The 56,548-nt window shown below is 71.0% G+C and carries 51 protein-coding genes and 2 pseudogenes (2 of these 53 running past the window's edge); 36 read left to right on the top strand and 17 right to left on the bottom strand.

Annotated features, from left to right (window positions below):
- Positions 1–1,079 carry the 5' portion of a hypothetical protein gene (locus ACFYY1_RS29260; RefSeq protein ID WP_388590914.1) on the bottom strand. Its footprint begins 199 nt before the window's first position, so only the first 1,079 of its 1,278 coding nucleotides appear in the window; it begins with the start codon at positions 1,077–1,079; its stop codon lies off the left edge, out of view.
- A gap of 235 nt (positions 1,080–1,314) precedes the next feature.
- On the opposite strand from ACFYY1_RS29260, the gene ACFYY1_RS29255 reads away from it, so the two are divergent.
- A complete protein-coding gene (locus ACFYY1_RS29255; RefSeq protein ID WP_388590912.1) occupies positions 1,315–2,859 on the top strand; it encodes an FMN-binding glutamate synthase family protein in 1,545 nt (514 codons plus the stop codon).
- A gap of 82 nt (positions 2,860–2,941) precedes the next feature.
- Positions 2,942–3,406, top strand: a complete 465-nt coding sequence (locus ACFYY1_RS29250; RefSeq protein WP_388590910.1) for a PPOX class F420-dependent oxidoreductase — start codon at positions 2,942–2,944, stop codon at positions 3,404–3,406.
- 40 nt (positions 3,407–3,446) lie between these two features.
- Here ACFYY1_RS29250 and ACFYY1_RS29245 read toward each other — a convergent pair whose 3' ends face one another.
- The gene (locus tag ACFYY1_RS29245; protein ID WP_388590909.1) at positions 3,447–4,019 is read right to left on the bottom strand and encodes a hypothetical protein; all 573 of its coding nucleotides are present in this window, start codon (positions 4,017–4,019) and stop codon (positions 3,447–3,449) included.
- 234 nt (positions 4,020–4,253) lie between these two features.
- On the opposite strand from ACFYY1_RS29245, the gene ACFYY1_RS29240 reads away from it, so the two are divergent.
- A complete protein-coding gene (locus tag ACFYY1_RS29240) occupies positions 4,254–5,531 on the top strand; it encodes a cytochrome P450 (RefSeq protein WP_388590908.1) in 1,278 nt (425 codons plus the stop codon).
- 123 nt (positions 5,532–5,654) lie between these two features.
- A complete protein-coding gene (locus ACFYY1_RS29235) occupies positions 5,655–6,074 on the top strand; it encodes a hypothetical protein (protein WP_388590907.1) in 420 nt (139 codons plus the stop codon).
- A 39-nt stretch (positions 6,075–6,113) separates the two neighbouring features.
- Here ACFYY1_RS29235 and ACFYY1_RS29230 read toward each other — a convergent pair whose 3' ends face one another.
- From ACFYY1_RS29230 to ACFYY1_RS29220, 3 genes are all read right to left on the bottom strand, one after another.
- A complete protein-coding gene (locus tag ACFYY1_RS29230; RefSeq protein ID WP_388590905.1) occupies positions 6,114–7,052 on the bottom strand; it encodes a MerR family transcriptional regulator in 939 nt (312 codons plus the stop codon).
- A 149-nt stretch (positions 7,053–7,201) separates the two neighbouring features.
- Positions 7,202–7,849, bottom strand: coding sequence for a LuxR C-terminal-related transcriptional regulator (locus ACFYY1_RS29225; protein ID WP_388590904.1), 648 nt, complete (start codon positions 7,847–7,849; stop codon positions 7,202–7,204).
- The gene (locus tag ACFYY1_RS29220) at positions 7,834–9,054 is read right to left on the bottom strand and encodes a sensor histidine kinase (protein WP_388590902.1); all 1,221 of its coding nucleotides are present in this window, start codon (positions 9,052–9,054) and stop codon (positions 7,834–7,836) included. The genes ACFYY1_RS29225 and ACFYY1_RS29220 overlap by 16 nt, the downstream gene beginning before the upstream one ends.
- Positions 9,055–9,163: 109 nt before the next feature.
- Here ACFYY1_RS29220 and ACFYY1_RS29215 point away from each other — a divergent pair, with 109 nt between their 5' ends.
- Entirely contained in the window at positions 9,164–9,931 is a 768-nt protein-coding gene (locus ACFYY1_RS29215) for an ABC transporter ATP-binding protein (RefSeq protein ID WP_388590900.1), read from the top strand.
- On the top strand, positions 9,931–12,300 hold the full coding sequence (locus ACFYY1_RS29210) for an ABC transporter permease (protein ID WP_388590898.1): 2,370 nt from the start codon (positions 9,931–9,933) through the stop codon (positions 12,298–12,300). Before ACFYY1_RS29215 ends, ACFYY1_RS29210 begins: the two co-directional genes overlap by 1 nt.
- A gap of 110 nt (positions 12,301–12,410) precedes the next feature.
- On the opposite strand, the gene ACFYY1_RS29205 is transcribed toward ACFYY1_RS29210, so the two are convergent.
- Entirely contained in the window at positions 12,411–12,941 is a 531-nt protein-coding gene (locus ACFYY1_RS29205; protein WP_388590896.1) for a GNAT family N-acetyltransferase, read from the bottom strand.
- Between the two features lie 96 nt (positions 12,942–13,037).
- Positions 13,038–13,922: a LysR substrate-binding domain-containing protein gene (locus ACFYY1_RS29200; RefSeq protein WP_388590895.1), complete on the bottom strand. Its 885-nt coding sequence runs from the start codon at positions 13,920–13,922 to the stop codon at positions 13,038–13,040.
- A gap of 165 nt (positions 13,923–14,087) precedes the next feature.
- On the opposite strand from ACFYY1_RS29200, the gene ACFYY1_RS29195 reads away from it, so the two are divergent.
- The 4 genes from ACFYY1_RS29195 (at position 14,088) to ACFYY1_RS29180 (ending at position 17,979) form a co-directional block, all read left to right on the top strand.
- A complete protein-coding gene (locus ACFYY1_RS29195) occupies positions 14,088–14,702 on the top strand; it encodes a DUF1772 domain-containing protein (protein WP_388590894.1) in 615 nt (204 codons plus the stop codon).
- A 307-nt stretch (positions 14,703–15,009) separates the two neighbouring features.
- The gene (locus tag ACFYY1_RS29190; RefSeq protein WP_388590892.1) at positions 15,010–15,438 is read left to right on the top strand and encodes a hypothetical protein; all 429 of its coding nucleotides are present in this window, start codon (positions 15,010–15,012) and stop codon (positions 15,436–15,438) included.
- Between the two features lie 139 nt (positions 15,439–15,577).
- Complete coding sequence (locus ACFYY1_RS29185; protein WP_388590891.1) at positions 15,578–16,699, top strand: PLP-dependent cysteine synthase family protein; 1,122 nt, start codon at positions 15,578–15,580, stop codon at positions 16,697–16,699.
- Entirely contained in the window at positions 16,696–17,979 is a 1,284-nt protein-coding gene (locus ACFYY1_RS29180; RefSeq protein ID WP_388590890.1) for an MFS transporter, read from the top strand. The genes ACFYY1_RS29185 and ACFYY1_RS29180 overlap by 4 nt, the downstream gene beginning before the upstream one ends.
- Before the next feature lie 232 nt (positions 17,980–18,211).
- Here the strand turns inward: ACFYY1_RS29180 and ACFYY1_RS29175 are convergent, their stop codons facing one another.
- The gene (locus tag ACFYY1_RS29175) at positions 18,212–18,808 is read right to left on the bottom strand and encodes a hypothetical protein (RefSeq protein WP_388590888.1); all 597 of its coding nucleotides are present in this window, start codon (positions 18,806–18,808) and stop codon (positions 18,212–18,214) included.
- 193 nt (positions 18,809–19,001) lie between these two features.
- Between ACFYY1_RS29175 and ACFYY1_RS29170 the strand changes: the two genes are divergently transcribed.
- The 3 genes from ACFYY1_RS29170 (at position 19,002) to ACFYY1_RS29160 (ending at position 24,722) form a co-directional block, all read left to right on the top strand.
- Complete coding sequence (locus ACFYY1_RS29170; RefSeq protein WP_388590886.1) at positions 19,002–21,062, top strand: PA14 domain-containing protein; 2,061 nt, start codon at positions 19,002–19,004, stop codon at positions 21,060–21,062.
- Positions 21,063–21,377: 315 nt separating this feature from the next.
- Positions 21,378–22,103 carry a DUF6333 family protein gene (locus ACFYY1_RS29165; RefSeq protein WP_388590884.1) on the top strand — a complete coding sequence of 242 codons (726 nt, stop codon included), beginning with the start codon at positions 21,378–21,380 and terminating at the stop codon, positions 22,101–22,103.
- Between the two features lie 174 nt (positions 22,104–22,277).
- On the top strand, positions 22,278–24,722 hold the full coding sequence (locus ACFYY1_RS29160) for a hypothetical protein (protein ID WP_388590882.1): 2,445 nt from the start codon (positions 22,278–22,280) through the stop codon (positions 24,720–24,722).
- A 325-nt stretch (positions 24,723–25,047) separates the two neighbouring features.
- Here the strand turns inward: ACFYY1_RS29160 and ACFYY1_RS29155 are convergent, their stop codons facing one another.
- Positions 25,048–25,542 carry a MarR family winged helix-turn-helix transcriptional regulator gene (locus tag ACFYY1_RS29155; protein ID WP_388590881.1) on the bottom strand — a complete coding sequence of 165 codons (495 nt, stop codon included), beginning with the start codon at positions 25,540–25,542 and terminating at the stop codon, positions 25,048–25,050.
- A 118-nt stretch (positions 25,543–25,660) separates the two neighbouring features.
- Here ACFYY1_RS29155 and ACFYY1_RS29150 point away from each other — a divergent pair, with 118 nt between their 5' ends.
- The 6 genes and pseudogenes from ACFYY1_RS29150 to ACFYY1_RS29125 all read left to right on the top strand — a co-directional run bounded on the left by ACFYY1_RS29150 (position 25,661) and on the right by ACFYY1_RS29125 (position 30,411).
- Positions 25,661–26,131, top strand: a complete 471-nt coding sequence (locus ACFYY1_RS29150) for a pyridoxamine 5'-phosphate oxidase family protein (protein WP_388590879.1) — start codon at positions 25,661–25,663, stop codon at positions 26,129–26,131.
- A 198-nt stretch (positions 26,132–26,329) separates the two neighbouring features.
- Positions 26,330–27,595 carry an ABC transporter substrate-binding protein gene (locus tag ACFYY1_RS29145; RefSeq protein WP_388590877.1) on the top strand — a complete coding sequence of 422 codons (1,266 nt, stop codon included), beginning with the start codon at positions 26,330–26,332 and terminating at the stop codon, positions 27,593–27,595.
- Entirely contained in the window at positions 27,592–28,542 is a 951-nt protein-coding gene (locus ACFYY1_RS29140) for a carbohydrate ABC transporter permease (protein ID WP_388591070.1), read from the top strand. Before ACFYY1_RS29145 ends, ACFYY1_RS29140 begins: the two co-directional genes overlap by 4 nt.
- A 3-nt stretch (positions 28,543–28,545) precedes the next feature.
- Positions 28,546–29,421: a carbohydrate ABC transporter permease gene (locus ACFYY1_RS29135; protein ID WP_388590875.1), complete on the top strand. Its 876-nt coding sequence runs from the start codon at positions 28,546–28,548 to the stop codon at positions 29,419–29,421.
- A gap of 137 nt (positions 29,422–29,558) precedes the next feature.
- Positions 29,559–30,148, top strand: a pseudogene (locus ACFYY1_RS29130) (zinc-binding dehydrogenase); the annotation flags it as partial.
- A gap of 14 nt (positions 30,149–30,162) precedes the next feature.
- Positions 30,163–30,411 (top strand): hypothetical protein, encoded by a 249-nt coding sequence (locus ACFYY1_RS29125; RefSeq protein WP_388590874.1) that lies wholly within the window; start codon positions 30,163–30,165, stop codon positions 30,409–30,411.
- A 29-nt stretch (positions 30,412–30,440) separates the two neighbouring features.
- On the opposite strand, the gene ACFYY1_RS29120 is transcribed toward ACFYY1_RS29125, so the two are convergent.
- Positions 30,441–31,376 (bottom strand): LysR family transcriptional regulator, encoded by a 936-nt coding sequence (locus tag ACFYY1_RS29120; RefSeq protein WP_388590872.1) that lies wholly within the window; start codon positions 31,374–31,376, stop codon positions 30,441–30,443.
- A gap of 138 nt (positions 31,377–31,514) precedes the next feature.
- On the opposite strand from ACFYY1_RS29120, the gene ACFYY1_RS29115 reads away from it, so the two are divergent.
- Positions 31,515–32,759 (top strand): MFS transporter, encoded by a 1,245-nt coding sequence (locus ACFYY1_RS29115; protein WP_388590870.1) that lies wholly within the window; start codon positions 31,515–31,517, stop codon positions 32,757–32,759.
- Between the two features lie 67 nt (positions 32,760–32,826).
- Here ACFYY1_RS29115 and ACFYY1_RS29110 read toward each other — a convergent pair whose 3' ends face one another.
- Positions 32,827–33,390: a CGNR zinc finger domain-containing protein gene (locus tag ACFYY1_RS29110; RefSeq protein WP_388590868.1), complete on the bottom strand. Its 564-nt coding sequence runs from the start codon at positions 33,388–33,390 to the stop codon at positions 32,827–32,829.
- 73 nt (positions 33,391–33,463) lie between these two features.
- Between ACFYY1_RS29110 and ACFYY1_RS29105 the strand changes: the two genes are divergently transcribed.
- The 3 genes from ACFYY1_RS29105 to ACFYY1_RS29095 all read left to right on the top strand — a co-directional run bounded on the left by ACFYY1_RS29105 (position 33,464) and on the right by ACFYY1_RS29095 (position 36,953).
- On the top strand, positions 33,464–35,041 hold the full coding sequence (locus ACFYY1_RS29105; RefSeq protein WP_388590866.1) for an FAD-dependent monooxygenase: 1,578 nt from the start codon (positions 33,464–33,466) through the stop codon (positions 35,039–35,041).
- 275 nt (positions 35,042–35,316) lie between these two features.
- Positions 35,317–36,438 carry a trypsin-like serine peptidase gene (locus ACFYY1_RS29100; protein WP_388590864.1) on the top strand — a complete coding sequence of 374 codons (1,122 nt, stop codon included), beginning with the start codon at positions 35,317–35,319 and terminating at the stop codon, positions 36,436–36,438.
- A 188-nt stretch (positions 36,439–36,626) separates the two neighbouring features.
- Complete coding sequence (locus ACFYY1_RS29095; RefSeq protein WP_388590863.1) at positions 36,627–36,953, top strand: hypothetical protein; 327 nt, start codon at positions 36,627–36,629, stop codon at positions 36,951–36,953.
- 384 nt (positions 36,954–37,337) lie between these two features.
- On the opposite strand, the gene ACFYY1_RS29090 is transcribed toward ACFYY1_RS29095, so the two are convergent.
- Positions 37,338–38,345 (bottom strand): methyltransferase, encoded by a 1,008-nt coding sequence (locus tag ACFYY1_RS29090; protein ID WP_388590861.1) that lies wholly within the window; start codon positions 38,343–38,345, stop codon positions 37,338–37,340.
- A gap of 778 nt (positions 38,346–39,123) precedes the next feature.
- Positions 39,124–39,573 (bottom strand): winged helix-turn-helix transcriptional regulator, encoded by a 450-nt coding sequence (locus ACFYY1_RS29085; RefSeq protein WP_388590859.1) that lies wholly within the window; start codon positions 39,571–39,573, stop codon positions 39,124–39,126.
- Between the two features lie 122 nt (positions 39,574–39,695).
- On the opposite strand from ACFYY1_RS29085, the gene ACFYY1_RS29080 reads away from it, so the two are divergent.
- From ACFYY1_RS29080 to ACFYY1_RS29070, 3 genes are all read left to right on the top strand, one after another.
- Positions 39,696–40,613: an alcohol dehydrogenase catalytic domain-containing protein gene (locus ACFYY1_RS29080; protein ID WP_388590858.1), complete on the top strand. Its 918-nt coding sequence runs from the start codon at positions 39,696–39,698 to the stop codon at positions 40,611–40,613.
- Positions 40,614–40,715: 102 nt separating this feature from the next.
- Positions 40,716–41,108 carry a DUF4267 domain-containing protein gene (locus ACFYY1_RS29075; protein ID WP_388590856.1) on the top strand — a complete coding sequence of 131 codons (393 nt, stop codon included), beginning with the start codon at positions 40,716–40,718 and terminating at the stop codon, positions 41,106–41,108.
- Between the two features lie 337 nt (positions 41,109–41,445).
- Positions 41,446–41,658, top strand: a complete 213-nt coding sequence (locus ACFYY1_RS29070) for a hypothetical protein (RefSeq protein WP_388590855.1) — start codon at positions 41,446–41,448, stop codon at positions 41,656–41,658.
- Positions 41,659–41,702: 44 nt separating this feature from the next.
- Here the strand turns inward: ACFYY1_RS29070 and ACFYY1_RS29065 are convergent, their stop codons facing one another.
- The gene (locus tag ACFYY1_RS29065) at positions 41,703–44,873 is read right to left on the bottom strand and encodes a CHAT domain-containing protein (protein ID WP_388590853.1); all 3,171 of its coding nucleotides are present in this window, start codon (positions 44,871–44,873) and stop codon (positions 41,703–41,705) included.
- A gap of 79 nt (positions 44,874–44,952) precedes the next feature.
- On the opposite strand from ACFYY1_RS29065, the gene ACFYY1_RS29060 reads away from it, so the two are divergent.
- Positions 44,953–45,402 carry a hypothetical protein gene (locus tag ACFYY1_RS29060; RefSeq protein WP_388590851.1) on the top strand — a complete coding sequence of 150 codons (450 nt, stop codon included), beginning with the start codon at positions 44,953–44,955 and terminating at the stop codon, positions 45,400–45,402.
- 242 nt (positions 45,403–45,644) lie between these two features.
- On the opposite strand, the gene ACFYY1_RS29055 is transcribed toward ACFYY1_RS29060, so the two are convergent.
- Positions 45,645–47,114 (bottom strand): MFS transporter, encoded by a 1,470-nt coding sequence (locus ACFYY1_RS29055; RefSeq protein WP_388590850.1) that lies wholly within the window; start codon positions 47,112–47,114, stop codon positions 45,645–45,647.
- Between the two features lie 145 nt (positions 47,115–47,259).
- Between ACFYY1_RS29055 and ACFYY1_RS29050 the strand changes: the two genes are divergently transcribed.
- On the top strand, positions 47,260–47,823 hold the full coding sequence (locus tag ACFYY1_RS29050) for a TetR/AcrR family transcriptional regulator (protein WP_388590848.1): 564 nt from the start codon (positions 47,260–47,262) through the stop codon (positions 47,821–47,823).
- A 246-nt stretch (positions 47,824–48,069) separates the two neighbouring features.
- Here the strand turns inward: ACFYY1_RS29050 and ACFYY1_RS29045 are convergent.
- Positions 48,070–48,239: pseudogene (locus ACFYY1_RS29045) on the bottom strand (alpha/beta hydrolase); the annotation flags it as partial.
- 144 nt (positions 48,240–48,383) lie between these two features.
- Complete coding sequence (locus ACFYY1_RS29040) at positions 48,384–49,340, bottom strand: ArsR/SmtB family transcription factor (protein ID WP_388590847.1); 957 nt, start codon at positions 49,338–49,340, stop codon at positions 48,384–48,386.
- Positions 49,341–49,426: 86 nt separating this feature from the next.
- Here ACFYY1_RS29040 and ACFYY1_RS29035 point away from each other — a divergent pair, with 86 nt between their 5' ends.
- From ACFYY1_RS29035 to ACFYY1_RS29000, 8 genes are all read left to right on the top strand, one after another.
- Positions 49,427–50,500: an alpha/beta hydrolase family protein gene (locus ACFYY1_RS29035; protein ID WP_388590845.1), complete on the top strand. Its 1,074-nt coding sequence runs from the start codon at positions 49,427–49,429 to the stop codon at positions 50,498–50,500.
- Positions 50,501–50,900: 400 nt separating this feature from the next.
- The gene (locus ACFYY1_RS29030; RefSeq protein WP_388590843.1) at positions 50,901–51,404 is read left to right on the top strand and encodes a ricin-type beta-trefoil lectin domain protein; all 504 of its coding nucleotides are present in this window, start codon (positions 50,901–50,903) and stop codon (positions 51,402–51,404) included.
- A gap of 65 nt (positions 51,405–51,469) precedes the next feature.
- Positions 51,470–52,327 carry a hypothetical protein gene (locus ACFYY1_RS29025; protein WP_388590841.1) on the top strand — a complete coding sequence of 286 codons (858 nt, stop codon included), beginning with the start codon at positions 51,470–51,472 and terminating at the stop codon, positions 52,325–52,327.
- A 327-nt stretch (positions 52,328–52,654) separates the two neighbouring features.
- A complete protein-coding gene (locus ACFYY1_RS29020; RefSeq protein WP_388590840.1) occupies positions 52,655–53,584 on the top strand; it encodes a helix-turn-helix domain-containing protein in 930 nt (309 codons plus the stop codon).
- Positions 53,585–53,702: 118 nt separating this feature from the next.
- A complete protein-coding gene (locus tag ACFYY1_RS29015; protein ID WP_388590838.1) occupies positions 53,703–55,112 on the top strand; it encodes a family 43 glycosylhydrolase in 1,410 nt (469 codons plus the stop codon).
- An 84-nt stretch (positions 55,113–55,196) separates the two neighbouring features.
- Positions 55,197–55,367 carry a hypothetical protein gene (locus tag ACFYY1_RS29010; RefSeq protein WP_388590836.1) on the top strand — a complete coding sequence of 57 codons (171 nt, stop codon included), beginning with the start codon at positions 55,197–55,199 and terminating at the stop codon, positions 55,365–55,367.
- Positions 55,367–55,723 carry a MarR family transcriptional regulator gene (locus ACFYY1_RS29005; RefSeq protein ID WP_388590835.1) on the top strand — a complete coding sequence of 119 codons (357 nt, stop codon included), beginning with the start codon at positions 55,367–55,369 and terminating at the stop codon, positions 55,721–55,723. Before ACFYY1_RS29010 ends, ACFYY1_RS29005 begins: the two co-directional genes overlap by 1 nt.
- Positions 55,724–56,344: 621 nt before the next feature.
- On the top strand, positions 56,345–56,548 hold the start of the coding sequence (locus tag ACFYY1_RS29000; RefSeq protein ID WP_388590833.1) for an amidase. It continues 1,248 nt past the right edge of the window; 204 of the gene's 1,452 nt are visible here — the first part of the coding sequence; the start codon lies at positions 56,345–56,347; the stop codon falls past the right edge of the window.

The following is a 56,548-nucleotide window of genomic DNA, read 5'->3' as shown; positions in this document are numbered from 1 at the left end:
ACCGCCAGGGTCTCCCACGGCAGCGGGTCGCCCTCCCATTCGGGGACGCTCTCGGCGGCGTACTGACGGATCACCAGGCCGTTCTCGGCGACGATCCACAAGTCGGAGCCGCCGGCGTCGTCCAGGAAGAAGAACTGGGCCTGGCCGCAGTGGAGACTGACCCGCTCGACCGTCTCGATCATGCCGTCCCAGAAGTCGCCGACGAGCTCGTCGAAGGGACCGAAGACCAGGCGCCAGCCGTTCAGCTCCGGGGTGACGAAGGCCCGCCCCACAGAGCGGTCGGCGCCGTCCGGCCCAGGTACCTGGATCATCTGGCCCTCTGCCGCCTCCACGCCGGCGGAGGCCGTGACGGGCCGCCGGTCGTGCAGGTCCAGAGCCTCGAAGACACCCTCGTACGACGCCCCGGGCACGGCCATCCACCAGCCGCTGAGGATCGCCGACGGAAGCGTCGGGACCCCCTCGTCCAGGATCTTCACCCGTATCAGCCGCTCGATCGCTGCCCGGTCACGGTCGTCGAGCGCGTCGGCACCGCCGCCCTCCACCAGCGCCGCCATCGCGCCCCGCCGGATCTTCGGGGACACGGCAGGGTCGCGACGCAGGGAGCGCAGTCGCGGCCCGAAGGAATCGTGCAGCAGGCGGGCGTAGTCGGATGCCTTGTAGGGGACGAGGCGGCCCCGGGCGAAACTGCCCACCAGGGCCATCAGCCCGGCCTCGGAGTCCACCCGCAGCCTGACGAGCCCCTGGAAGCCCCTGCCTGAACTTCCGTGGTCCGGATCGGCCGCCAGGGCCGCGTACTGGCCGGCGGAACGCTCGTCGAACACCCCGAGGAACCGCCCCGCCTGCCAGTCCGGCACCTCCTTGCGCCGCCAGGCCGCCAGTACGACGTCGAACGCGGGCGGCCCGATGTGCCGCAACGCCCGCATGACCGGCTGGAGACCGGCGGTCCCGTTCACACCGGCCACGCCGCGCAGCAGTTCCGGCACCACGCTGTCGGCCTGCTCCGCCAGCTGTGCGGCGGCGGCCTCCACACGCGCGGCGTCGTTGCTGCCCAGGTCCTTGAGAAGCGATTCGATCTTCATGCCGCAGCACAGTAGCCCCAGCCACTGACAGCGCCCCGCGGGGCCGTGGGGCGCAGCCAGGAGGCCGGAAGGCGAGACACCCTGCCCCGCCCGCCCATTCGCGTGACCTCTACCATCATGTGGCGTTTCGTCGTCGGACGCCGATGCCTGACCGGTCGTGTCCGCCGCCCAACGCCCACGACTCCGCCGCACGGCGATGGAGTCGGGTATCGAGCAACCGAGGAAAGGAACGTTCATGCGGGCTCGGAGCATCGGTGCGGCCGCCGCGACAGCATTGGCGCTGGTGGCGGCCCGCGACCTCGTCCAGAAGAAGCACGCACTGCTCAGGAACTTCCCCGTGATCGGGCACGCCCGGTACCTGCTGGAGACGATCGGGCCGGAACTGCGCCAGTACGTCGTGACGTCCAACGAGGAAGAGCGCCCGTTCAGCCGTGACCAGCGCACCTGGATCTATGCGTCGGCGAAGGAAGAGAACAACTACTTCGGGTTCGGAACCGACGTGGACGTCGAGCACGTGCAAGGGCACGCGTACGTGAAGCAGCGGACGTTCGCCGGCACGCTGCCCGATCTGCACGACCCGCAGGCCCCGCTGCCCTCGGCCAAGGTGCTGGGCGGCCCGCGCGGGCGCGTCAAGGCGTTCCGGCCGGCGAGCGTCGTGAACATCTCGGCGATGAGCTTCGGATCGCTGTCCGGCGCGGCCGTCACGGCGCTCAACAAGGGCGCGGCGCTGGCCGGCGCGATGCAGAACACGGGCGAGGGCGGCCTCTCGCCGTACCACCGCAACGGTGGTGACCTCATCCTCCAGATCGGGACGTCGTACTTCGGCTGCCGCAACGAGGACGGCACCTTCAGCCTCGACAAGCTCAAGGACGTGGTCGCGAGCGCCCCGGTCAAGGCGATAGAGATCAAGCTCTCCCAGGGCGCCAAGCCGGGGCTCGGCGGGATGCTGCCGGGCGCGAAGGTGACCCCCGAGATCGCCGGGATCCGCGGCATCCCGGCCGGCAAGGACTGCGCCTCCCCCTCCCGGCACACCGCGTTCCACGACGTCGACTCGATGCTCGACTTCGTGGAGCTGCTCGCCACCGAGACCGGTCTGCCGGTCGGGATCAAGAGCGCCGTGGGGGAGATGAGCTTCTGGCAGGAACTGGCCACGCTGATGGCGCGAGGCGATCGCGGGGTCGACTTCGTGACCATCGACGGGGGCGAGGGCGGCACCGGGGCTGCACCCCTGATCTTCACCGACTCGGTGTCGCTGCCGTTCCGGATGGGATTCTCCCGCGTCTACAGCACCTTCGCCGAGCGGGGTCTGACCGACGACATCACCTTCATCGGTTCCGGCAAGCTCGGCCTGCCCGAGAACGCCGCCGTCGCCTTCGCCCTGGGGGTCGACATGATCAACGTCGCCCGTGAGGCCATGCTGTCCATCGGCTGCATCCAGGCGCAGAAGTGCCACACCGACAAGTGCCCCACCGGCATCGCCACCCAGGACCCGTGGCTGGTGCGCGGCATCGACGCGCCCTCGAAGGCCACCCGGGCCGCTGTCTACCTGCGCACCCTGCGCAAGGAGCTGCTGAAGGTCTCGGGAGCCGTCGGCGTCGCCCACCCGGCACTCATCACCACCACCGACATCGAGATCATGAACGGCGACTACGACGCCCGCACCCTGGCGAGCGTCTACGGCTACAAGGACGGCTGGGGCGAACTCGGCCCGGAGCTCGCCCAGGAGATCACCGCGCTGCTCACCACCGGACCGGACGCTCCCCACAAGCCTGCCGGCTGACGTCCGACGGGGGGCGGCCATGGGCGGGGATTCCATGGCTGCCCCGAACTCTCCGGCCCAGCACGGTTGATAGCCTCCCGGGATGACTGCGCCTTTCGATCAAGCCGTCCGCGCCCGACTGCAAGCCCCCAACATCTGGTACGTCGGCACCGTGTTCGCCGACGGAGCACCGCAGGTCAGCCCGATGTGGGTGGATCTGGAGGGGGAAGGGGAGCTGACGTTCAACACCTCGGTGGGCCGGGTCAAGGAGGAGAACCTGCGCCGCGACCCCCGCGTCTACCTCTCGCACGCGGACGCCGCCGACCCCTTCGACCGCGTGCAGATCAGTGGTGTGGTGGCCCGCTTCGTCGAGGGCGAGGAGGCACACGACCGCATGGACCGGCTGGCCCGCAAATACCTGGGCGTCGAGCGCTTCGAGTGGATCATGCCGCAGGAGCAGCGGGTCGCGGTGATCGTGCGTCCCGTCAAGGTGCGGCACATCGTCGGGGTGGAGCGGTTCCGGCCGGGCGGCCCCGTCCCCGCGCCCGGACCGGCGTACCCCTCGTGACCTGACCGTCGTCGCCGACACGACGGCCTCGGCCGGATGGTCACCGGCCCTCGACCGGGCCCGGACCAGGAGCGAGCGGGGGGAGCCCGTGGGCGGCGCGGACGCGGTCGGCGAAGTCCGGTTCGGCGAGGGGGACGCCATGGGCGGCGAGCAGGGTGAACAGGTCTGCGAGCAGGCGCGGTTCGGTGCCCCGGAGCCGATGGCCGGCGGCGAGACCGAGAACGCCGACGAGCGGTCCGCGGCCGGTGGCGGGGGTCGTGGTCAGGCGCAGACGCAGCGTGAGGCGCGGCGCGTCCGAATCGGGGTCCCCGCCGAAGGCCATGTCCAGGCCCGCGATGTCGTGCCAGCGGTAGCGACGGCGCAGCAACGCCCTGGAGAGGGTGAGGCCCTCGCCGTCGGCGCGCACCCAGAAGCTGCTGGGCGCGGGCAGGGCCACGACGGGGACGACCGCGGCGGCGATCAGCAGGCTGGGGCCGACGCCCAGCCGGTCCACCGCGCCGCTCGCGCCGAGGACGACAGCCGACAGAAGGCCCAGAAGGCATCCGGGGCCTACGCCCGAGAAACGCCACAGGAAGCCCAGGCGCACGGTCCGCAACCGGTTCGTCGTGTCCACGGGCTCAATCCTGGAGCCTCGATGTCACCGTTCCGCCACGTTTCCAGGGCCCTTGCGCCACAGATCCACAGCGGCTTCCCGCGCGTTCACCCAGGTCTCCGTTCGCAGCACCGATGACGGCGCATCCGCAGCAATCGCCTTCGTTCGGAGGGATTGACGCACCAAAGGGATTGGGCGGGCGGTGCCTGCGCATGATGCCGTCACCGGACGATCACCTGCTTTGGAGGCTCCGAAGTGACTGCGGAGGAACACGGCACCATCGAGCCCGACGGAGAACTGCTGGACCTGGCCGATCAGGAGCTGGTTCGCGATCCGTTCACCGCCTACGCGCCCGTCCGCGAACGGGAACGGATGGTGCGGGGACGCGTGCAAGGCGTCGACCCGATGTGGGTGGCCACCCGCCACGACGACATCCGTACGATCATGAGCGACCCCCGCTTCACCATCGACGCCGTGACCGTCCCCGGCGCGCCGGTGGCCCACCGCACCGAACAGACCTGGCGGGCCCGCGGCATGTATCCGGAGCACGAGAAGTACCTGCGCGCCGGCATCTTCGACGCGGACGGCGTCGACCACCGGCGCCTCCGCGGCCTGGTCACCGCAGCGTTCTCCCCGGGCCGTGTGGCCGCGTTGCGCCCCAGGATCGAGGCAGTCGCCGGCCAACTTCTCGACCGCCTGCCGGGCCACGCGGAGAACGGAGTCGTCGACCTCATCGAGCACTTCGCCCGGCCGTTGCCCATCACCGTCATCTGTGAACTCATCGCCGTCCCCGAAGCCGACCGTGACCGCTGGCGCGCACGGAGCGCCACCCTGACCGCCGGTGTCTGCGGCGACGAACTGGGCGCCGCGCTCGCCGGCATGGTCGAGGACGCGCACGCCCTCGTCGAGCACCATGCCGACCACCCCGGCGGCGACCTCGTCTCCGAACTGCTCGCGCCCCATCACCAGGACCGGCTGAGCACCGACGAGTTGGTCGCCCTCATCACCAACCTCGTCGTCGCCGGACACATCACCACCGTCAACCTCATCGCCAACAGCACCGAAGCACTCCTCACCCACCCGGACCAGCTCGCCCTGCTGCGCGAGGACGCCACCCTCATGCCGCACGCCGTCAACGAACTCATGCGCTACTGCGGCCCCGTCGTACGCGCGCTGCCCCGCTACGCCACCTGCGACACCACGGTCGGCAGCACCCCCGTACGTACCGGGGAGGCCGTCCTCCCGATCGTGTCCGCGGCCAACCGCGACCCGGCCGCCTTCACCGACCCCGACCGCCTCGACCTCGGTCGCACCCGCCGCAGCAACGAATCCCACCTCGGATTCGGGCACGGCGCACACCGCTGCCTGGGCGCGCACCTCGCCCAGGAAGAGGCCGCCGTGGCCCTGACCACGCTGCTCGGCCGGTTCCCCGACCTGCGGCTCGCCACCGACCCGGAACACCTGGAACGCGGCAGCAACCCCGTCAACTGGCACCTGAAGGTCCTCCCTGTACGCCTGCAACCCCGGTCCTAGGTCACTGCTGCGGGGTGGCGGCGGGCCGTCCGCAGACGCCGGCCTTCGTCGGGGTTGACGTGCGAGGGCTGCGGGCAACCTTGTGGCGTCATCCCGCACATCGTGCCGAAGGAGACATACGTCGTGTTGCGCCGATCTGCTCTCACCCTCTTCACCGCGGCGGGCCTGGTCATGTCCACGGCACTGGCCGGGCCTGCCGTCGCATCGGCTCCGGCCGCGGCCGCCGCCTACCCCACCACCCCGGTCAAAGTCTCCGACGGCGCCGGCAGTTACATCTCGGGCACCCTGACCTGGTACAACCGGTCGGTGGACTTCACCGGGACGTTGAAGTCGGTCGGCTGCCGCAGAGCGTGGTACAGCGTGTTCGACGGCTACGCCAACCCCCTTGGCGCCAGGAGTAGCAGTACGCACTGCAACACGGTGACTTCGGTGCCCGCCACACTTCCCGCGGACGTCGTCGGCGGCGGCTCGTACGTCGGGGTCTGCCTCGACGACGCGAACGGCGAACCGGTGACATCGTGCGGCGTCTACCCCCGCCCGTGACCGGTCCCGGGCGTCACGGGGCGGCCCCCACCGCGATGGCTACCCGTCCCGGTCATTTCGCAGGGCCTGGACGAGCCAGGGGTACACCGGGATCAGGTCCGGTACCACCTGCCAGCCGTTGACGATCCAGACCAGCCGCCAGTACCGGTCCACCCCGGGATCGTGCGCCTCCTCGAACTGCTGGGCCAGCCAGTCCCGGAACTCCGTGTCGGGGGTGCGCGCGAACACCTGGGCGAAGCGGCGCACCAGGTCGTCGACGACGGGCGCGGCCCGGTCGCCGAGCGGATCGATGCCCGACTTCACGGCCTCGGCCACCTGCTGACGGGTGAACCGCATCAGTTCCTCGCCGGCCCCGCTCTCGATGCCGAGCGTGCGCCCACCGGCCTGGCGCAGGGCCGTCCGGCGCATCCGGGCCCGGAAGTCCTCGTCGCCCATCAGCCCGACGAGTTCCACCCATGCGGCGACCTGCTCGCTGGACGGATCGCGGGGGAGGCCGGGAGCGGCCGCGCGAACCATGGCCACCGCGGCCGGGTCGGCGTCCGCTGTGCCGAAGGTGCCTTCCACGAACTCGTCGATCAGGCGTCGGCGTTCCTCGCCGGACAACTGCGTGAGCCTGTGCATGAGCTTGGTCTCCTCTGGATCGGACCCGCGTCCGGCCGCGACCCGCAGAACGCTCCGGCGCAGTCGCAGCATCCGGATCTGGACGTCGATGGCGTCGGCATGCGCTGCGGCGACTTCCGCCACCGAGAGCTCACGGTCCAGCACCCGTCGAATCGTGGCCAGGTCGATGCCCAGCTCACGCAGGGTGCGCAGGAGTTCCAGACGAAGCAGTGCGTCGCGGTCGTAGAGCCGATAGCCGGCGGGGCTTCGGGTGGTCGGAGTCACCACCCCCGAATCGGAGTAGAACCGGATGGTCCGCACGGGCAGGCCGGTCCGCCGGGAAAGATCCCCGATCGAGAGGAGGGTCGTCACGTCCATGTCCCCGACTCTGCTGTCTCCAGTCACTGGAGACTCAAGTCTATGGACCGGACCGGACGGGTCCGGCCTGAGAGGACGACACCCGGGGGAGGACGGGCCGGCCACGAGGGGCTACGGCCAGGACGGGCCACGGCCGGGACGGGACCCTGTCAGGCCCGCAGGAAGGCGAGCACCGCCAGCACCCGCCGATGCCCCTCGGTGGCCACCGGCAGGTCCAGCTTGGCGAAGATGTTGCCGATGTGCTTGTTCACGGCGGCGTCGCTGATGAACAGCTCGGCGGCGATGGCGGAATTGGTGCGGCCCTGGGCGATCAGACCGAGCACCTCGCGCTCCCGGGGGCTCAGCCTTTCCAGGGGGTCCTTCCGTATCCGCACCAGCTGCTGGATCACCTCCGGGTCCACCACCGTGCCGCCGATGGCGATCCGGTCGATGGCGGCCGTGAAATCGGCCACCGCGGCCACCCGCTCCTTGAGCAGATAGCCGACCCCGGCCCCGCCGCCGGAGTCCAGCAGGCCCAGCGCGTACGAGCGTTCCACGTACTGACTGAGCACCAGCACGGGCAGACCGGGGTACTCCTCACGGAGTTGCACGGCGGCCCGCAGACCGTCGTCGCTCAGCGTCGGCGGCATCCGTACGTCGGTGACGATCAGGTCGGGCCGCTCGGAGCGCACCGCCGCGACCAGGGCACCGGCGTCACCGACCGCCGCCACCACCTCGTGCCCGACCCGCTGCAACAGCCCGACCAGGCCCTCGCGCAACAACACGGCGTCCTCTGCCACGATCAGGCGTAGCGACACGGAACCTCCACATGCAACAGGGTGGGACCGCCGACCGGACTCGACACCCGCATACGGCCGTCGAGCGCCCTGACCCGGTCGGCCAGCCCGGTCACGCCGCTGCCCGCTTCCGTGTCCACGCCGCCGCGGCCGTCGTCCGTGATGTCGAAGATCAGCAGATCGGCATGGTACCGACCGCGCACCTCCGCCTTCGCGGCCCCGCTGTGCCTGGCGATGTTCGTCATCGCCTCGTTGAGGAGGTAGTACATGGTCGTCTCCACCTTCCTGGGCAGTTCCTCGGGCAGCCGGAGATCCACCGTGACCGGGATCGGGAACCGGGCGGCGTAGTCCTCGATCGCCGCGACGAGCCCGTGATCGGCCAGCACCGGCGGATTGAGCCCCCGGATCAGAGCCCGCAACTCCTGGTGGGCGGCGGAGAGTTGAGTCTCCGCCTGGGTGAGCAGCTCGGACTGCGGGGAATCCGGCGGGGTGTCCAGGCGCAGCATCCCGAGGGTCATCCCCAGCGACACCAGCCGCTGCTGCGCCCCGTCGTGCAGATCGCGTTCGATCCGTACCCGCTCCGCGTCGAAGGAGTCCAGCAGGCGGACCTGCGAGGCACGCACCTCGCGCAGCTCCTCGCCGAGCTCCCGGTCGCGCGGGGCCAGGAAGGTACGCGTCATGGCGGCGCGCGCCCCCGCCCACGAGGTCACCGTGTACGGCGAGGCCAGCAGCACGATCGCGCCGAAGACCGCCCAGGGCCAGGTCTCGCCGTCCAGCGAGCTGAAGAAGACGGCCGGAAGACCGAAACAGAAGCCCAGCACCATCAGGTCCAGCCACCACAGCGCGGCCGTCGAGATCAGCGTGAACATCAGCTCCCGCCAGGTCACCTGCTCCCTGAGCCGGGTGGCCACCCACGCCCTGGTCCCGGGGGCGTCCGGGCGCCGGTGCGGATCCGGCAACCGGTCCAGGTCCACCAGCCGCAGCCGTCGGCGCTCCACCGTGGCCACCACCGTGGAGGCCAGCACCAGACCCACCAGGGGGGCGATCCCGATCAGTACCACCAGCAGCGCGACCCCCACCGCCAGACCGGCGGCGAAGATCGCCACCGCCGCCGTACCGAACAGGACGCCACTGCCGAGATAGGCCAGGGACCTCCAGGGCCAGCTCGACGTCAGAAAGCTCATGGGGCGCTGAGCCATGGCCTGCCAGGCCGTCGTGGGACGCATGCGGTCACCGTAGCCCGGCGGTTCGGGCTTCCGGAGTAGAGCCTGCACTACCCCGGAAGTAGAGGGTGGATCAGTGTCCGGCCCCTTCCTCGTGCAGTGAGATCGACGCATGACGACAACGAGGCGAACCTCCGTACAGGACGTGGTCGAACTCCACGGCGTGCGCAAGGTCCACGGCACCGGCGACCACGCGGTGACCGCCCTGGACAGCATCTCCATGGGCTTCCCCCGCTCCACCTTCACCGCGATCATGGGCCCCTCCGGCTCCGGGAAGTCCACCCTGCTGCAGTGCGCGGCCGGACTGGAGCGGCCGACCGACGGGCAGATCGTTCTCGCGGGCGTCGACATCGGCAAGCAGAACGAGAAGCAGCGCACCGAGCTCCGCCGCAAGCACATCGGCTTCGTCTTCCAGGCCTTCAACCTCGTCGAGTCGCTGACCGCGGCCCAGAACGTGGAACTTCCCTCCCGGTTCGCCGGCCGCAAGGTCGAGCCCGAGCAGGTCGCGGACGCGCTCGCCTCGGTCGGTCTGACCGAGCGCGCGAACCACCGGCCCAGCCGGCTCTCCGGCGGACAGCAGCAGCGCGTGGCACTCGCCCGTGCCCTGGTCACCCGCCCCGACGTCCTCTTCGCGGACGAGCCCACCGGCGCGCTGGACACCGTCACCTCCCGCGAGGTGCTGCGGATGATGCGGATGCTGGTCGACCGGGAGGGCCAGACCACCCTGATGGTCACCCACGACCCGGTGGCGGCTTCCGTGGCCGACGTCGTCGTCTTCATCAAGGACGGCCGGATCGCCGACCGGATCCCGCTGGACAGGGACCCGCAGAACAACAACGCCGCTGTGATCGCCGCTCACATGGCCCGGCTGGAGGCGTGATGCTGATCATCGCGAACGTACGCGAACGCTGGTCCGGCTTCCTCGGAGCCTTCCTCGCCGTCCTGGTCGGCGTGGCCCTCATCACCACCACCCTGGTCATCCACGACTCCTCCCGCCCCACCACCCAGCCCCGCTACACCGGTGCCGCCGCCCTGGCCCTGCCCGAGCAGGCCCTCGACACGGACGGCAGCCCCGAGGACCGGATCGCGTGGAGCCCGGCCGAGGCCGCACCGATCCGGGCCGCGCTGGACGCGGTCCCCAAAGTCGCCGCCGTCGTGGCGGACCGCTCCTTCTACGCCCAGGCATTCCGCGGCGGCAGGCCCGTCGCCGACGAGGGCGCCGCAGAGGCCGGCCACGGCTGGGACAGCACCCGGATGGCGCCCTACCGGCTGCTCTCCGGCCGGGCCCCGAACGGGGACCGGGAGGTCGTCGTCGACCGCGCCCTGGGCGTGGCGGTGGGCAGCGAGCTCACCGTCAACATCACCGAGGGCCGCACCCCGTTCACCGTCGTCGGCACCGTCGACGGCCCCGGCTACTACTTCAGCGAGGCGTTCGCCGCCGAGCAGCAGCCCGGCATCGGCGCCCTCGCACTGATCGCGGACAAGGGGGCGTCCGCCGCCGGCATCGCCTCCGGCGCACGGCACGCCCTCGAAGACCGGGGCACGGTCGTCTCCGGCGACGCCCGCTCCGCACTCCAGCCCCAGTACGTCGAGCACAAGCGCTCCCTGGGCGTCCAGCTCATCGGCGCCATGGCCCTCCTCGGCCTGTTCACCACGGTCTTCGTCGTCGCCTCGATGCTGGTCCTGTCGACCGGCATGCGCCGCCGGGAGATCGGCCTGCTGCGCACCATCGGCGCCGCACCCGGCCAGATCCGCCGCATGATCCTCGGCGAGGCCGCCGTGGTCGGCCTGCTCGGTTCGATCGCCGGCTGCCTGACCGGCATCGCCGCCGCCCCGCTGCTGCACGACATCCTCAAGGGACTGGACGTCACCCCGCCGGGCATGGAGATCACCGTGGCCGCCTGGCCGCTGCTCACCGCCTCAGCGGTCGGCATCGGCGTCAGTGTCATCGGTGCCTGGGCCGCCGGCCGCAAGGCCGCGAAGGTCGCACCGATCGAGGCCCTGCTCGACAGCCGGCCCGCCAGCAACGGTATGGGGCGCGGCCGTTGGATCGCCGGACTGTCCGTCCTCGGCCTGGGCGCCGTCCTCGCCATCGCCACCGCCACCACCGGCGCCGACGACCGCATCAGCATGGCGCTCTTCGCGACCATGACGCTCATCGTCGCAGCCGCCCTGCTGGCCCCGGCCCTCGTCGGCCCCGTCGGCCGCTGCCTGACCGCCCCCTTCCAGAGACGCGGCTCGGCCGCTGCCGTCCTGATCCGCTCCGAACTCGTCGCCAACCCACGCCGCGCCGCCTCCCTGGTGGCCCCCGTGATCGCCGCGGTCGGCTTCGCGGTCCTGCTCAGCGGAGCGGTGGAGACGATGCGGGTGGCCTACCCGGCGGGCGAGGCCCTGAAGGTCGCCGGCCAGACGATCGTCACTCCCGACGGCACCCCCGGCAACACCGACGAGGTCGTCGCCGCCAACCCGGTCGGCAAGGCAGCCCTGCCGACCCGCGCCTTTGTCGGTGAGCAGCGGACCGTCCTGGACGTGCTCGGCACCCGTGACGCCCGGTGGAACAAGGCGGGCGAGGCCGTCCTCGGCCGGCGCACCGCCTCCGACCTGGGTCTGAAGCAGGGCCAGAGCGTCCCGGTCCGGTTCGCCGACGGTGCGAGCGTCGACCTGAGGATCAGCGAGGTCCTGCCCGACGACCCGGCCCGCGGTGACTTCGTGGTCGCCCGTGACCTGGTCCGGGCCCACGACCCGGCCGCGCTCACCGACGACATCTTCGTACCGGCGGGCACCAAGGCCTCCGCCGCGGTCCCCGGTACCGCCCTGCACGACGCCATGAAGTACGCCCTCGACGACTACGACACCGACGCCGAACTGACCGACAGCCTGGCCGCCATGCTCATCGCCATCGCCGTCGGCTACAGCGTGATCGCCGTTGCCAACAGCATGGCCATGGCGGCCCACGGCCGTCGCCGCGACTACGCGGTGATGAAGTCCGCCGGCGGCACCGTCCGCCAGCTCATCGAGCTGGCCGCCGGCGAGACCGCCCTGCTGGTGGCCGTCGGAGCCGGCCTCGGTGTCCTGGTGACGCTGCCCCCGCTGGCGGGAATGGCCTCCGGCCTCTCCCAGGCCACTTCGTCCGACGTCGGCCTGCACCTGAACACCGGAACCATCACCATGGCGATCATCGGCACCCTGGCCGCGGCAGTCCTGGCAGGGGTGATGGTCACCGGGAAGACGCTGAGGAAGTCCGCTTGACGGCCGTCCCGCCAGGGCTCACGGAACAGCCCCGGCCGCCATGGAACATCCTTGCCGGTCGCCGCCATCGACGAGCGGGTGCACCCGACACGGCCGCACCCCTCGCTTCGCTACAGATTGATCCAGTAGCGGCGCTTGCTGCCCGCCTCGGTGATGCGGACGTCCTCCAGGACGCCACCGTTGCGCTCGATGCTGCGAGCGGAGCCGGCGTTGCTGTCGTCGCAGGTGACGAGAACCCGCCCCAGACCCATCGCACGCGCCTCGGGCAGAACCGCCCCGAGAGCCCACGTGGCCAAGCCGCGCCTCCGGGCGGAGGGGCGGATGCTGTAGCCGATGTGTCCGCCGACATCGAGCAGGAGGGCGTTCAGGTAGTGCCGCAGATCGATGGCTCCCAGATAGGTCTCGTCCTCGACGATCCACCAGTGGGTGGCGTGGACGCGCCCCTCTCCCAGCGCGACCGACCTGTCCGACTGCTGCCGCAGTTGCTCGACCCATGCCGAGAAGACCTCGGGGCGGTCGAGGCCGGCTTCGGGAGCGAGGCGCAAGCCGGCCCCGTCCTGGTGGGCACCGGGCGCCCACTCGTCGCGTGCCGTGAGCCATGAGGACCGAAGTCGGTCCGTGGGTATGGTCAGTTCGGGCATGCGGGCGACGGTAGCACTCGCCCGACCCCTGCGATTAGGCACTTCGCGTCGGAGCGCCGGGGAGTACCAGGGAGTACCGAGGAGTGCCGGGGAGCGTCACAGGGACAACGGGCCGAGGCCGTCGGCGACCTCGGCGAAGTCGCGGATCGAGGTGGTCTCGCCGCTGGTGCGCCAGCACAGCGCCCAACGGCTGAGCGGGGCGTCGTGGATGGGGATGTAGGCGATGTCGGGCCGGGCGTAGTAGCGCAGTGCGTGCGCGTGCGCGGGGCAGACCGCTTCCCCGCTGCCGACGATGGCGAGCAGCTGCGTGCCGTCGATCACGGACGGCCCCCGGGGAATCGGCCGTCCGCTGGGCGTGAGCGCGGGTATGAGCGACTTGCGCCAGTATTCGGGAGTGGCGCCGGTCAGGACGGCCTCGTCGGCGAGGTCTTCGTAGGAGACGGAGCGACGCGTGGCCAGTCGGTGGGCGGCGGACACGCACAGCACGACGGGCTCGGTACAGACCACCGGACCCACGGTGAGGTCCGCTTCCCGGATGGGGAGCCAGGCCAGCAGGACGTCGATCGCGCCGCGGCGCAGGGCGGAGAACGGATCGTCGTAGCCCACGGCACGGATCTGCACGGTGCAGCCGGGACGACGGGATGCGAACGTGGTGAGGAGGGGGCGCAGATCCTCGCTGTTGCTGGACGTCATGCCCAGACGCAGCACCTCGGGCCGCCCCTTCGCGGACAGCGCGGCCCGCTCCAGGCTCTGCTGCAGGCCGCGGTGCACGGGGAGCAGGTCGTCGTAGAGCTGCCGGCCGAGCGGGGTGAGGCGGACATGGTGGCTGGTGCGGTCGAAGAGCGCTCCGCCTATGCGGCGTTCCTGCTTCTTGATCGCCTGGCTGACCCGGGCCGGTGACACGTGCAGCCGTGCGGCGGTCCGGCCGAAGTGCAGCTCCTGCGCGAGCGTCAGGAAGATCTCGATGTCCCTGATCTCCACATTGCCCCCGGTCTCGTCCGCGGCTCCTCGGTCGCGTTAACCGCCAGGTTAACGGGCCCTGCGGGAAATGCCGTTGCCGGTGATTGCCCCGCGCTCGATGGTTGAGCCGGGACGACGCAGCCGTAGATGCGTCGTCGATGCGGTGCCGAACCAGGAGGATGCTCCATGAAACACCTGCAGACCGGCGTGCTGATCGCCACCACCCTCTCGGCCGGGCTCATGGCCGGACTGTTCGCCGCCTTCGCGTACGCGGTGATGCCCGGTCTGGCCAAATCGTCCGACCACACCCTCGTCGAGGCGATGCGGAGCATCAACAAGGCCATCCTCAACCCGGTCTTCATGCTTCCGTTCATGGGCGCGATCCCTCTCCTTGCTCTCGCCGTCGTGCTGGCCTGGCGCGGCCACGGCCGCCCCGTGCTGCCCTGGCTGATCGCCGCACTGGTCCTCTACCTGGTGGCCTTCCTGGTCACCAGCGGCGTCAACGTCCCCCTCAACGACCAGCTCGCGCGCGCCGGCGACCCCGGCGATGCCGGGCAACTCGCCGCGATCCGCGCGGACTTCGAGAGCAAGTGGGTCTACTGGAACATCGTCCGCGCGCTCCTGCACACGGCGGCGTTCGCCTGCCTGGCCTGGGCGCTGCTCGTGTACGGCGCGCATCAGCTGCACGAGAGCAGGCACGGCGACGCGTCCGTGCGGACCTCTGCTCCGGCGCTCGGCTCCGGGTACGCGCAGACCGCGCAGCATCCGGGTGGTCAATGGGGTGGCGCCCCCAACGCCTGAACCTCCGCGCAGGAGAGGGCCGCGAGTCCTGTCGGCAGGCCGTCGCGGACGGCGGTCGCAGTGGTCACGGCCGCCGCCAGGGCCCGCCGTCGCCGGGTCAGGGGCGGGTGAGCCATGTGCGGGCTCAGCCGGTCAGGGGCGGATCGTGTCTGAACGTGGCCGAGCGCGGGCCCTCGGCGAGTCCGAAGGCCGTCCCGGCGAACCGGCCGTCGCGCCGCATCGGGCTCCCGGCGGCTGACCCGCGCCACGCAAGCCACGACACTCCACGCGATATGACTTTGAGTGCCCGTCAGGATACGTTGAGTGCATGATCGGTGCGGCGTCGTTCCCCCCGGCGCATCGCCGGATGCGGGACAGTGGCGTCTTCGTCGTGCTCGTCTGGGTGGCCTTCCACCTGATGGGCTGCGTCCACAGCCACGGTCCGGCGTTCGGCAGTCCGCACTATCCGATGAGCACCGCCTACGCCGCTGCCGCCCCCGTGGCCGCACTCGGCGGCGGGCCCACGGCCTCTGCCCCGGAGCGGGCGCCGTGCTGCCCCGACACCGGTGACCACACCGTGGACCGGGTCCGCAGCGACGCCCCGCCCGTACCCTCGCCGGGCAGCGCACCGGCCGGGCACGCCCTGCCGTGCGGCCCCGACGCGGCTCTGGCCGGGGTGGGGGGCGCCCGCGCTCCGGGAGACGGCGCCCTCGGCGGACGCGGTGTCCTTACGGCCCTGTGCGTGGCGAGGACCTGACAGGCCCCGCACGGCCGCCCTCCCTCATGTCGTCCGGCACCGCCGGGCGGGTCCCGGGCGGCTGTGTGTCCGCGCCCTGACCCGCCGATACCCCACGCCGGCTGCCGCAGGCCTGGGGTGAGGAGCCGTGACACCCTCCATGAACACCTCCCTGTACGCCAATGCCCCTGTGTACGCCCCTGCCCCCGCTTCCGCCCGCGGCCCGTCCGATCTGGTCGGCCACACCCCGGTGCTCTGGGTGGGCGAACCGTTCGCCCCCGCCGGGCGCGGCTTCTGGGCCAAGCTCGAAGGCGCCAATCCCGGCGGGATCAAGGACCGTCCGGGCCTGCACATGGTCGCCCGCGCCCGCGCACGCGGTGACCTGGCCGACGGCGCGGCCATCGTCGAGTCCTCCAGCGGCACCCTGGGACTCGGCCTGGCCCTGGCCGGGATCACCTTCGGCCACCCGGTGACCGTGGTCACCGACCCGGGCCTGGAGCCCGCGATCCGCCGGGCCCTGACCGCGTACGGCGCCCGCGTCGAACTCGTCACCACCGCACACCCGGTGGGCGGCTGGCAACAGGCGCGGCGCGAGCGGACGGCCGACCTGCTGGCCCGGCACCCCGGGGCCTGGTGCCCGGACCAGTACAGCAACCCCGACAACGTCGCCGCCTACACCCCGCTGGCCGCGGAACTGATCGCCCAGCTGGGCCGCATCGACGTCCTGGTCGCCTCCGTCGGCACCGGTGGCCACTCCGCAGGCATCTCCGCCGCCCTGCGCCGCACCTTCCCCGACCTGGCCCTGATCGGGGTGGACTCGACCGGGTCGACGATCTTCGGGCAGCCCGCCGGGCAGCGCCTGATGCGCGGACTGGGCTCCAGCATCCACCCGGGCAACGTCGCCTACGACGCGTTCACCGAGGTCCACTGGGTCGCCCCCGCCGAAGCCGTCCGGGCCTGCCGCACCCTGGCCCGCAGCCACTACGCCTCCGGCGGCTGGAGCGTGGGCGCGGTCGCACTGGTCGCCGGATGGGCCGCCCGTACCCGGCCCGCCGGAACCCGTATCGCCGCGATCTTCCCCGACGGCCCCCACCGCTACCTCGACACCATCTACAACGACGGCTGGTGCCACGGCCACCACCTGCTCGACGCACCCATGCCGACCGAGCCGGAGGAGATCAAGGAGCCCGGCGAGCGGACCGTGACGTCCTGGACCCGCTGCACCACGGTCACCGACCCCGCTCCGGCCGCCGCCCGTACCGCCCTGGCGGGTGCGCGGTGAGGCGGCTGCGCGCCCAGGTGCGCTCCTTCGCCCCCGGCATCCAACTGCTGATGGTCAACCAGTTCGGCATCAACCTCGGCTTCTACATGCTCATGCCCTACCTCGCCGACCACCTCGCCCACGGCCTCGGCCTCGCGGCGTGGGCGGTCGGTCTGGTGCTCGGCGTACGCAACTTCTCCCAGCAGGGCATGTTCTGGCTCGGCGGCACCCTCGCCGACCGGATCGGCTACAAGCCGATGATCCTCGCCGGCTGCGCCCTGCGCACGGGCGCGTTCGTGCTGCTGGCCTTCGCCGACACCCTGCCCGCCCTGGTCATCGCCGCCGCCGCCACGGGACTTGCCGGAGCCCTGTTCAACCCCGCGGTCCGCGCGTACATCGCCGAGGGAGCCGGGGAGCGCCGGGTCGAGGCGTTCTCCTGCTTCAACGTCTTCTACCAGGCGGGCATCCTGCTCGGTCCGCTCGCCGGACTCGCCCTGCTCGCCCTCGACTTCCGCCTGGTGTGCGCGGTCTCGGCGGCCGTGTTCGCAACTCTGGCGCTCGTGCAGGCCCGCGCCCTGCCCGCCCGCCGCCCCGCCGCGGAATCACCGGGCGAGGCGGGCTGGCGGGGGATCGCCGCGGACTGGCGGACGATTCTGCGCAACCGTCCCTTCATGCTGTTCTCCGCCGCGATGGCCGGTTCCTATCTGCTGGCCTTCCAGACCTACCTGGCCCTTCCCCTGCAGGCCCGCGCCCTCCTCGGCGACGGCGGCGGCACCGCGATGGGCGGGGTCTTCGCCGTCTCCGCCCTGGTCGCGGTCGCCGGCCAGCTGAGGCTGACCGACCGGGCCAGGAAACATCTGGACGCCCCGAAGGCCATCGCGATCGGGCTGGCGGTCATGGGGGCGGCGTTCCTGCCACTGATCCCCGGGCCCCACGGCCCCGCTCACGGGTTCGCCGCGCTGCTCGGGATCGCGGGGCTGGTGGTGTGCGCGGCGCTCCTGGCAGTGGGTTCCGCACTGCTGTACCCGTTCGAGATGGACACGCTCGTCCGGCTCTCGGGCGAACGCCTGGTCGCCACGTACTACGGCGCCTACAGCACCGTGGCCGGCATCGCCGTGGCCGGCGGCAATCCCGCGGTGGGCGCGCTGTTCGACCTCGCCGACCGTACGGATGCCCCGTGGCTGCCCTGGACAGCGCTGACCGCGCTCGGGATCGGGTGCGCCGCGGCCCTGACCGGGCTCCGCCGCACCGGTCATCTGCGACCCGCGATGCCCACGGCAGCGGCACCCGCCACGGCGTGAGACCACTGGCCGGGCGAGTTACCTCGTGCGGCATCAGGGGAACATGACGAAGCCCTTCCCCCGTGGAGGGGAAGGGCTTCGTGAGCGAGCGCTGGGCAGGCCTTGCACCTGCATTTCCCCACGGGAAGCGGGGCGTCTTTCCTTGGACCACCAACGCACTGTCAGTCACCGCGAGCCGCGGCGAACTTCCAAGATCAACTATAGCGCATGCAGGACAGCCGGTCGCCCCCGCTCAGCGAAGACCGCGCTTCTCGCGTTCGGCTTCGGTCAGCTCCTCCATCAGTTCCTCCGGGTCCACCGCGTACTCGGTGTCGGCGAGGGCGTCGTAGTCCCGGGTGCTCAGTGGCAGGCCGAGCTCGCCGAGCTCGGCGGCCAGCCGGGTGAACGCGATTCGCTCGTCGGGCTCGTCCTGGTAGCTTGCCCGCTCTGCGGCGACTCCCTCGGACAGGGTGCGGCCGGCCAGGCCCCAGAAGCTGAACTCGGTGTCCAGCTCCATGAGGTGCCAGGCACGATCCGCGGGTTCGTCGGGGTGCAGCCAGTAGCCGAGCCACCCCTTGCCGCCCTTCGCCACGAGCTTGACGTACCTGGCCATCTCCGCGGCTGCGGCGTTGACGGCCTGCATCTCCGGGTCCGCGAGTTCCTCTTCGCTCAGATAGCTGGTGTCCAGGAGCGGGTGGACCTCTCCCGCCTCGAAGAAGTCGAGGTCGAGAAGGCGGGTGAAGTCGGTGCGGCCTTCCCACTGCGCCACCAGGAGCACGCGCAGATCGTCGGGTACCGGACGGCCGTCCAGCCGCTCGCGGGAAAACTCCGCGAGCCGTTCGTCGTACATGCGCCCTCTCCAGAGGTCGAAGCGAGAATCCTCGCGTCAACGTAACAACGGTGTCCGACAACCAGGGGCCGGGTGTGCCGACGCCGGCTGCCGCCCCTCCTGCGATCCCCGGGCCTACAACCAAGCGCGCTTCTCGTGAGTCTTGATCTCGGCGGTCATGTCCCGCCATGGATGATCAAGAACGAAGGAATGCATGAACCGACCCAGAGGCACGACGGCCGCCACTGCCGGCGCCGTCGTGCTCGCCACCGCGGGCGGCCTGCTCACCGCAGCCCACTCTGCCTCCGCCGCCGCCGTGACCTGTGCATCGCCCGTCTTCAAGCGGACGTTCTACGCGAACACCACCTTCTCCGGGACCCCCAAGGGCACGGACTGCGACTCCGCGATCGACCAGAACTGGGGCACGGGCGCCCCCGGCTACAAGGGGATGCCCGCCAACGACTTCGGCGTCCGCTGGTCCGTGACCCGCGACTTCGGCTCCGGCGGACCCTTCACGTTCGCCGCCTCCTCCCGCGACGGCATCCGCGTCTACCTCGACGGCGTCCGCAAGGTCGACCTGTGGAAGAACGTCGCCACCACCGTGTCCAAGACCGTCAATGTGACGATCCCGTCGGGCAAGCACAGTCTCCGCGTCGACTTCGTCAACTGGACCGGCGCCGCCAACGTCAAGTTCGCCTACAGCCCCCGCACATCGGCGACCGTCGACAAGGTCAAGCCGCTCGTCCCGACCGGGACCACCGTCACCTACAGCGCGGCGACCACGTCCACGAAGATCAGCTGGGCCAGGAACAAGGAGATGGACCTCGCCGGGTACCGCGTGTACCGGCGGCTGAAGGGCACTTCCTACCCCGCGAAGCCGATCGCGACCACCACGTCCACCTCGTACACCGACACGACCGTCCCGAAGGACGGCAATGTCTACTACTACGAGGTCCGCGCCTACGACAAGGCCGGCAACGCCTCCTCCGGTACCGCCGACCTCGGCATCACCACCCTCGACCAGACCGCCCCCGCCGCCCCGAAGGGCGTCGAGGACAACTGGGCGATGGGGTACCCGGACAAGATCACCCTCTACTGGGACAGCAACACGGAGTCCGACCTCGCCGGCTACCGCGTGTACCGCTCGGTGTCCCGACCGGTCGCCCTCACTCCCGAGAACCTGCTGAACGGCGACAAGCTCTCGGCCGGTGGATACAGCGGGCCCCTGCCGCAGACCGGCGACGTCTACTACTACGTCGTCACCGCCGTCGACACGCACGGCCACGAGTCGGCGGCCTCGGGCACGGCGATGTACTACACCCGCGATCTGACGGGCCCGGTGGACACCGCCCTCAACGCGCGGGGCGCGGAGAGCGAAGCAGGCGTCACACTGACCTGGGACGCCTCCGAGCGGACCAGCGACGACTTCGCGGGCTACTCGATCATCCGGTCGCGCCAGCCGCGCGGCACCGCCGGGCGCCAGCCCGAGGAGGTCGGCAAGGGGGTGAAGGGCACCAGCTTCACCGATGCCGCCCCGCCGCCCGGCGTCACGTACTACTACGGGGTGGTCGCCGTCGACCACGCGGGCAACGGGGGCGCTCCGTCCGAGGAGATCGCCGTCACGGTCGCCGGCAACACGACCGCCCCCGCCGCGGTCACCGGCGTGAGCGCGACTCCGAAGGAGAACGGTGTCGCCCTCTCGTGGAACGCGAGCGACGAGCCCGGTCTCGACCACTACCGCGTGCTGCGCGGAACCCTCCGCGACGGGAAGTGGACGTACACCCCGGTGCAGGACTCCTGGACCCTGCAGCCGCGGGAGATCGAGGGGACGGCGTTCCACGACGCGGTACCGGCCGACGGGCAGCAGGTGCGGTACGGCGTCGTCGCCGTCGACCAGTACGGCAACCAGCTCACCCCGGACACCGGAGCGACCGTCACCGACGTCACCGAGCTGGACCTCCGCCCGACCGCCCCGCCCGCGACCGGCGCACCACTCGCGTATCTCAGCACCCACCAGCCGGGCGGGCTCACCTGGGCCCTCTCCAGCGACACGAACGAAAACGGCAGTGCGGTCTCCGGCTTCAACATCTACCGCTGGAACCCGCGGACCGCGACGTTCGACCTGATCGGCACCGAGCCCGAGGACAACTCCAGCAGCGGATCCTGGTTCGACAGCACCCAGCCTGCCGCCACCACGGTGTACTACCGCGTCACGGTCCGCTACGCGGACGGCAGCGAGTCGGGCGCGACCGAAGCCGTCGCCGTGACCGGCTGACCGCACTCACGCGGCCGAGATCCACGGCGACTTCGTGAGGGAGGGTGGGCGGCACCGCCGGGTGCCGCCCACCGGACGCCGGTGGTGCAGGGGTGGGCACCTGCTCCGCCATCGCGGCCGGGTTCATGTCCCGCACCGGTGGCGACCTGCGCCGACTGCTGGGCCGCGCACCCCGCTCCGCGCTGGCAGCCGCCTGCGCGTAGGACCTGTCCGCCGGATCACGGCCGTCGGTGGCGCGGGCACGCACACGGGGGACCGGGCCGGCTGACCGCGACCACCCCCGAGGGGGCCGGACCCCCCGTTACGGTGACAGGCATGTCTGACACCGACTTCTGGACCCTGCCTCCCGACCGCATGACCCGGGGCAGCGGCAGCCGCTACGAACTGACCGTCCTCCACCCGCCGTTCACCGTGGACGTCGGCGAACTTCCGCCCAACGCCCCGGACCGGGCCGAGGAGTTCGCCCGCTCCCTGGACACGATCGACGACGTCGTCGAGGACCTCGGTCCCCGTAAGCAGAGCGACTCGTTCACGGTCGCTACGAGGTCCGATCTGGACGTCGTCCAGGTGGGGGTGTGGGGGAACGTCATGTCGGTCTCCGACCCGGCCTTCGCGGACGACGGCAACGGCATGCCGCTGCTCGCGGAGGCCACCCGGCTGCGTGAGCGCTTCCCCGACGCGCGGATCGTGGGCCGGGTGGAGGTGCACTGCGGTGCCGAGCACACCGAGGACCTGGTGTGGCTGCCGGACGGCACCATGTTCCACGCCTGTGGCTGGCCCGGTGACGAACCGTTCGTCGTGACCGGCGACCCGCAGGCGGTGATGTCCGCCCTCGGGATCACCGAGGAAGTGCTCGAAGAGCTCGACGTGTACTTCGACCTGGACGACGACCCGAACCAGAACGACTGGGGCGCCCTCGCCACGGCATGCCTCGGGGACGCGGACCCGTGGGGAAGGGCCGACCTGGACGCCTCCTCACTTCGGGTGCGGCACAGCGAGCATGCGACCAGCCACATGGAAAGCCTCTACTTCGCCGGCTGAGCACCCCTCAACCTCCTGCGAATTGCCGATGGTTGACGTGCCGACACGCACGTGTCCGCCTTCTTGCGCGGTGGGGGACCGGCCTAGGATGCACGAGCGGCGCGTACATGTCACGGGGGCCCATACGCGCCGCCCCTATCCCCTCACGGCCCCATTCATGAGGGAAGATCACACGTGAACAGAGCACTGCGCATACCCGAGCGGTGGCGTCTGGCAGGCCGGGTCCTGGCCGCTTTCGGGATCGCTTCGGCGATCACCGTGACCGGCCTGCCCGGCATCGAGACCGACACCGCGAGCGCCGCGCCGCGCGCCGTCTCGGCCCGGATCAAGCCGGGCGCGAAGCGCTGCGACGTGAAGAACCTGGGAACCAAGTACCAGAGCACGCCGAAGAACTCGGGGTTCCCCAACGACCCCACCGGCTCGAACTTCTCCGCCTGGCAGGGCAATCCGAAGAACTTCAACTACGACCTGCCCGGCAAGGCGTACGACGGGGTGAAGCCTCCGACGGCCGCCGACAGGACGCAGGCCCTGTCGAAGGTCCCGGGCGACACGGAGAAGAACTACAAGGAGTGGCAGAAGACCGCGGACAAGTCCGGTGACCCGGAGGACCGCAAGTTCGAGATCTACGCCCGGTACTTCCACAACCAGGAGGGCCTGAGCTTCGAGCACTGGTTCGAGCACCGGTACATCCGCAACCAGACCAACAACCACAAGGGATCGGCGTTCGAGCGCCAGCTCGTCCGTGACTTCCGCCTGGTGGGACCGGACTGGCTGTGCGAGGTCACCGTCGAACTCATCGACGCACAGGGCAACGTCGTCGAGACGCGCCGGTACGACGCCTACAACCAGCGCACCAAGGAGTTCAACGAGTTCAAGTCGAACTCGGAACTGACGAACAAGCAGCTCGGCAAGGACCGGAAGATCGCCCGTCTCATGCCGGACCACAAGTTCCGGTTCACCGGCGCGAAGGCGTTCACCCCGGGGCAGCGCAAGAAGATCGACAACCTGAACCGGTATGTCAACCGGCTGCGGCCCGGCCAGACGAACCAGGTCCGCGGCAACCAGCGGATCTACAACCCCGTTCCGCGGACCAAGCCGATCAAGGGCTACTCCGACTACCAGCGGTGGTTCGCCCCGGGTTGCCAGGGCGGCCAGGGCCGGATGCAGCTCGCCGCAGCCTCCACCTGCGGCACCCGCGGCCCGCTGAACGACCGGATCAACGGCTCCGGGAAGAACCTCGAACAGGCCAAGAGGATCCAGGCCGACGCCCGGCGGCTCGACACCCGGGGCACCCTCCCTCGCGGCGGCCCCGGCGGCGTCGACTTCACCACTCTGGAACTGCGCTACGTGGGCGGCCTGGGCAAGGGCAAGGGCATGCAGTACTCCATGCGCGCCGACCAGATGCCCGACCCCGACGAGAACCCCGGCTTCGGTGGCGAGGCGCGCATGCAGCTCTCCTCCGACGCCCTGTTCACCTGGCTCGCGCTCACCCCGGAGAAGTTCTGGGTCAACCTCAACCCGGACGAGCCCGACCGGGTCATGGACGCCAAGTTCGGCAGGACCGACGCGGGCCGGGTCCTGCTCGAAGCGGACCTGGAGATGAAGCACGACTTCTCCGAGGCCCTCAACCCCGACAAGCACGCCGGCGCCAAGCGGTACTGGGACACCGCACCCCGCCAGAACGGCATGCCCTGCTTCCCCGGCGTGCGCATGTGGATCGAGCCCGAGCCCGCCCAGGTGCGCGAGCAGGACGGCGGAATCTACATCCTCGACGCACCCCTGAAGGTGTCCACCCAGTGGCTGGACGTCGAGTGGCAGGCACCCGGATCCACCGAGTGCAAGGGCCTGACCGACGAGCAGAAGCACGCCATCGAGGCCAGCGTCCGCACGAACGTGATGCCGCTGGTCGAGGACCGGGTCAACACCGACCCCGACTACGCCGACCTGCGCGCCGTGTACACCGCCCGCGTCGCCGCCGAGTACATCCGCCAGCAGGACGCGAAGACCCCGACCGACTTCCACAGGATCATCGACTCGAACGACGTCTCCGCGTGGCCGCTGCGCGCGCCCAACGAGAACTGGACCCGCGAGGACGTCCACAAGCGCTACATGGACTCCATCAAGAAGGGCATCGAGTGGTTCGAGCTGGAGTACGGCGGCAAGGTCTACAACCAGGGCGTCGGCGGTGTGGACTTCTCCAAGCAGCCCAAGCAGAACATCTCCCGCACCCGGTTCAACACCGAGCACCGCACCCTGGACACCACCACCAAGACGTCCCTCCAGTCCGATGACGTCTCCTACCGGGACACCGACACCCTCTACCTCGGCGGCGGCAGGATGACGGCCGGCGAAGGCGAGGACCCCAAGCCCGAGCCCACCCCCACCCCCACGAAGCCCGATCCCGACCCGTCCGAGCCGGGTGACGGCCCGTCGACCCCGGCCCCGACCGGCGGGAGCACCCAGCCGCCGGCGAACAAGCCGGACCCGCACGGCGGCCTCGCCGACACCGGCTCCGACACCCCGGTCGGGCTGATCTCCGGCATCGCCGCGGCGGTCGTCGCCGCCGGCGCGGCCCTGGTGTGGTGGATGCGCCGCAGGCGCCAGGACGCCACCGGCTGAACCGGCCGACGGCGATTCACCCGCTGAGCACGAGAAGGGCCCCCGGCCACCGCCCGAAGGGCGAGGGCCGGGGGCCCTTCCGCGAGGGAGGGGGCGAGGACACCAGGGCCTCTCGTCCGGATCATGCCGGGCTCGCGGGGTCCGGCTCCAAACGAAAGGCCCTGAGGGCTGTCCCGTAGTCCCTGGTGGATCAGCGTGCGGCGTCGGACGCGGTGCATCGCAAGGCGGAGGGACGCCCGAATACTGGATGTATTCGGGCGTTCCGACAACGCGGCGAGGTGCCGTGGCCGTCGTCGCACGCCCGCCAGGGATCACGGGACAGCCCTTAGCCGCGCTGCCGCGCCCGCCGTGCCGAGGGTGCCGCGGTGGCCGGTGGGGTGCTCAGGTGGCCCTCGGCCAGGTGGGTGAGGAGGGTCAGGAGGGTTTCGCGGTCGCTCTCCGGCAGGGAGGCGAGGGCGCGTTCGTGCACCCCGTCCACGATGCGCCGGCTCTGCTCGGCGGTGCGGGCGCCCTTCTCGGTGACGGCGATGACGCGGGCCCGGCGGTCGGTGCTGGACGGGCGGCGCTCGGCGAGGCCGGCCTGCTCCAGGGCGTCGACGGTGACCACCATCGTGGTCTTGTCCATGTCGCCGATCTCCGCGAGCCGGGCTTGAGTGCGCTCCTCCTCCAGGGCGTGCACGAGCACGCAGTGCATGCGGGCGGTGAGCCCGATCTCCGCCAGGGCCGTCGCCATCTGGGCGCGCAGGACGTGACCGGTGTGATCCAGCAGGTAGGAGAGGTCCGGCTGGGTGCGGTGCGGGGGCGGGGACATCGCGGTCATGGGGTTCAGGGTACGCCACGATCCTGCCGTAATAGATAGTCTGCAACGGAACCATCTGCTACGGTCCTTCCATGTTGCCGGCCTCGCCCAGAGGTCCGAACCGACCGGAAGGAACGCCATGCCCGGCCCCGCACCCCGCCCCCTCACCGACGCCGAACTCGACAGCATCCTCAGCGAACAGCAGTTCGCCGTCCTCGCGAGCGTCCGCCGCACCGGCCATCCGCATCTCGCCACCGTTCTGTACCGCTGGGACCCGGTGGAGCGCGTCATCCGGATCTCCAGCACCCGGGACCGCCTGAAGCCCCGTCACCTGCGCGCCGATCCGCACGCCGCTCTGCACGTCGCCCGCGACGTGTGGGCCTATGCGGTCGCCGAAGGCGAGGTGGAGGTGTCCGAGCCCACCGCCGAACCGGGAGACGCCGTCGGGCGTGAACTGCTCGCCATGGCAGCGGCGGGCGGCGTGCCGCTGGACGACGAGGCCGCCTTCCTCGCGGAGGCCGTCGCCGAGCAGCGCGTCGTCCTCCGCCTGAAGGTCTCCCGCCTCTACGGCACCGCCCTGGACGTCGCAGGGCCCCCGGCGGGCGCATGAGGTCCGGGGCACCGCTGTCCGCCGGAGGCTGCTTCCGGGCGGCCTCACGAGGCCGTCGGCTCACGACGAGGACGGTCTGAACACCCCTGGCTGTATTTGACCGTCGAGGGCTCTGATCGAACCGCCCCTTCGGCCAGAACTGGCCGTTTCACGGGTGGGCAACAACTCGTACACGTATCGGCGCCACACTGATGGACCATGCCCCACTCAAGCACCCCAGCCAACAGCATCAGCCGCCGGTATCTGCTGGCCGCCTCGGGCGCCCTCGCATTCACCGCCGCCTGCGGATCCAACACCGGCCGTGCCGGCAAAGCGGGTGATCGCCCCGCCCTCGACCAGTGGTACCACCAGTACGGCGAGGCCGGGACCGAGCAGGCGGTGAAGCGGTACGCGGCCGCGTACCGCGAGGCGGACATCACGATCGAGTGGCGGCCCGGCAATTACGACCAGCAGACGGCCGCGGCACTGCTGACCAGGAACGCACCGGACGTCTTCGAGGGCAGTCCGACCCTGGACCAGATCCGGGGTGGTCAGGTCGCCGATCTCACCGACCTCCTGGACGGGGCACGCGATGACTTCAACCCCGCGGTCCTGACCCCCAAGACCTACCAGGGCAAGGTCTACGGCATCCCGCAGACCATCGACATGCAGATGCTCTATTACCGAAAGAGCCTGCTGGCCGACGCCGGAGTCCGGCCACCACGGACCCTCGACGAACTGGTCGACGCCGCAAAGGCCCTGACGACCAAGGACGTCAAGGGCCTCTTCCTCGGCAACGACGGGGGAGCCGGCGTGCTCGGCGCCACCCCGCTGCGCGCCGCGGGCCTGGAGCTGGTGACCTCCGACGGAGCGGTCGGATTCGACGACCCGCAGGCCGCCAGGACCCTCGGCAAACTGCACCGGTTCCACCAGGACGATTCCCTGCTGCTCGGAGCCCCCACCGACTGGTCCGACCCGTCCGCGTTCCTCCAGGGCCTGACCGCCATGCAATGGACGGGACTGTGGGCCCTCCCGCAGATCGAGAAGGCGCTGGGCGACGACTTCGGCGTGCTGCCCTTTCCCCGCGACGGGGCACAGGGCAGCCCTTCGGTACCGGTCGGCGCCTACGGGGCGGCCGTCAGCGCGCACAGCAGCCACATCGACGCGGCGAAGGCATACGTGAAGTGGCTGTGGGTGGAACGGACCGACTACCAGGAAGACTTCGCGCTGTCCTACGGCTTCCACATTCCCGCCCGGATCTCGCTGGCCAAGAAGGCAGCCGGACTCGCCAAGGGCGCGGCGGCCGAAGCCGTCCGTTTCACGACCGAACACGGCTACGCACAGCCCCTGTTGTGGACCAGCAGGAGCCAGACCGCCTACCAGGACGCCCTGAGCCGGATCATCACCGAAGGAGCCGGCCCGGACGCCCAGATCAGATCGGTCGTCGCGACGGCGAACGCCGAGCTGAAGCGGGTGCGGTCATAGCCACGCGGACACCTGAAGGCGCCGAACGGCCGCTGGGACGGCGACTGCTGGGTCCCCAGAACCGCTACCTGTGGTTCTGGGTCTTCGTCGGCCCCTTCGCCGTCGGGCTCGCCCTCTTCACGTACGTACCGCTGCTGTGGAGCGTGTGGCTCAGCTTCTTCGACGCCCACAACACGGTGACACCGACCGACTTCGTGGGCCTGGACAACTACGCCGAGATCCTCGGCGACCCGTCCTTCGTCTCCAGTCTCGTCACCTTCGTCGTCTTCTCGCTCTTCATCGTTCCGGCAACCTACGGGCTCTCGCTCGCCCTCGCCCTGATGGTTGCCAGGCTGCGCTTCGCCCAGGCGTTCTTCCGGTCGGTCTTCTTCCTGCCGACCGCCTGCTCGTACGTCGTCGCCGCGATGATCTGGAAGCTGTCGATCTTCAACGGGGTACGGTTCGGGCTGGCGAACACGGTGCTGGGCTGGTTCGGCGGCCCGGACACCGCCTGGCTGTCGACCACCAGCCCGCCCTGGTACTGGCTGGTCATCGTGACCGTGCGCCTGTGGCTCCAGGCAGGCTTCTACATGGTGATCCTGCTGGCCGGACTCCAGCGCATCCCACGCACCCTCTACGAGGCGGCGGCCGTCGACGGCGCGCGCCCCGGCTGGCAGGTCTTCAGACACATCACCTTCCCGCAGCTGCGTGCGACCTCCGTCGCCGTCGTCCTGCTCCTGGTGATCAACGCCTTCCAGGCCTTCGACGAGTTCTACAACCTGCTGTCGACGGCACGCGGTTACCCGCCCTACGCCAGGCCGCCCCTGGTCTACCTGTACTACGTGGCGCTGGGCCAGGACCAGAACCTGGGCCTCGGCAGCGCGGGCGCGGTGATCCTCGCACTGATCATCGCGGTCGTGGCCGTGGTACAGGCACGCTGGTTCGGTCTCGGACGCCGGGAGGACTGACGCATGCGACAGCACCCGACGGATCGGACAACAGGGCTCTCCACGACCCATGCCCTCCGCCGGCTCGCGCGCGGACTGCGGCTCGTGCTGCTCATCGCGCTCGCCGTGCTCTTTCTCGTCCCGTTCTACCTGCTGGTGCGCAACGGCCTGGCCACCGAAGCGGACATCACCGGGGCGGACTGGACGTTCTTCCCGCACAGCCTGCAGTGGGGCAACCTGCGGGAACTGTTCAACGACAGCAACGTCCCCATGCTGCACGCCCTGTGGAACTCGGCCGTGATCGCCGTCCTCACGACCGTCGGCACCCTGCTGCTCGCCTCGATGGCCGGATACGGGCTGGCCCGCATCGAGTATCCGTATGCGAGCCAGGTCTTCTACGCGTTCCTGGTCACCCTGATGATCCCGTCCGCCGTCACTTTCGTCCCGAGCTTCGTCCTCGTCTCGTCGCTCGGCTGGGTCTCCACCCTGCGCGGACTGATCGTCCCCACCCTCTTCAGCGCGTTCGCCGCCTTCCTCTTCCGGCAGTACTTCCTCGGCTTCCCCCGGGAGCTGGAGGACGCGTCCAGGGTGGACGGGCTCGGCTACTGGCGTACGTACTGGCGGATCGTCGTCCCCAACACGAAGCCGGTCTTCGCCGCCGTGGGGGCGATCGTCTTCATCGGCTCGTGGAACTCGTTCCTCTGGCCGCTGGTGATCGGCCAGGAGCGCGACGCGTGGACCGTGCAGGTCGCGCTCGCCACCTTCACCACGGCTCAGACCGTCAACCTGCACGAGCTGTTCATCGCAGCCGCCGTTTCGATCCTGCCCCTGCTGGTGGTCTTCCTGGTACTCCAGCGCCACATCGTCGCGGGCGCGGAGCGCTCCGGCATCGATGAATGACCAGGAACGCGGTGCCGGTGCGGACCACCGTCCGCACCGGGGTCAGCGGTCGGCGATGTCCTCGCGGAGGCCGTCGGAGAAATCATGAGAGATGAGTCACGCGAAATGCGGCAGGTGGGGCGGGGCGACCAAAGATCGGCTACCACGGCTGTGAGCTCGCCGGGGTCCGCCCAGGTGAGAGCGTCGCCGTGTACGGCGGCGGGCCGGTCGGGCTCATGGCCGCCTACTCGGCCCTGTTGCGCGGCGCGAAGAAGGTCTTCGTCGTGGACCGCGTTCCCGAACGGCTGGAAAAGGCCCGGGAGATCGGTGCGATTCCGGTCAACTTCGCCGAGGGCGACCCCGTGGAGCAGATCAAGGACCGGACCGAAGGCATCGGCACGGACAAGGGCGTCGACGCCGTCGGCTACCAGGCGGCGGCGCGCGGCACCGACCGCGAGGAACCGGCGACGGTCCTGAACTCGCTCGTCGGCACGGTCCGGGCCACCGGAGCGCTCGGCGTACCCGGCCTCTACGTTCCGTCCGGCCCCGGAGGCCCCGACGAGCAGGCCAGGCACGCATGCTCCTCGTCCCGGTCGGCAAGCTCTTCGAGAAGGGCCTGCGCCCGTGCACGGGGCAGTGCAACGTGAAGCGCTACAACCGGTACCTGCGCGACATGATCATCGAGGGCCGGGCCCGGCCGGGCTTCGTCGTCTCGCATGAACTGCCCCTGGACGAGGCGCCGTCGGCTTCCGGGATTCAGACATGGACATCGCGTCGGAACGGATGTGGCTCATCGCGCCCCAACCCGTCGTCAGGGCCTCCAACATCGTGTTCCACTGCCTGCGAAGCATCCGCGACGGCTACATCGACGGAACTGCTGTCAGCAGTCCGCAGGATCGCGCCCGCTGGGAGGCACGCGGCAAGGCGGCCGCCGAGATGCGCGGGCTCATGCGTGAAGATCTCGGCGTCGGCCCACTCACCGAACGCCACAGCCCCCTTCTCGACGAATAGAACAACCCTGCCGCGCGCCCGGCAGCCGTTCAGCGCGGGACGACCCAGCCCGGTACCCAGGTGCCGGCGGCGTCCTGGCCGGCCGTCGTGGCGGCGAGGTGGGCGCGGAGGGTGGCCAGTGCCGGGTGGGGGTTGTCGCGGTGCCAGAGAAGCGAGTGCGGGTAGACGGGCGTCGGGCCGGTCACCGGGATGCGGCGCAGGCCGTGGCCGGCAGGCCAGATGAGGCGCATGTGCTCGCCCATGAAGGTGGCCAGGGCCGGAGTGTCGGAGATGGTGTCGAGGAGCGCGTCGGAGCCGAAGTTGGGACCGGTCACCTCGATGGTGAGGCCGAACTCGGCGACGAGGTCGTCGTAGTAGGCGCCCCACTCGGTACCGGGGGCGATGCCGGGCATCCAGATCCGGTGCCCGGTGAGCTGGGCGACGGTCACCGAACGGGCGCCCGCCAGCGCATGGGCGGGGCCGGTGAGGAGCTGGAGCGGCTCGTCGAGCACCCGGACGGACTCGATGTCCTCGGGAAGGGGCCGGCCGGGCGCGGCGACGGCGCGGAAGGTCGCATCGATCGCACCGGAGCGGATGGCGGTGACGGCCGTCCCGATGTCGAACAGCGTCATCACGTCGAGGTCGATCTCGGGGTGCGCGCGGTGGAAGCCGCGCATCAGGCCCGACTGTGCGCTGCGCGAGGCGATCACGTCGACGCGCAGCGGACGGCGGTCGGGGCGCACGGACGCGCCCGCACGCTCGGCGACACGCAGCAGCTCGCGTGCGTGGGGCAGGAACGCCTGCCCGTCGATGGTCAGCTCGGCGCCGCGCGGGGCACGGGTGAACAACCGCACGCCGAGGGTGCGCTCCAGCGCGGCGATGCGTTTGGAGACGGCCTGCTGGGTGATCGACAGGTCGGCGGCGGCCTTCTGGAACTGGCCCGCTTCCGCGACGCCGACGAAGGTACGTACTGCTTCGAGATCCACGCCCACCCACCCTACTGAACAACCGATGGTTGTGAATCGCTGACAGTTCGGTTGTTTGACCTGCCATGGCCCTGCCCACTTAGCTCTCACCGGTCGACGTCGGATTGTTCGGACGGGATTTCACAGGGAGCGCCGAGCATGGTGGGCAGGAGGCGGTTGGGCCGGCAGTTCGGCTGGCTGTGGGCGTCGTACGCGGTGAGCGCGTACGGGTCCGGGCTGGGGTTCGGGGCATTGCCGCTGATCGCCGTACTCGTGTTGCACGCCGGTCCCGCCGAGGTGTCCGCGCTGTCCGCGGTGGGGCCGGCGGTGGGGGCGCTGATCGCGGTGCCGCTCGCACCGTGGGTGGAGTTCCGGCGCAAGCGCCCGGTCATGATCACGATGGATCTGGCCCGGTTCGCGGCCATGGCGACGATCCCGGTCGCCTACGCCTTCGGCCGGCTCGGTTTCGTCCAGCTGCTCGTGATCTCGGCCGTGATCGCCGCAGCCAAGATCGCGTTCAACGCGGCCGGCGGTGCCTACCTCAAGGCCCTCGTCCGACCGGATGACCTGCTCGTCGCCAACGCGCGGTTCGAGTCCACGAACTGGAGCTCCATCGCGGTGGGGCCACCGCTCGGCGGGGCGGCGATCGGCCTGTTCGGGCCGGTGACCTCCGTGGTGGCCGACGCGCTCAGCTACCTGCTCTCCGCCCTGGGCATCACCGCGATTCGCGGCCAGGAAGAAGCACCACGAACGACCGGCAAGAGCCCACTCCGGGCGGGCGCGCTGCTCGGCGGCTGGCGGCACATCATGGGTCACCCCGTCCTGCGGCCGCTCTACCTCAACCAAATGCTCGTCGCCGGTCTGATCATGGCCACCGAGCCGGTGCTGGCCGTACTCCTGCTCCGCCGGCTCGGGTTCCCGCCCTGGCAGTACGGCCTCGCCTTTGCCGCCCCCTGCCTCGGCGGACTCATCGGCTCGCGGCTGGCCCGCCGTGTCGTGGCCCGCTTCGGACAGCACCGGGTCTTCCGGACCGTCGGCACCCTGCGTGCCGTCTGGCTGATCGGCCTGGCCTTCGTCCGTCCCGGCGTCGTCGGCCTCGTCACCGTGATGGCCGTCGAGCTGGCGATCATCATCAACATGAGCCTGTACAGCCCGGTGCTCGCCACCTACCGGCTCGAACACACTCCCAAGCATCTTGTCGCCCGCACCCTGACGGCCTGGTCGATCGGCCAGCAGGCGTCCATCGCCGTCCTCACCGCGCTCACCGGCCTGCTCGCCGATCTCACCAGCCCCCGCACCGCTCTCACGGTCGCGGGACTGCTCATCCTCACCAGCCCGCTCCTGCTTCCCCGGCAGGACCGGACGCCGCGGCACGAGCCGGAGCCGGCCCGCAGCGGCGCATGACACGCCGCGACCCACCGCTGAGGCCCGCAGGCTGCCGCACACTGCTCGCTGAGTGCGCGGGTGCAGGTCATTGGCTCCGATTGCGGTGGGCGGCGACTCGTACCCGGGTTCCGCACCGGGTCGAGCAGTAGCGCTGCGGGGTGCGGCGCCCTGTGTCGATGAAGTAGCGGTCGCATCCGGGTGCGGCGCAGCGGCCCCATGCGCAGTAGCCGCGTTCGCTGAGCCAGAGCGCCAGGGCGAGCGCGGCGGTGGACAGCAGCCATGGGGCCGGCTGTGCGCCATGGGGGGCCTGGGTACGGAGTGACCAGCGGCGGCCCGGGACGCGGGCCAGCCGAGGTCGGGCGGGGTACCGGTCGAGCAGGGTGTTGATCGCCTCGGCGGCGCTGTCCTCGTCCTTCGTGTCGAAGATGCCGGCGACGACCGCAACGGCCTCGCGGACCTCTTCCGCGGTGGTCCCGGTCAGTCGCAGGGGCGGGCCGCCGTGTGCTTCCACCACGGCTTCGAGTCCGGCCGGTGTGGCTCCGCTTCCGTCCTGTACGGCATTGATCAGATCGGCCAGGAAGTACAGGCCGCGCGGGTTGTCGTCGGTGAACTGCTGGTCCATGGGCTCTTCCGCTCGGTGAGCTGGCATCACCCACCATGGTAACGTCTAAATTATTCATAGTCGTTACGTGATTGATCGTGCAGGCAGGAAGAGGCTCGCCGTGTCCGAGACGCATACGTCCGTGCTGGTCGTCGGAGGCGGACCCGTCGGTCTGACCCTGTCCTGTCTGCTGTCGGACCACGGTGTGGACCACGTCCTGATCGAGGCTCACCCCGCCACCTCGCGCCATCCCAAGGCCCGGGGCGTCTCGGCCCGGTCCATGGAGATCTTCCGGCGCATCGGGCTGGAGGGAGCGGTCCGCGCCGCGGGGCTGCCGGCCGACCAGGTCCACTTCTACCGGGGTCGCGACCTGGTCGACCCCGACTACGTCCGCACCGGCCTCGCCCGGGAACCCGGCGAGGGCCCCGAAAGCACGCCGTCGCCGGGTCTCATCTGCTCCCAGGACGCTCTGGAGCCCCTGCTGCTCAGCCGCGCCGAGGAGCAGGCCGGCTCCCGGGTCCGGTTCGGCACTCGTCTGGCCTCCTTCGCCGACGACGCCCTGGGCGTACAAGCCGTCATCGAGGAACGGGCCACCGGCCGCCGGCACCGACTGCGGGCGGACTGGCTCGTCGGCTGCGACGGCGCCGCAAGCACCGTGCGCGCCGGGGCCGGGATCAGGATGGAAGGCCCCACTGGTCTGGGGCGGTATCTGAGCATCCGCTTCGAGGCACCCCTGGGCCGGGTGGTGGCCGACCGCGCCAGCGCCTCGTACTTCCTCACCGCCCCGGGCCGGGGCGGGTTCATGGCCGTCGACAACGACCGGCACTGGATCTACCAGTACCCCCTTGCCGCGGACGCGAGCGCGGAGGCGGATCCGACGGACCACCGACTCCTGGCAGAACTGGTCCGCACGGCCGCAGGCATCCCCGACCTGGACGTGACGGTCCGCGACACGATGACCTGGCGCATGGACGCCCAACTCGCCGACACCTACCGCCACTCGCGCGTCCTGCTGGCGGGCGATGCCGCCCACGTCATCCCGCCGACCGGCGGGCACGGCATGAACACCGGTATCGGCGACGCCGACAACCTCGCCTGGAAACTCGCCGCCGTCACCGCCGGGCACGCCGGCGAAGCCCTCCTGGACACCTACGAGACCGAGCGGCGCCCCCTCGCACGCCAGGTCATCGACATCTCCACCGCCAACGCGGCGCACCGGACCGGCTACCGCATCGACGACGAACTCCTGCTGACCGCCGCCTACCGATCCGCCGCCGTCCTCTCCGACCCGGAGGACGCCGATCACCCCAGCACCCTGGACACGTCCGGCTCCCGTCCCGGCGGCCGGCCAGGAGAGCGCGTACCCCACGTCCGCCTCACCGGAGGCCCCGCGCACGTGACATCCACCCTCGACCTCATCGGCCCCGGCTTCACTCTGATCACGGCCCACGACACCCCGGAATGGCAGCGGCAGGCCGAAGCCGTACAACGGGCGGGCATCCCCCTCACCCTGCGCGGCGTCCGCACCGCCGCACAGCGGGAGGCCGATCCCGGGCAGTGGGCACGCCTCGTCGGACCCGACCACGCGGACGCCGCACTCCTGGTGCGCCCCGACGGGCACATCGCCTGGCGCGGCACCTGCCCGGCGGACCTGTCGACTCTCCCGGCCCTCGTACGGCGCGTACTCGCGGCCTCGTGACGCCCACAGGAGCGGTCCTGACGACCCGGATGCGCGGCAGCCGGTCAGCGCTCCCGCTCACGGAACATCCGTGTGCTGTGTCCTGGGGCACCGGAGGTCGCAAGGGCGACCGGGCAGAAACATCGGCATGCCGCCTGCCCCCGCCTCAGTGTGGTGGGCGAGTGAACGCCCCCAGGGCCCGGCCTCCTCTGCTCGGCGCGCCGACCGGCCGTGCGGACACCGCCTTCACACTCCTCTGACCGCTTCCTGACATCGCGTGATTACTGTCCCGACGCATGCGCACACCTCCTCACCGCCCATGCGGTCACCAGGACAGCACCCGCAGGGCCCTCCGGCACACGATCGGCTCCGTCGTCGCGGTGTCGGCGGCCGTCGTCGCACTGGTCACGCCGACCGCGGCCGCCGACGCCGCGCCGCACAACCCGTCGTCCACCAGCGGCAACGCGGCGGGACCGGACACCATCACCACCCACGCCGGCGCCACGACCGCACAGGAGCGCAACCGGATCAACGCCTACTGGACCCCCGAGCGGATGAAGCTGGCAGGCGCTCTGGTCCCCGAAATCACTCCCGTGCCCAAGAACGACAACACGCCGGACGACCCGCGGCCCCTTCCCGCGAACACGCCGGACTCCGGGACCGTGTGGACACACGGCGGGGCGGTGCGGAAGAACGTCGGCCGCCTGTTCTTCACCTTCTCCGACGGCTACGACGGCAGTTGCACCGCGACGGTCGTCGCCGGCGCCAACCGCAGTACCGTCATCACGGCGGCACACTGTCTGAGAAGCGTCGGGTCGCCTTCCGCCGACGACACCTGGAACCACAACTTCTACTTCGTGCCCGGCTACCGCAACGGAACGAAACCACTCGGCGGCTTCAGCATCAGGACCATGGCCACCTCCTCCCGCTGGGACGCCGATCCGGACACCACGGAATCGTCGGACGTCGCCGCCGCCGGCTACGACACGGGACTCCTCGTGGCGAACCCCGCTGCCGGGGGGCGCCCGATCGCGGACGTCACCGGAAGCCAGCAGATCGGGTTCGGCCGGCCGGTCGAGGACGAGTTCGTCCACGCCTTCGGGTACCCGAACCACGGACTCAACGATCCCAAGGACAAGTACGTCGGATCCCGCATGATCCACTGCGCGGGCACGAGCCACCCCGGTCCCAAGGCCCCCTTGCTGTGGGGCGGGACCTGCGACATGTCAGGCGGGTCGAGCGGTGGCCCTCACCTGGCCCACTTCGACACCCGCACCGGCACCGGCACCGTCGTGGGCGTCACCACCACCGACGAGGAACTCGCGGGCGGGCACACCCCCACGCTCTACGCCACGCGCTTCGGTGACAGCGCCCACCGTCTCTACGACTGGGCGCAGTCGCGTCAGGACCTCCGCTGATTCACGGTCTGGCTCCCGCCTGCCGGATCCGGGGTACGGGTGGGGTCCCGGCGGCGCGCCGGGACCCCACCCGTACCGGCGGCGCGCCGGCCGGGAGTTCCTCGCCCGCACACCGATGGGACACCCCTCCCGGCCCGCCTCCTGAAAGGGGCCGTGTCCTGTCGGTTCCTCTGGGCGTTGATCTTCACATGAAGCTTCGACTGATGACCGCCGTCGCCGCCGCCGTCGCGGTGCTCACGCCGGCTACTGCCGCCTCCGCCCACACCACCGAAGCCGCACCCCGCGCGGCGGAGGGGGTCCTGACCTGCCGCACGTGGGTCGACGGATACAAGGGATTCGCGGACTGCACCAACAACACCCAGACCGCAGTCGCCTTTCGAGCCACCATCGTCTGCGGGATCTGGCCGGACACGAACGGCCAGTGGATCACGCTGAACCCCGGCCAGCGCGGCACCTCCGAAGGCGAATGCGGTGGTGGCACAGGAGCAGGCAGCGCCAACTGGGAAGAGGGGTGACCGTGGGGTAATCCCCCTCCACCTAGAAGTCGCAGGTCACGGGGCTGGTGTGATGGCCTTCCGGGGTACTCGCGCCGACCGTGGGCAGCAGCCTGTGGCGTCGATCGTCCGATGGAGGGGGCAGCTCGCCGGTTCCTGCTTGTGCCGAGGCCGGTCACGCCCCGAGGCCGGTCACGCCCCGAGGCCGGTCGCGCCCGGGGGGCGTGACCGGCCTGACTTCCGGCGGCGGGATGCCGAGTGGTTGCGGATCAGCTGGGCAGATCACCGGTGTAGCGGTAGATGTTTCCGGCTGCGTTGACGCCCCCCCGACCGAGGCGCGGGAGCCCGCTGAGATCGCCCGCGCCTCCGCCTCCTGCGGGCCCTGCTCGTCCTGCGCGTCCTGTCCTACTCGGCGCTCACCGCCTCGACCACGGACAGTACGGTTGGCGTCGGCACGATTCGGCGCAGCCGCAACCCGGCCTCCTCGAAGAGCTGCGCGAAGTCCTCCTCCGTGCGCTCCCTTCCCACGAGGGAGGCCATCATCATCAGGTCCAGGGTCTTGGACTGGTGGGGCAGGTTGCCGGGCGGCACGACGGCGTCGATGACGAGGATGCGGCCGCCGGGTGCCATGGCCTGTCGGCAGTTGCGCAGGACCGTGGCTGACTGCTCGTCGTTCCAGTCGTGGAGGATGCGCTTGATGAGGTAGAGGTCTCCTGCCGGGACCGACGAGAAGAAGTCGCCCTCCGACAGTGACCAGCGGCCGATGATGTCCTCGTGGTCGAGCCGGTGGCCGGTCAGGACGTGCGCCTGGTCGTGGAGGACCCCGTGCAGGCCGGGTTGCCGGCGCAGCACCTCGATGAGGAGGCCGCCGTGGCCGCCGCCGACATCGACGACGGTGCCGGTGGGCGGGAAGTCGTAGGCCTCGGCGATGGGCTCGTTCTCGGGATCCGACATGGCGGCCATGCCGACGTGGAAGACGGCGGCGGTTTCCGCGTCGCGCGCGAAGTGGTCGAAGAACGGCGTCCCGAAGATCTCGGTGAAGGCGGAGCCTCCGTCGGTCAGGCAGCGGTGCATCTCTCCGGCGGGGCGCCACATGGTGGGGTCGGTCAGCATGAGGATCGCGGCACGGGCCGAATGGGAGGCGTCCGAGCGCAGGGCCTGGCCGGTGGCGGTCAGTCGGAAACGTCCCTCGCCCGTCTCCTCGACCACACCGCGAGTGGCGAGCAGCCGCAGGACGCGACCGAGCTTGCGGCTGTCCGTGCCGGTCGCCTCGGCGAGCCGTTCGACGCTCTCGTCACCGTCCGCCATGTGGTCGGCCACCTGCACGGCGGCTGCAGCGCGCAGCGCCGCGGGAAACAGGAACCCCAGGCTTTCATCGATCAGCCGGGCGGCAGACTGCCGTTCCGTGTTCATGATGTGTCACCTTCTCTTGGCGGGACTTCTCTTGCCAGGGCTTGGCGGGACCCGATCCCCGCGGTGGCCGAATGGCGAGGAACCGGTCGGGCGGGGAAAGGGCGCGAACGAGGTGTCGCGACGGCTTGCTTGCCGCTTCCGAGGGCTCGCGCGTCAGGGGGGTCCGGCCAGGGCCAGGATGGCGCACAAGACGGTGCGGGGGTGGCAGGTCCGGCGGGGGTTCCTCGGGCCGGGTGACCGGTGTCGGCGGGCCAACGGGTTCGGTAGCCGCTGGTCCCAGTGCATCTTCCTGCGGCGCGGCAGGGCCAGGGGGCTTCCAGCCGTCTTCACCCGGACGTGGGTCCGCGTTCTGCCGGGTACGGCTGCGATCGGGCGTATCCGGGCGTCCGCCAGTGGCGTTCGTGAGGAGCTCGTCCGGGCGGTGCCCCAGCAGGCGTTCGGGGACCGGCAGTTCCAGCCGGTCCCCGATCCGGCAATCCAGCAATCCGCCCTGACTGCCCTGACCGCCCGGACCGGCGGCCTCCGCACACGGAAGTCCGCCGGGAATCTCCACACATCTGCGTGGGCCCCTCACGCGGCGGCGCGCGCGTTTCAGCAGCTCAGCACATTCCGTCGAGTTGCCATCGTAAGAGGATCACGTAGCGCTGCACCGGAGCGTGGGCTGCCCGGGCTGCCTGGGCTGCCTGGGCGAAGTACGGCACGACGGCCTTGACCCCGGCGGCGACCTCATCGGTCAGCGCGTCGCTGCGCGGGTCGGCCGCGTGACGCGTAGCGCGTTCTACTGCCCGGCTGCCTTGCGGTGGTGTTCCTCGCGGTGGGCGAGTACGTCGGTCATGTGTGTTTCGGCCCAGCTCTTGAGGCCCACCATGACGTGGTTCAGGGACAGACCGAGGTCGGTCAGTTCGTAGGTGACGGTGACGGGCACGGTGGGTGTGACGGTACGGGTGACCAGGCCGTCGACTTCCAGGGAGCGCAGGGTCTGGGTGAGCATCTTCTGGCTGGCGCCCGCGAGCCGGCGGGACAGTTCGGAGTAGCGCATCGCCCGGGGCCCGTCCTCGTGGTCGATCCCGGGGCGGTGCGGGCCGTCGCTGCCGAGCGCCGCGAGGATCAACGCGACCCACTTGTCGGAGATGCGGTCGAGCAACTGGCGGCTGGGGCAGCCCTCCATGAACGCGTTGTAGCTCGCTCTCGCCTCGGCCCGCTGCTGAGCCGCCGTCTGTGTCGACATCGATCGCCCCTTCCGTACCTACGGGCAGCTTACGCACTTCCAAGTGCCTTCTACCGCCGCGGGATTTACGAAACGAGCATGGAGCACGGAAACGATCACCCCACCGCAGAGGAACAAAAGCCATGAGCACCCACACCTTCCGCACCGCCGTCGTCCGCATCCCGAGCGGGCCCGATTCGATCGAGGTCATCGAGGTGCCCGTCGTCGACCCTGGCCCCGGCCGGATCCGCGTCGCCATCGCCGCGGCGACGGTCAACCCCACCGACCTCGGCGTCGCGGCGGGCTTCTTCCACTCGATGGGGATGGTCGATCAGCCCGAACACACGGGCCTGGGCTGGGAGTTCGCCGGCGTCGTGGACGCGGCCGGGCCGGGTGTCGACCTGGCCGTCGGTACGCGGGTGGCCGGTCTGGTGGTCGGCTTCGACCGCGACTACGGCACCTACGCCGAGCAGATCGTGGTCGCGGCGGCCGACGTCGTTCCGGTCCCCGACGAGCTGGACCTGCTGGCCGCGACCACGGTTCCCCTCAACGGGCTGGCTGCCGCGCAGGCCGTCGAGCTGCTCGGCGACGCGCCCGCCGGGGCGGCCCGGCTGCTGGTGACCGGCGCCGCGGGGGCGGTCGGAGCGAACGTCGCCGTCCTCGCCCGGGAACGCGGCTGGCAGGTGACCGGGCTCGCCCGCACCGGCGACGAGGAGTTCGTCCGCGGCCTCGGCGCCGACTTCACCACGCACGCCCAGCCGGAATGGGACGCAGTCGTCGACCCTGCCCAGCTCAATGAAGAGGCGCTCAGGCTGGTCCGCGACGGCGGAGCCTACGTCGGGCTGCGGCCGGGCCTCGAACCGCCCGCCGAGCGCGGGATCTCGGTCGCCTCCGTGTTCACCGCCTTCGACAGCGCGCGACTGGCCGGCCTGCTCATCCGCGCCGCCTCGGGCGAACTCCCGGCCCGCGTCCACGCAGTCGTCCCTCTGGACCAGGCCGCCGAAGCCCACCGGGCCACCGCCAAGGGCGGCCTCCGCGGCCGCTACATCATCTGCCCCTGACCACCCGGCGCCGAGTGAGCCTCCGACCGGGCTCACCGGCACCCGCCCGCCGTCGATCCGTTCCCATCCGCCCCACCGCACCACACCCTCAGGAGACCCACCATGGCCATGAATCGCCTCGCCACCGTCCTCGCTGTCCTCGGCGGCCTGTTCCTCGTCTACACCGGGATCAGCTTCCTGCTCGCACCGCAGCCGACGGCCGAAGGCTTCGGGCTGCCGACCTGGCCGCAGGACCAGGGGGAGGGCTTCCTGTCGGTCAAGGGCATGCGGGACATCGGCTTCGGACTGGTGATACTCGCGCTGCTGCTGGCCAAGCAGCGCAAGGCGCTCGGGGTGGCGATGGCGGCAATGGCCGTCGTCCCGGTCGGCGACATGCTGATCGTGCTGAACGCAGGCGGCCCGGCGGCGACCGCGTACGGTGTCCACGGACTGGCTGCGGCGACGGTCGCAGTGACCGCGGTACTGCTGCTGCGCGAGCGGCCGGCAGCCGCCTGAGGTCCGCACGAAAGCGGGTCCCGGATCCGGGACCTCGTACGGCGGAGGCGTACGCGAACGCTGCCTGCCCAGGTGGATCCGCCCGCCCACGCCTACGCCCAGTCCCCGGTGGCCGAGGTCCCCCCGTACTGCCGCCGTCTCGACTGCGAAGATCCAAGCCCTGCTGCGGCTGCTGGTCCGGGCGAGGCGGGGCTGTTCCGCCAGGTGGGCGTGCACGAGATCGGCGAAGGGGGCGGGCAGTGGCGATGGGTGGGTCGCCGAGCCGGATTGCGACGGTGTCGCCCTCTTCGATGACGTCCTCGACGGTCAACCGGACGATGCGGCTGATGGGTTGGGCATGGAGCAGGACGAGCGCGGCCGGGGTTCTGGTCTGCAGGGGCAGGGTCTCGTCGTGCAGGGTCTCGTCGCGCAGGGCGCGGCGGAGGAGGGCGCGGTGGTGGAGGGCGAAGCGGTGGTGCTGGTGCATCGGCGCCTGGTGCTTGATCACGTGGGGTGGCGGAGAAGCCGAGGCATGGTGCCGTTGTCCATGCACCAGCGCAGGAACGGCTGAGCGGGACGGCTGGTGGCGTTTCGGTGGTGCGGGAGCGGCCAGGTCTACGGGCCGATGTGGACGTAGCCGGCCCATCTGGCTGGGAATTGTGGGTAGCGGGTCCGTAGTTCGACCGCTGTCGTGTGCAAGGCCCGTGCTGCCTGGTCCGCGTTCAGGTCGGGGGGCAGGTTGTCGTAGAACAGGCGTGCTGTTTCCGCGGCTGTGCCGTCGGTGACGCGCCACAGGGTGCCGATGACATGGCGGAAGCCCGCCGTGTGGAAGGCGGAGCCCAGGTGGATCACCTCGTCGGCCAAGGCGGAGCCGGCCAGTACTGTCTCGCAGGCCGACAGGTAGGCCAGGTGGCCCTGGCCCGCCCTCGCCGCGAGTACCTCGCCCGCGGTCAGTGGGCCGTCGGACAGGTGCAGGGCGCTGTCGACCGGCCAGGCCGCGTAGCTGCTCGCGTGGCACGCGATGTGGGCCCAGCCGGCGTCGCGGAACGCGGCCAGCACCCCGTCCCGGGAGGCCGCCGTGCCGGACAGGTGGCCGAAGGCCGGGAAGCGGTCTGCCAGCCGGGTGGCCTCCACGGCGACGCCGGGTAGTGGTGGCAGGCCAGGGGCGTCCGCGACGGTGACCACCTGACCGGTCAGCGCCGCGTCCGGCGGGCACTGGGTCTGTGCGGCGCGCAGCGCCCTGATCGTCGGTGTGTACGACGACACCGCCTTGTCGAGCGCGGCTGCGTGCAGTGGCAGTGCGGCGAGGAGGCCCGTGGGGATCCACCACGCCCGCTCGTGCGCCTCCAGGTGTTCGGACACCGGCCCTACGACGGCATCCCACAGCCAGGACAGCGTCTGTCGCAACGGTTCCTGCGCATCGGTGGTCGCCTCCTCGTCGTTCGGGGACAACTCCGCGAACGGCAGCGTGGCGAGAAAATCCGTCGCCCGCTGTCGCACCTCCGCGTCCGACAGGTCCGGCAGCGGTACTACGACCACCCCGCCTTCGGTCAGCACCAGCGCGTCACAGCCGAATCGGCTCACGTTGACCGTGATCACCGGGCCGTCGACGGCCGCAGCAACCAGCTCCGAGAGACGGGGCGGTGCGAGGAAATCCGCGAAACCCGGCACCATCCGGATCGCGGCGATGGCTCTGTCCCACTCCCGCACGAGCCCGATGCGGCGGTCGGCCACGCTCGGGGTGCCCGGCAGCACAGGGGCGTGCGGGTCCACCTCCTCCGCCAGTTGGTCACCGGCATCGCGCAGTGCTTCCGCCAGCGCGGGCTCGGCCTCCGTCAGCCGGCCGAGATCGTGCTGGGTGTCCAGGACGTACCCGATCAGCAGCCCGCGCCCCTGCTCCAGGAGCTCCAGTGCCCGCGCGGGATCGCCGTTCCGGATCGCCGCCGCGGCCGCGTCCGATGCCAGCCCGGCGAGCTGGGACAGCTGCCGAAGATGGTCGTCGTGGCTCAGGTGCCGCGCCGCGAGTCGGGGGAGCAGGCCGATCGCGAGGCCGTACGCGTCGTCGGCAGCCTCCCAGCGCTCTGCCTGCGCGGCGAAATGGCCTCGCGCCTTCGCCGCGACGAGCCGGAACAGCGTCGGCACCGTGTCCACGGCCGCCGCCCGTTCCAGACACGACAACGCCTCGTTCAGATCGCTGACATTCCCGTGCCGGTGGAAACGGTCGTGCAGCGCGAATCCGAGCTCCGCCTCATGTGCGCCGCGGTGCTGGTCATGTGCGCCGCGGTGCTGGTCGTGCAGGCCCGTGGTCAGCTCGCGCAGCCGGTCGACGTGCTCGTCCGCGAATTCGCCCCCGGACGCCCGCGCCCGCGCGTGCAGCGCGTCCACCAGATCGTGCAGTGCGACCATCCGTTCGTCCCCGGTCGACCCGTCGAGTCGTGACCGGGACCTCTCGATCACCGCGTCGACCTCGTCCAGAAACGTCGGATCAGCGAGGAAGTTCTCGTCAGCCAGTTCCGCCAGATGGCTGTACGGCAGGTTGAAGAACGACCTCAGCATGCCGGCCTTCTCGCCACGGTTCTGGAGCATGCGCATCGTCAGCGCCATGGTGTTCGCCTGGTGATCGCGGACCGCCTCGGCACGGCGTTGCAGCGCGGTCGCCGCAGCGGCGAATCCCGGCGCTTCCTCCAAGTTGTCCTGGTACCGGTCGACCGTGCCCATGTGCAGGGCGATGGCCTCGTCCAGGTCGGACAAGTGGCCTGACACCCGGTAGCGCAGCACAAGCAGTTCGCACAGCCCCTGCACGCAGGCGTCGCGCGACGACTCCGTATCCGCGTGCCGGTACGCGACCCGGAAGGCCGAGATGCCCTCGTCCACGTCGGACGAGCTGGGGGCGAACAGGGCACGCTGCCACAACGCGTACCCGAGGGCCCCGAGGTGCCCCACATCCACCTCGCCCGAGGTCTCCGTGTCCTGGCTGATCTCCCGCAGCGCTTCCACCGCGACGTCGAGCGGGCCGGGGTCGCCTGTGCGGCGGTACTGCTCCACTGCCTGCACGGCGACCTCGTACCCCGAGGCGCGGGGTGCCAGCCGGTCGAGGGACTCCCGCACCACCGCCACGTCCACGTCGAGGTCCGTCCGCTCCCGGACCAGGTGAAGGAGCTGGGCGAATATTTGAGCGCAGTGCGTCGCTGCCGGGCCCGGGCCGGGCAGCTTCTCCAGAACCTGCTGCATGGCCGCGAGTGCTGCGGGCAGGACCAGCTCATCGCCGTGGCTGTCCAACAGCCGGACCACCGCCGATCCCAGGCTCGCCAACACCTCCGGCAGCCTCACCCGTTCCGGTTCGGCGAGCAGGCCGCGCATCTCCGGTGACAGCAACATCTCCAGGCACTGGCGGAGCGCGTGTACCGCCGCCTCCGCGTCGCTCGCGTGGCGGCCACCCTGCTCGAAGCGTCCGGAGTGCGCGTCGCCGAGCCATTGAAGAGTGGTGTACCTGCGCGCGATTCCGGGGTCGGCCGCGAGGAGCGTCGTGTAGCACTCGATCGCGTTGTCGATGTCGTCGGTCGGGCCGTCGGCGTGCGGACGGTCGGCGTAGCGGGTCATGAACGCGAAACCGAGTTCGGCGAGGATGTCGACATGGCGCTCGTCAGCCGGCTGTGCCTTCCTGCGTGCCTGACGCAACACGTTGATGGCCTCGTCGAGCAGCGGCGGATCGCCGTGTGCCTGGTACCGCGCGAAGAGCGCCGATCCGCGCTCGTGCAGGCGCATCGTGCGCGTCGACCAGCTCACGTGCTGCCCCCAGACGTTGAGCGACGGACAGTCACCACATGTTCCCACAGCGGATCGGCGAGCATGCCAGAATCTGCTCATGGAAGACGCTGAGACCGCTGAGGCCGTTGTCCCGCAACCCGGATCAGGCGGCGACCGGCTGTATGGGGAACTGCTGCTGGCCGCAGTGGCCGGATCGGCACTCGCGCCGTTCGTCCAGGCCATCGCCACCAAGCTCGGCGAGGACGTCTACGGCAAGGTCAAAGAGCTCCTGGCACGCCGCTCTCGCCAGCCCGCCGAGCACGTGCCGGGCGAGTCGCTCACCCTCGCCGACCCGCAGCGCGCGATCGTCATCCAGCTCCCCGCCGGCCTCACCACCACCGAAGCGACCGGCCTCGCCGAGGTCCGCCTGCCGGAACGGACGCAAGCCGGCTGGGTGTTCGTGCGGTACGACCCGCGGAACGGGGGGTGGCAGGCCAGCGTTGTCCCCCAGCCACCCGCCAGTGCGATCGAGGTCATTCCGCCGGCCGGGGACACCACCACGCCGTAGGGGGCGGGCTGTACGGGTAGCCGGTACGAGACCGGGCGCTGCCCACGGCCGTCGCCGCGCTCCACCGCCTCGGGGGGCGGCGGAAGAGCGCTGGCGGCCGTGCAGTGCGGTTCCGGTTCGGGCTTCCGATGAACGGTCATTCGTGAGAGGCGCGGAGCATCGTCCCCTTGGCCGGGAGGCGTCCCGCCGGGGGGATCATCCGGCGGAACACCTCCCGGCCGAGGTCGGTGGCGGTGTCGCCGTCAACAGCTGTTCGCGGATGCCTTGTTCGAGGTGATGACCGCACTTGGACCGGTGGAACGTTGCGGCGCCGCGGGGCCTTCCGTGGGCCTGGACCTCGCCAGCCACAGGCCGGTGAACACGGCGGTGGCCAAAGTGACGGCGCCGGCAGCGAGGAAGGCGCTGTTGAGGCCGGTCTCGAAGGAGGCGCCGCCGGACTGCCGGGTGCGGACGACGGCTCCGAGTACCGCCACACCGAGCACCGCGCCGATCTGCCGGGTGGTGCTGCTGATGCCTGACGCGAGGCCGCCTTCCTGCGGGCTGACTGCTTGGACGGCGGCTCCCGTCAGTGGGGACAGGGTCAGGGCGAAGCCGATGCCGACGAGTCCCAGCCGCCACCACACGTTCCCGTAACCGGTGCCGGCGTGCACCATGCCGAGCGCCAGCAGTCCCAGGCCGGCCAGGGCCAGGCCGGTGGTGACCACGGTGCGGAAGCCGTGCCGGGCGGCGAGCCGGCCCGCGTACGGGCTGACGACCACCATGGCGAGGGACACCGGCAGGGTCTGCAGGCCGGCGCGCAGGACCGAGCTGCCCTGGACGTACACGAAGAACTGGGAGAAGAAGAACGACGAACCCATGAGCGCGAACCCCACCACCACCATGGCGGTGTTGGACACGGTGAACAGGCGCTGCCGGAACAGCCGCAGCGGCAGCATCGGAGCGGAACGACGCGCTTCGACGGCGACGAAGGCGGCGAGGAGGACCACCGCGGCGGTGAAGCTGCCCAGGATCACCGGCGACGTCCAGCCGCGGGCACCACCTTCGATCAGCCCGTAGGTCAGCACCCCCACCGCCAGAACGGACAGCACCGTCCCCGGGATGTCGATCGCGGGGGCGCCCGGATTGCGGGTCTCTTCGAGGCTGCGCAGACCGACCAGCAGAAGGACCACGCCGATGGGCAGGTTGACCAGGAAGATGGCGGGCCAGCCGAAGGCGTCCGTCAGTACGCCGCCGGCCACGGGGCCTGCGGCCAGACCGATTCCGCTGAACCCGGCCCACAGCCCGATCGCCTTGACCCGTTCCTGAGGCACGGGATGGGCGGCGACGAGCAGGGCCAGCGAGGCAGGGCTCAGCGCTGCGGCCCCGATGCCCTGCAGTACCCGGCCGGCGACCAGCCAGCCGAGCGAGGGCGCGAGGGTGCACAGCACCGACGCGGCGGTGAACACCGCCACGCCGGTCAGGTACACCCGCTTGCGGCCGAACCGGTCGGCGAAGACACCGCCGGACAGCAGCAGCATGGCGACCAGCAGCACGTACGCGTCGACGATCCACTGCAGACCGGTCAGCTGCGTGTGCAGCCGGTGCTGCATATCGGGCAGCGCCGCTCCCACAATCGTGTTGTCGAGCAGGACCATGAATTGGCCCAGGCAGGTCACCGTGAGCAGCGTGGCCCGGTTCGGTTCACTGCCTACTGCCGCAGGCGATGCCGCCATGAGGATTCCTCTCGATCGTCGGTTGCGCCTCTCCAAGGCCGACGTGGTCAGCCTCCGGGCGCACTAACGCAGCCAGCGACTGCGTTAGGTGACTGTAGAGAGGGCTGCCCGCAAACGCAAGTCACGACTGCGTTAAGGTGGGGGCATGAATGAGCGACAGCGAGCCCGGCGGCCCGGCGGGCGCAGCGCCCGCGTTGGCGCGCAGGTGCACCAGGCCGTCACCGACCTGATCAGTGAGCGCGGTTACGGCAACTTCACCGTCGGCGAGGTCGCAGCCCGCGCGGGCGTGGCCGACAGCAGCATCTACCGCCGGTGGGGCAGCCTGGAGACCCTCCTCACCGACGTGGCACGCACCCGCCTCAACGCGCAGTCGCCGATGCCCGACACCGGGAGCCTGGCCGGCGACCTGCGCACTTACGCGGCCAACGTGGCCCGCGAGATCACCGGGCCCGACGGCCCGGCGTTGCTGCGCCTGGCCGTCGCCTTGTCCAGCAACGGGCAGCAGAGCCTGCGGGCTGGTGACGACCTCCGCGACGAACGCATGCGGCAACTGCAGTCCATGCTCGACCGCGCCTGCGAACGCGGCGAGGACGCACCCGACGCGTTCGACGTGCTGGACCACGTCCTGGCCCCGATGTATATCCGCGTCCTGTTCGGCATGGGGCTCACCCCGGAGTACGTCGACGGGCTGGTCGACCGAATGCTGTGACCTCGCCCCGGTCCCCGGGGTCAGCCCTCGGACGCGGTGCTGGGGCTCGGGACGGTGGGGTCGGGGTCAGTCCGGACGCCCCCGGCTGTACGCCCGGGGCGTCCGCCCGAACGCCCCCGGGCGTACAGCCGCGCGCACCCCGCTCTCATGGTGCTCGGGGCCACCGGAGCACCCGGGGCGGGACGGGAGAACTACTCGGTCGGCGGCTGGCTCACGAGGCGCCGTCAAGAACCTGGCGCAGTCGACATAGGTGGCAACGGTCCGCTCGGGGAAGAGCGCGGCGAGCGCGGCGAAGCCAGTAGCGTCCGTGGGCTGCCCGATCATGAACGACGGCGGGCGTCCATCCGCGGTCGGCAGCGGCCCGCGAACTCATGGACGAGGTCCGCGCCGGCTGTCTCAAGGGTGTGAGTCCCCATACCTGTGCAGACCGGCCCCGCCCCGGAAACTCATCGGGCAGGGCTGCCGGGAGTTCCGGTGCCGCGGTGGCCGGCGAACCGGGCGCGTTCATCCTTACCCGGCTGGGTACGGCTTGCGGGCCGTCCTGTGGCGAACCACGGCGGTCAGGCACCCGCAACCAGTGTGCCGAGGGCCGTGCGCTGGTGGGTGACCGAGCGGCCGGTGCGGGTTGTCGTCGTCATCCCTGCCGATCTGAGCGCCGCCGCGTGGGACGAGGCCGTCGCGTTGCTGACGTGGAGGGCGCGGGCCAGGGACGTCGTGGTGTGAGGCTCGGCGAGGAGGCGCAGGGCGTCCAGCCGGGTGCGGCCCAGGACGGCGGCCGGGGTCTCGGCGGGGACGACCGGGCGCCCCGCAGCGGGCGGGAGCCCGCGACCGGCCGGGTACGTCAGGACTGCGGGACGGCCCGGGGCGTCCTGAAGAAGTGGGCCTGGCGGGTGGTGAAAGGTGGGCAGCAGAACCAGGCCGCGCCCGTCGAGGCGGACGTCGCGGTCCGGCGCCGCGCCGGGCCATTCCCACACCCCCTCGTGGAGTCGGTTGCCCGGGGCCAGGCCGGTCAGCGTGGGGGCCACGCCGTGCTCGGCGACCGTCAGGGCGTAGCGGGTGAACTCCGCACGGTGCAGATCCTGTACGACGGACCAGACCGGGGCGAGGACCGTCTCGTACGCGGCCTGCTGGGCGCGGTGGAGGGTGCGCCAGGCCGTCTCGTCGCCCGCGTGCAGGCCGCGGATCCAGCGAGGGGCGGGCACCTCACCGTAGACCCGCTCCAGCTCGGAGCGGACGAGACCGGGGTCGGCGGCGCGGATCTGTTCGAAGCCGTCGGCCATGGTGTCGCCGAGGACATCGAGGAAGGAGGGCGGGCGGCCCGCCGGAACCAGGTCGGCGAGTGGGCCGGTCGCGGCCGGGAGGGAACGCAGGACACGGCCGCGCCACGGCGCGAACAGAGACCCGCCACGCCGGGTCACGGCTGTCGCCAGGGCGGCATGCAGCTCCTGGAGCGGCGCCGGGCGGGGTGCGAAGCGGATCCGGGCGAAGTCCTGCGCGGTGAAGTGGATTCGCAGCACCCTCACAACTCCCCGTCCTGGGCCAGCCTTTCGGCCAGGGCCTGAACCTTCGCGTCGTGACGGCCCCCGCCCCAAAGATGTTTCGTATGACTTCTCGACGCACTCTTCTGAAAGGCACCCTATTCGGGAGTGCCGCCGCACTGCTGCCCACGGCTGCGTCCGCCTCCGGTGGCGGCTCGATCCTCCGGCTGCCCCCGTCCTCCGGCCCGTACCCCGTCGGCATGCGGACAGTCCACCTGACGGACCCTTCCCGTAGCGACCCGTGGGTGGGCGGGGTGCGGGAGTTGATGCTGACCGTTCTCTACCCGGCCCGCTCGGTACGCGGCTTCTCCCGTGCGCCGCAGCTCACCCCGGACGAGGCCGCGGTGTTCGCCGAGTACGCCCCGGGGCGCCACCCGGGGCTGCCGGGGCCGGGAGTGGTGGACTGGGGCGCGGTCCTCACCCACGGGTACGTGGGCGCGCCGCCGCTGCCCGGGCGGCGTCCGGTGCTGGTGTACTCACCCGGCGGCGGTGACTCCCGCACGCTCGGCACAACCCTTGCCGAGGACCTGGCGAGCCACGGCCGGGTGGTCGTCCTCGTCGACCACCCCGGTGACGCTTCTCAGGTCGAGCTGCCGACCGGGTTGCGGACGACCGTCCTGATCGGACCGCCGGACCCGGAGACCTTCCGCACGATGGTGGACACCCGGATCGCGGACCTCCGGCTGGTCCTGGACCGGCTCGGCGACCTGCCGCTCGCATCGGTCATGGACCCCTGCCGGATCGGGTTGTACGGGCACTCCGCAGGCGGCACGGCGGCGGTGTACGCAGCCCGCCACGACCGCCGGATCGGCGCGGTGGCGAACCTGGAGGGCTATCTCGACCTGTACCCGGCGCCGGTCGAAGCCGACCTGCCGCTGCTGCTGTTCCGTACCGACGGATTCGAGGGCGCCGCCCGTATCGAGTCTTCCTGGGCGAGCCTTCCCGGCCGCCGCGTGCTGCTCGCCGACGCGAACCACTGGGCGTTCACCGACTACGGCTCGCTCGTCACGCGGCTCCAGACCGCCGGTCTTGTGACAGCGACGACGCGGGCCGCGCTCGTCGGCACCGGCGACCCGGTTGTGACCCTCGCTGAGGTACGACGCCGGGTGGGGACCTTCTTCGCCCGCCATCTGCTGTAGCGGGACCACGAGGAGGCGGCCGGTGACCCTTCGCGGCCGCAGAGCGGGAGTCGGTCGCCGGTCGCAGCTGCGGTCGCGCGGGCGTGAGCGACGGCGCGGCAACGAATCGCTGACCCGGCCCGCCTTGATCGTTGCCACCGGTATCCGCTGCACCGATGCTCCCCCAGGCCGGCAACGCTGTCTCGCCGTCCGCTTCCCGTCCCGGGACAGGTGTGCCCCAGCAGGCCAGGAACGTGGCTGTCCCGACATGGCTGAAGCAGGCGGGAACAGGTTGTGGAGGGGGTGTGAGCTGCGCAAACTCGTCTCACCGACCCCGCAGTTCGCCTCCGACGGTGAGCGCACGTCGGCTCCTGTGGCCGCTCACGGCCGATGCCTCACATCCCTTGGAAGGGATTTCCACATGACTCCCGTACGCATCCTCCTGCCCTCCCTCGTGGCAGCCTCCGTGACCGTGCTCGGCGCTGCTCCCGTCGCCCCCGCCCCCGCCCCCGCCTCCGCCCCCGCCTCCGCCACCTCGACTCCCGTCGCCCGTGCGGCGGCCGCGGAGACGTACCGCAACGTGCACACGGGGCTGTGCATGGACGACAGCGACGGCGGCGGACTGCGCGGCTGGCAGTGCAACGGGCTCAACCACCAGAAGTGGGTGGTCACCCGGCACGCCGACGGCACCCGGCAGCTCTCGAACATGGCCACGGGCAGGTGCCTGGACGACAGCCCCGCCGGCCTGCGCACCTGGCCGTGCAACGGACTCGACTACCAGAAGTGGACGGTCGAGAAGCTCACCCAGAGCCGCATCGCGTTCAAGAACGTGAAGACCGGGGCGTGCGCCGCCGACCCGGGCGAGAACAAGCGCCTGGTCGCCCTGCCGTGCGTGACCAACTCGGCGAACCAGCAGTGGCAGTAGCGGGCCGGATCCCGAACCGCCCGCCCAGCACCCCACCCCGGACATCGCGAACAAGGAGAACAACCATGTCCCCCCGCTCCAGCAAGCTGCGCAGGATCCTGCCCACCCTCGCCCTCACCTGTCTGACGGTCCCGGCACTCGCCCTCTCCGCCCACGCCACGACCGCGACGGTCCGGACCGCGACGACGGCGAGCCTCTCCCGGGCCGCCGCCTCCTTCCCCACCTGGGGGACACGGTGGGTCGTGCACGCCACGTCGGACGTCAACTCGCCGTCCGTCGGCATGATCAACCAGAACTCCGCAGGCCAGGACCGCATCACTGCCGACTACCAGGTCGACACCGGCCGCCGGGTGTGCGAGGGCAGCGCCTGCTCCACCTTCATGGCCCACATCACCGCACCCGTCACGGGCTTCCTGACCGTCGTCGCCGTGGACATCCCCGAGGACCGGCTTCCCGGTGTCCCCGTGCAGGACGCTCCGGGCGGTGGTTCCCAGACCGGCTCGCGGCAGCGGACGTTGGAGCGTGCCGCGACCTGGCTCACCGCCAACGACGGCCGCCCCGTCCCCTACAGCCAGTCCGCACACTGGCGGGACGGCTACCGGCAGGACTGCTCCGGTTATGTCTCCATGGCACTCGGCCTGCCGAGTCCCGGTACCAACACCGTGGGGCTGGCCACCGACCGCAACCTCACCCGCCCCGTCGCGATGGGCGAACTCCAGCCCGGTGACCTCGTCATCGACGCCCTCGGTAACAGCAACACCCGGCACGTCGTCATCTTCGAACGGTGGAACGACGCGGCCCACACCTCCTACCTGGCCTACGAGCAGCGCGGCGGCCCCGGCACCACGCACCGGACGCTGACCTACGGCCTGGACGCGGGCAGCGAGTACCGGGCCTACCGGCCCGTCCAGTACGGCGACTGACCCGGCAGCAGGTGTGGGGGGCCCCCCCCCCGGCGGGGGGCCCCCCCCCCCCCCCGCCCCCCCCCGCCCCCCCCCCCCGGGGCGCGGGGCCCCCCCCCCCCCCGGGGGCCGCCCCCCACACTCCGCCGACAGCCCGCGCGACGGCACCCCATTGGGCCGTAGGAGTGAATCCTGCGACAGGTGAATCGGCTCTGCACGGGCCGGGAAACACTGCCGGTTGCGCCGCCGTTGTCCGCTTCCATAGATTCCTGACCTGCCGGGACAGCCTGTCTCAGGGCATGAAGCAGCCAACGGGACACCGTTGTCGTACCTCGGGAGACGTCCGCCATGACGGACAGCGGCCAGAGTGACCGCCTGGCGGCGCAACGACAGCTCGGCGCGGCCCTGCGCGCCCTGCAACACCGGTCGGGGCTCACGCTGCGGGAACTGGAGAAGCGGGTCCCGGTCAGCGACTCGTCGCTGTCGCGCTACTTCCGCGGCGACGGCGTCGCACCCTGGCCCGTCGTCGCCGAGATCTGCCGGATCCTGGGCGGCGACCCGAGCGAACTGCGTGCCCTGTGGCAGGCGACCGACCGCGTGTCGCCGCCCCCACAGCTCCCGGCCACGCCTCCTGCCGCGCCCACTCCGGCTCCGCCCGACGACACCCCGCGCACCGCGGCCCCCGTCCCCGCCCCCGCGTGGTGGCGCACGCACCCGGCTGGCCAGGCCCGCTCCCGGGTCCGGGTCACCGCCGTGGTACTCACCGTCGTCCTGCTCGGAGCGGGCCTGACGGCGTACGGCGTCCAGCTCGCCGCCGACTTTCAGAGCGGGCGGACCACCACGGCAGCCCTGGGCAAGGAGGGCCCGCGCGGTGGGGCCGACAAGCTGCAGCCCGTGTTCTACGAGGCGGAGAAGGCGCGTACGAACCAGGTGACCGTCCGTGACGCCACCGGGGCCCGTAGCGGCAAGGCCATCGCCCACATGGACTACCCCGACAGCTACGTCGAGTTCACCGTCGTCGCCGCGTCGGCCGGTCCCCGAGCCATGAGCGTGCGGTACAGCAACGGCTCGCAGGACACCGCCGGCGCCCCGTCATGCGCCTCGCACGGCCTCTCGGTCAACGGTGCCGTCGCGAACCCCGTCCACTACACGCACACCGGCTGGGAGAACTGGCAGAGGACCGAACCGGTGACGGTGGCGCTCCACGCGGGCCGCAACACGATCCGCTTCTCCAAGGGAGACCTGTTCACCGAACTGGACGGCATCGAGCTGGCGTAGGGCCCGCAAGCCGCGTCCGCCGTATGCCCTTCCCTCCCGACGCCGCCCTGTCGGACGCGGGACGCAGCACGACCCGAAAGCAATGATCTTCCGCCCCCTGATCCCAAGGGACCGCCCCATGCCCTCCCATCGGACGTCCTCCTTCCACATGATCCGCCGGCCGGCAGGACGACTCGCCTCTCTCGCATCCCTCCTCTTCCTGGTCCTGGCCCTGGTCCTGGGCCCGACCCCGGCCCCGGGACATACGGCTGTCGCGCCCCCGGCGGTGGACGGTTCGCCGTCGGTCGTGGTCGACCGCGATTTCGCGGACCCGGACATCGTCAGGGCCGGCGCCGTCTACCACGCCTACGCCACCAACAGCGGCCACCGCCACATCCAGCACGCCACCTCGCGCGATCTGCGGCACTGGACGGTCGACGACCGTGACATGCTGCCCGACCCCGGCTCCTGGGCGGCTCCCCGGTCCGATCTCGTATGGGCGCCGGAAGTGTTCGACGACGGTGCGGGCTTCACCATGCAGTACACCGCCCGCGACCGGGCGAGCGGCAGGCAGTGCATCGGTGTGGCGCGGGCCGCCGCGCCGGACGGACCCTTCCGCCCGAGGGGCGAGACCCCTCTCGTCTGCCCCGCGCGGGAGGGCGGCGCCATCGACGCCTCGTCCTACACCGAAGGCGGGCGGCGCTACCTCCTGTGGAAGTACGACGGCAACTGCTGCCACCTCGGCCAGGACACCTGGCTGCATCTCCAGCCCACCACGTGGGACGGCACCCGCCTCACCGGGGACCCGGTCCGGCTGATCCGCCAGGACCAGCCCTGGGAGGGCCGCCTCGTGGAGGCGCCCACCCTGGTCAAACGCGCGGGGCACTACGTCCTCCTGTACTCCGCGAACGCCTACGACACCAGCGCCTACGCGACCGGCTACGCGGTGTCCCCGCGCCTCACCGGCCCCTACACCAAGGCCCCCCACCCCCTCATGACGACGGACAGTCTCTCCGGCGCCGTCCAGGGCCCCGGGGGACAGGACGTGGTCGAGGGGCCCGACGGCCGCGACCACATCGTCCTGCACGGCTGGCGCGGAGGTGTCCGGACCCTGTACCGGGCCGATCTGGGCTGGGCCGGGGGACACCCGGTGGTGCGCGGCAGCAAGGTCATCCACCAGGCGGAGCAGGCGCGGCTGAACAACGCCGTCGTCCGTGCCGCCCCCGGAGCGTCCGGCGGCAGGGCGGTCGGGCACATCGACCACCCGGACAGCCGTGTCGAGTTCCGGGTGTTCGCCGCGTCCGCGGGACCGCACACACTGTCCGTGCACTTCGCGAACGGCTCACTGGACGCGGCGGGAACACCGGCTGCGGCCACCCACCGCCTGTCCGTCGACGGTACCGACGCCGGCGTGGTCCTCTATCCCCACACCGCATGGGACAACTGGCAGATGACCGTCCGGACCGCGCCGCTCCACGCCGGCTGGAACACACTCAGCCTGTCCAAAGGCGACCTCTACGCCGAACTGGACTACATCGAGGTGAGCTGAACCACCGTGCTGCACAGGGACACCTCGGCTCGTCCGTCGGTCTCCTGCCGACCGGTACCGCTACCAGGCGTACCGCACACGGCCGTGGACATCACGAAGGTGGCCAACGGCCTCATCGACGAGGGGTGGGAGGTGGACCTGGTGGACCTGGCCACTGTCACCCCGTACATCACGAGCAGGACCCGCCGCTTCGGGGCCTGGCGCCTGGACATGGAGCCGCCCGAGAACGAGGTGGTACGAACGAGGCGATCCTGATGGCCGTTGTCGCAGCCCCCGTAAGGAGCCAGCTCTCACTGGCCCAGGCGGTCTCGGTCGACAAGAGCAAACTCGTCCTGGTCCTCGACGAGTTGGAGGCAGCCGGACTGGTCCGCCGCCGTCCGGACCCGGCCGACCGCAGGGCCCGCATCATCGAGGCGACCGAGGAGGGCCGGCGCACCCTGGACGCCGCACGTGCGGACGTCGAGGCGATCGAGACCAGCCTGCTCGCCGACCTGGACGCCGGCGCCGCGAAGGAGCTGCGCACCGTGCTGCGTCGGCTCGTCGGCGCGCCCGTGGCACGGATCGAAGACGGACGGCAGGCCAGCAACGCCAGTGCCGCGCCTCAGTTCTGACGGCTCGTCCGGGTGGTGCCGCAGCGCCGGGGCGGGCGGCCCGCTGTCCATGGCAACCCGGGGCCATGGTCCTCGGGGACCGGGGACCGCCGGTTCCTCGCGCAGGGCGGGCACGAGGATGAAGGGGGCGGTGTGGTACTGCGCCGCGCACTTCCCGCTGCGAGTCCGGCAGGCGCTGCCTGCGGGGCCTCGCATTTCAAACATTCGCTTCGTTCTACCGCGTTCGTGGCTTGATCGGGCGTCAGGTCCACCCCGGAAGTCCGTCAGAACTGTCTCGCACAACACGCGGGTTTTGAGCAGGGTCTGCGCGAATGGCGACCTGCGGATCGGTATCGGCTCCGGGGTGGTCGCAGAACTCTCGTAACTGGTCATTCATGAGAATCACGGTGCGCGGCAATCGTGGGTCGGGGTGGATGCCGTGTCATATCGCCATCGATGGGGGCGCTGGGGCACCTCCGTCGTGACCATCTCCGTAGGCGTTCCAGGCCGCCGCGCGTCGCCATGGCCAGCGGTCGGGCGAATTCTCTGTGCCCGGAGAGCAGCATGATGAGTTGACAAATCTGTCCCGTTGCGCGAAGCGGCATTTCGTGCCCTTCCTCAGAGGCCAATACGGTCGGATTCATGGAGTGGAGTTTTCGGACGGCCGAAGAGTTGGCGGTCGCGTTGCGTGCCGGTGAAGTGACCTCGGAGGAACTGACCGATGAGGCGATTGCCCGCATCGAGCGCGACGACAAGGTGATCAACGCGATCTGTGTGCCGGACTTCGACCGTGCGCGGGCCGCCGCGCGCGGTGCCGACCGGGCGCGCGCCCGCGGTGAGGTCCGG

It is taken from the genome of Streptomyces sp. NPDC001890, assembly GCF_042891445.1.
In the GTDB taxonomy this organism is placed as follows: domain Bacteria; phylum Actinomycetota; class Actinomycetes; order Streptomycetales; family Streptomycetaceae; genus Streptomyces.
Note: the sequence above shows the minus strand (reverse complement) of the source record. Positions and strands in the feature narration are given on the sequence as shown.

Excerpts from the sequence above, each read along its gene's own strand:
- ACFYY1_RS29080 (WP_388590858.1), top strand. The coding sequence starts at position 39,696 with ATGAGCACCCACACCTTCCGCACCGCCGTCGTCCGCATCCCGAGCGGG.
- ACFYY1_RS29230 (WP_388590905.1), bottom strand. The coding sequence starts at position 7,052 with ATGGACGTGACGACCCTCCTCTCGATCGGGGATCTTTCCCGGCGGACC.
- ACFYY1_RS29155 (WP_388590881.1), bottom strand. The coding sequence starts at position 25,542 with ATGACCGCGATGTCCCCGCCCCCGCACCGCACCCAGCCGGACCTCTCC.
- ACFYY1_RS29050 (WP_388590848.1), top strand. The coding sequence starts at position 47,260 with ATGAATGAGCGACAGCGAGCCCGGCGGCCCGGCGGGCGCAGCGCCCGC.
- ACFYY1_RS29145 (WP_388590877.1), top strand. The coding sequence starts at position 26,330 with ATGCCCCACTCAAGCACCCCAGCCAACAGCATCAGCCGCCGGTATCTG.
- ACFYY1_RS29210 (WP_388590898.1), top strand. The coding sequence starts at position 9,931 with ATGCTGATCATCGCGAACGTACGCGAACGCTGGTCCGGCTTCCTCGGA.
- ACFYY1_RS29075 (WP_388590856.1), top strand. The coding sequence starts at position 40,716 with ATGGCCATGAATCGCCTCGCCACCGTCCTCGCTGTCCTCGGCGGCCTG.
- ACFYY1_RS29100 (WP_388590864.1), top strand. The coding sequence starts at position 35,317 with ATGCGCACACCTCCTCACCGCCCATGCGGTCACCAGGACAGCACCCGC.
- ACFYY1_RS29070 (WP_388590855.1), top strand. The coding sequence starts at position 41,446 with ATGGAGCAGGACGAGCGCGGCCGGGGTTCTGGTCTGCAGGGGCAGGGT.
- ACFYY1_RS29055 (WP_388590850.1), bottom strand. The coding sequence starts at position 47,114 with ATGGCGGCATCGCCTGCGGCAGTAGGCAGTGAACCGAACCGGGCCACG.
- ACFYY1_RS29170 (WP_388590886.1), top strand. The coding sequence starts at position 19,002 with ATGAACCGACCCAGAGGCACGACGGCCGCCACTGCCGGCGCCGTCGTG.
- ACFYY1_RS29185 (WP_388590891.1), top strand. The coding sequence starts at position 15,578 with ATGAACACCTCCCTGTACGCCAATGCCCCTGTGTACGCCCCTGCCCCC.
- ACFYY1_RS29150 (WP_388590879.1), top strand. The coding sequence starts at position 25,661 with ATGCCCGGCCCCGCACCCCGCCCCCTCACCGACGCCGAACTCGACAGC.
- ACFYY1_RS29195 (WP_388590894.1), top strand. The coding sequence starts at position 14,088 with ATGAAACACCTGCAGACCGGCGTGCTGATCGCCACCACCCTCTCGGCC.
- ACFYY1_RS29060 (WP_388590851.1), top strand. The coding sequence starts at position 44,953 with ATGGAAGACGCTGAGACCGCTGAGGCCGTTGTCCCGCAACCCGGATCA.
- ACFYY1_RS29015 (WP_388590838.1), top strand. The coding sequence starts at position 53,703 with ATGCCCTCCCATCGGACGTCCTCCTTCCACATGATCCGCCGGCCGGCA.
- ACFYY1_RS29090 (WP_388590861.1), bottom strand. The coding sequence starts at position 38,345 with ATGAACACGGAACGGCAGTCTGCCGCCCGGCTGATCGATGAAAGCCTG.
- ACFYY1_RS29115 (WP_388590870.1), top strand. The coding sequence starts at position 31,515 with ATGGTGGGCAGGAGGCGGTTGGGCCGGCAGTTCGGCTGGCTGTGGGCG.
- ACFYY1_RS29255 (WP_388590912.1), top strand. The coding sequence starts at position 1,315 with ATGCGGGCTCGGAGCATCGGTGCGGCCGCCGCGACAGCATTGGCGCTG.
- ACFYY1_RS29250 (WP_388590910.1), top strand. The coding sequence starts at position 2,942 with ATGACTGCGCCTTTCGATCAAGCCGTCCGCGCCCGACTGCAAGCCCCC.
- ACFYY1_RS29215 (WP_388590900.1), top strand. The coding sequence starts at position 9,164 with ATGACGACAACGAGGCGAACCTCCGTACAGGACGTGGTCGAACTCCAC.
- ACFYY1_RS29025 (WP_388590841.1), top strand. The coding sequence starts at position 51,470 with ATGTCCCCCCGCTCCAGCAAGCTGCGCAGGATCCTGCCCACCCTCGCC.
- ACFYY1_RS29165 (WP_388590884.1), top strand. The coding sequence starts at position 21,378 with ATGTCTGACACCGACTTCTGGACCCTGCCTCCCGACCGCATGACCCGG.
- ACFYY1_RS29005 (WP_388590835.1), top strand. The coding sequence starts at position 55,367 with ATGGCCGTTGTCGCAGCCCCCGTAAGGAGCCAGCTCTCACTGGCCCAG.
- ACFYY1_RS29020 (WP_388590840.1), top strand. The coding sequence starts at position 52,655 with ATGACGGACAGCGGCCAGAGTGACCGCCTGGCGGCGCAACGACAGCTC.
- ACFYY1_RS29030 (WP_388590843.1), top strand. The coding sequence starts at position 50,901 with ATGACTCCCGTACGCATCCTCCTGCCCTCCCTCGTGGCAGCCTCCGTG.
- ACFYY1_RS29035 (WP_388590845.1), top strand. The coding sequence starts at position 49,427 with ATGACTTCTCGACGCACTCTTCTGAAAGGCACCCTATTCGGGAGTGCC.
- ACFYY1_RS29175 (WP_388590888.1), bottom strand. The coding sequence starts at position 18,808 with ATGTACGACGAACGGCTCGCGGAGTTTTCCCGCGAGCGGCTGGACGGC.
- ACFYY1_RS29085 (WP_388590859.1), bottom strand. The coding sequence starts at position 39,573 with ATGTCGACACAGACGGCGGCTCAGCAGCGGGCCGAGGCGAGAGCGAGC.
- ACFYY1_RS29135 (WP_388590875.1), top strand. The coding sequence starts at position 28,546 with ATGCGACAGCACCCGACGGATCGGACAACAGGGCTCTCCACGACCCAT.
- ACFYY1_RS29125 (WP_388590874.1), top strand. The coding sequence starts at position 30,163 with ATGGACATCGCGTCGGAACGGATGTGGCTCATCGCGCCCCAACCCGTC.
- ACFYY1_RS29095 (WP_388590863.1), top strand. The coding sequence starts at position 36,627 with ATGAAGCTTCGACTGATGACCGCCGTCGCCGCCGCCGTCGCGGTGCTC.
- ACFYY1_RS29110 (WP_388590868.1), bottom strand. The coding sequence starts at position 33,390 with ATGCCAGCTCACCGAGCGGAAGAGCCCATGGACCAGCAGTTCACCGAC.
- ACFYY1_RS29220 (WP_388590902.1), bottom strand. The coding sequence starts at position 9,054 with ATGCGTCCCACGACGGCCTGGCAGGCCATGGCTCAGCGCCCCATGAGC.
- ACFYY1_RS29205 (WP_388590896.1), bottom strand. The coding sequence starts at position 12,941 with ATGCCCGAACTGACCATACCCACGGACCGACTTCGGTCCTCATGGCTC.
- ACFYY1_RS29190 (WP_388590892.1), top strand. The coding sequence starts at position 15,010 with ATGATCGGTGCGGCGTCGTTCCCCCCGGCGCATCGCCGGATGCGGGAC.